This window comes from Pseudomonas sp. SF2, from assembly GCF_036858055.1.
Taxonomy (GTDB): Bacteria; Pseudomonadota; Gammaproteobacteria; order Pseudomonadales; family Pseudomonadaceae; genus Aquipseudomonas.
In genome coordinates this window covers 26,263-82,820 of record NZ_JAMBDI010000007.1, presented here as the reverse complement: position 1 = coordinate 82,820, position 56,558 = coordinate 26,263, and the positions used below count along the sequence as shown (strand labels likewise).

General features: G+C 64.5%; 48 protein-coding genes (1 of these 48 running past the window's edge). 25 read left to right on the top strand and 23 right to left on the bottom strand.

The genetic code is table 11. The features are described from left to right. The 5 genes from dadA to M2S36_RS04160 form a co-directional block, all read left to right on the top strand. On the top strand, positions 1-289 hold the 3' end of the coding sequence (gene dadA / locus M2S36_RS04180) for a D-amino acid dehydrogenase (protein ID WP_063912219.1). It extends 1,016 nt beyond the left edge of the window; only the last 289 of its 1,305 coding nucleotides appear in the window; the start codon falls outside the window, past its left edge; the stop codon is at positions 287-289. 147 nt (positions 290-436) lie between these two features. Then, positions 437-1,510 carry an alanine racemase gene (alr, locus tag M2S36_RS04175; RefSeq protein WP_063912218.1) on the top strand — a complete coding sequence of 358 codons (1,074 nt, stop codon included), beginning with the start codon at positions 437-439 and terminating at the stop codon, positions 1,508-1,510. 109 nt (positions 1,511-1,619) lie between these two features. Next, complete coding sequence (locus M2S36_RS04170) at positions 1,620-2,168, top strand: cupin domain-containing protein (protein WP_013974777.1); 549 nt, start codon at positions 1,620-1,622, stop codon at positions 2,166-2,168. A gap of 154 nt (positions 2,169-2,322) precedes the next feature. Beyond that, positions 2,323-2,727: a c-type cytochrome gene (locus M2S36_RS04165; protein WP_038408395.1), complete on the top strand. Its 405-nt coding sequence runs from the start codon at positions 2,323-2,325 to the stop codon at positions 2,725-2,727. Between the two features lie 180 nt (positions 2,728-2,907). Then, positions 2,908-4,770, top strand: a complete 1,863-nt coding sequence (locus tag M2S36_RS04160) for an acetyl-CoA hydrolase/transferase C-terminal domain-containing protein (RefSeq protein WP_241106094.1) — start codon at positions 2,908-2,910, stop codon at positions 4,768-4,770. A gap of 110 nt (positions 4,771-4,880) precedes the next feature. On the opposite strand, the gene M2S36_RS04155 is transcribed toward M2S36_RS04160, so the two are convergent. Together M2S36_RS04155 and rep are read right to left on the bottom strand one after the other, a co-directional pair. Next, on the bottom strand, positions 4,881-5,453 hold the full coding sequence (locus M2S36_RS04155) for a xanthine phosphoribosyltransferase (protein ID WP_003253535.1): 573 nt from the start codon (positions 5,451-5,453) through the stop codon (positions 4,881-4,883). A gap of 65 nt (positions 5,454-5,518) precedes the next feature. Then, positions 5,519-7,528, bottom strand: a complete 2,010-nt coding sequence (gene rep, locus M2S36_RS04150) for a DNA helicase Rep (RefSeq protein ID WP_063912216.1) — start codon at positions 7,526-7,528, stop codon at positions 5,519-5,521. 254 nt (positions 7,529-7,782) lie between these two features. Between rep and M2S36_RS04145 the strand changes: the two genes are divergently transcribed. Next, positions 7,783-9,450, top strand: coding sequence for a putative bifunctional diguanylate cyclase/phosphodiesterase (locus M2S36_RS04145; RefSeq protein ID WP_063912215.1), 1,668 nt, complete (start codon positions 7,783-7,785; stop codon positions 9,448-9,450). Between the two features lie 100 nt (positions 9,451-9,550). On the opposite strand, the gene M2S36_RS04140 is transcribed toward M2S36_RS04145, so the two are convergent. Continuing rightward, positions 9,551-10,939: a NorM family multidrug efflux MATE transporter gene (locus M2S36_RS04140; RefSeq protein WP_063912214.1), complete on the bottom strand. Its 1,389-nt coding sequence runs from the start codon at positions 10,937-10,939 to the stop codon at positions 9,551-9,553. 156 nt (positions 10,940-11,095) lie between these two features. On the opposite strand from M2S36_RS04140, the gene M2S36_RS04135 reads away from it, so the two are divergent. Continuing rightward, positions 11,096-12,022, top strand: a complete 927-nt coding sequence (locus M2S36_RS04135; RefSeq protein ID WP_063912213.1) for a LysR substrate-binding domain-containing protein — start codon at positions 11,096-11,098, stop codon at positions 12,020-12,022. 94 nt (positions 12,023-12,116) lie between these two features. Here the strand turns inward: M2S36_RS04135 and hglS are convergent, their stop codons facing one another. Beyond that, positions 12,117-13,511 (bottom strand): 2-oxoadipate dioxygenase/decarboxylase HglS, encoded by a 1,395-nt coding sequence (gene hglS, locus M2S36_RS04130; protein WP_207837552.1) that lies wholly within the window; start codon positions 13,509-13,511, stop codon positions 12,117-12,119. Positions 13,512-13,695: 184 nt separating this feature from the next. Then, positions 13,696-14,586: a LysR family transcriptional regulator gene (locus tag M2S36_RS04125; protein WP_333956760.1), complete on the bottom strand. Its 891-nt coding sequence runs from the start codon at positions 14,584-14,586 to the stop codon at positions 13,696-13,698. 136 nt (positions 14,587-14,722) lie between these two features. Here M2S36_RS04125 and amaB point away from each other — a divergent pair, with 136 nt between their 5' ends. Together amaB and amaA are read left to right on the top strand one after the other, a co-directional pair. Beyond that, complete coding sequence (gene amaB, locus M2S36_RS04120; RefSeq protein WP_003253547.1) at positions 14,723-16,213, top strand: L-piperidine-6-carboxylate dehydrogenase; 1,491 nt, start codon at positions 14,723-14,725, stop codon at positions 16,211-16,213. 167 nt (positions 16,214-16,380) lie between these two features. Then, positions 16,381-17,667: an L-pipecolate oxidase gene (amaA, locus tag M2S36_RS04115; protein ID WP_233694023.1), complete on the top strand. Its 1,287-nt coding sequence runs from the start codon at positions 16,381-16,383 to the stop codon at positions 17,665-17,667. A gap of 108 nt (positions 17,668-17,775) precedes the next feature. Here amaA and M2S36_RS04110 read toward each other — a convergent pair whose 3' ends face one another. Beyond that, complete coding sequence (locus M2S36_RS04110) at positions 17,776-19,203, bottom strand: mechanosensitive ion channel family protein (protein ID WP_241106092.1); 1,428 nt, start codon at positions 19,201-19,203, stop codon at positions 17,776-17,778. A 320-nt stretch (positions 19,204-19,523) separates the two neighbouring features. Here M2S36_RS04110 and ycaC (M2S36_RS04105) point away from each other — a divergent pair, with 320 nt between their 5' ends. From ycaC (M2S36_RS04105) to M2S36_RS04090, 4 genes are all read left to right on the top strand, one after another. Then, positions 19,524-20,153, top strand: coding sequence for an isochorismate family cysteine hydrolase YcaC (ycaC, locus tag M2S36_RS04105; protein WP_085691498.1), 630 nt, complete (start codon positions 19,524-19,526; stop codon positions 20,151-20,153). Positions 20,154-20,267: 114 nt separating this feature from the next. After that, positions 20,268-20,834, top strand: a complete 567-nt coding sequence (locus M2S36_RS04100; protein WP_082888279.1) for an antibiotic biosynthesis monooxygenase — start codon at positions 20,268-20,270, stop codon at positions 20,832-20,834. Positions 20,835-20,873: 39 nt separating this feature from the next. After that, positions 20,874-21,692, top strand: coding sequence for an alpha/beta fold hydrolase (locus tag M2S36_RS04095; protein ID WP_063912206.1), 819 nt, complete (start codon positions 20,874-20,876; stop codon positions 21,690-21,692). Between the two features lie 237 nt (positions 21,693-21,929). Further along, entirely contained in the window at positions 21,930-23,903 is a 1,974-nt protein-coding gene (locus M2S36_RS04090) for an amidohydrolase (protein WP_241106091.1), read from the top strand. 164 nt (positions 23,904-24,067) lie between these two features. Here M2S36_RS04090 and M2S36_RS04085 read toward each other — a convergent pair whose 3' ends face one another. The 3 genes from M2S36_RS04085 to M2S36_RS04075 form a co-directional block, all read right to left on the bottom strand. Next, a complete protein-coding gene (locus M2S36_RS04085; RefSeq protein WP_207837545.1) occupies positions 24,068-25,666 on the bottom strand; it encodes an MFS transporter in 1,599 nt (532 codons plus the stop codon). A 1-nt stretch (position 25,667) separates the two neighbouring features. Then, positions 25,668-26,930: an OprD family porin gene (locus M2S36_RS04080; RefSeq protein WP_333956759.1), complete on the bottom strand. Its 1,263-nt coding sequence runs from the start codon at positions 26,928-26,930 to the stop codon at positions 25,668-25,670. A 217-nt stretch (positions 26,931-27,147) separates the two neighbouring features. After that, entirely contained in the window at positions 27,148-28,059 is a 912-nt protein-coding gene (locus M2S36_RS04075; protein ID WP_046613664.1) for a LysR substrate-binding domain-containing protein, read from the bottom strand. Between the two features lie 280 nt (positions 28,060-28,339). On the opposite strand from M2S36_RS04075, the gene ycaC (M2S36_RS04070) reads away from it, so the two are divergent. After that, entirely contained in the window at positions 28,340-28,969 is a 630-nt protein-coding gene (gene ycaC / locus M2S36_RS04070; protein ID WP_333956758.1) for an isochorismate family cysteine hydrolase YcaC, read from the top strand. A 351-nt stretch (positions 28,970-29,320) separates the two neighbouring features. Here the strand turns inward: ycaC (M2S36_RS04070) and M2S36_RS04065 are convergent, their stop codons facing one another. The 3 genes from M2S36_RS04065 to M2S36_RS04055 form a co-directional block, all read right to left on the bottom strand. Continuing rightward, the gene (locus M2S36_RS04065; protein ID WP_015272306.1) at positions 29,321-29,614 is read right to left on the bottom strand and encodes a hypothetical protein; all 294 of its coding nucleotides are present in this window, start codon (positions 29,612-29,614) and stop codon (positions 29,321-29,323) included. A 722-nt stretch (positions 29,615-30,336) separates the two neighbouring features. After that, complete coding sequence (locus M2S36_RS04060) at positions 30,337-32,124, bottom strand: monovalent cation:proton antiporter-2 (CPA2) family protein (RefSeq protein ID WP_333956757.1); 1,788 nt, start codon at positions 32,122-32,124, stop codon at positions 30,337-30,339. Positions 32,125-32,365: 241 nt separating this feature from the next. Continuing rightward, on the bottom strand, positions 32,366-33,340 hold the full coding sequence (locus M2S36_RS04055) for a GlxA family transcriptional regulator (RefSeq protein ID WP_333956755.1): 975 nt from the start codon (positions 33,338-33,340) through the stop codon (positions 32,366-32,368). A 180-nt stretch (positions 33,341-33,520) separates the two neighbouring features. On the opposite strand from M2S36_RS04055, the gene M2S36_RS04050 reads away from it, so the two are divergent. Then, positions 33,521-33,883, top strand: a complete 363-nt coding sequence (locus M2S36_RS04050; RefSeq protein ID WP_207837534.1) for a helix-turn-helix domain-containing protein — start codon at positions 33,521-33,523, stop codon at positions 33,881-33,883. A 73-nt stretch (positions 33,884-33,956) separates the two neighbouring features. Further along, positions 33,957-34,583 (top strand): isochorismate family cysteine hydrolase YcaC, encoded by a 627-nt coding sequence (gene ycaC / locus M2S36_RS04045; protein ID WP_004375560.1) that lies wholly within the window; start codon positions 33,957-33,959, stop codon positions 34,581-34,583. A gap of 117 nt (positions 34,584-34,700) precedes the next feature. Here ycaC (M2S36_RS04045) and M2S36_RS04040 read toward each other — a convergent pair whose 3' ends face one another. Further along, positions 34,701-39,749, bottom strand: coding sequence for a trifunctional serine/threonine-protein kinase/ATP-binding protein/sensor histidine kinase (locus tag M2S36_RS04040; protein ID WP_333956754.1), 5,049 nt, complete (start codon positions 39,747-39,749; stop codon positions 34,701-34,703). A 239-nt stretch (positions 39,750-39,988) separates the two neighbouring features. Here M2S36_RS04040 and M2S36_RS04035 point away from each other — a divergent pair, with 239 nt between their 5' ends. Together M2S36_RS04035 and M2S36_RS04030 are read left to right on the top strand one after the other, a co-directional pair. Continuing rightward, positions 39,989-40,981 (top strand): response regulator, encoded by a 993-nt coding sequence (locus M2S36_RS04035; RefSeq protein ID WP_233687594.1) that lies wholly within the window; start codon positions 39,989-39,991, stop codon positions 40,979-40,981. Further along, positions 40,978-41,346 (top strand): response regulator transcription factor, encoded by a 369-nt coding sequence (locus M2S36_RS04030; protein WP_207837528.1) that lies wholly within the window; start codon positions 40,978-40,980, stop codon positions 41,344-41,346. Before M2S36_RS04035 ends, M2S36_RS04030 begins: the two co-directional genes overlap by 4 nt. A 176-nt stretch (positions 41,347-41,522) precedes the next feature. On the opposite strand, the gene M2S36_RS04025 is transcribed toward M2S36_RS04030, so the two are convergent. From M2S36_RS04025 to M2S36_RS04015, 3 genes are all read right to left on the bottom strand, one after another. Beyond that, the gene (locus tag M2S36_RS04025; protein WP_063912194.1) at positions 41,523-43,013 is read right to left on the bottom strand and encodes a YifB family Mg chelatase-like AAA ATPase; all 1,491 of its coding nucleotides are present in this window, start codon (positions 43,011-43,013) and stop codon (positions 41,523-41,525) included. A 163-nt stretch (positions 43,014-43,176) separates the two neighbouring features. Next, complete coding sequence (locus M2S36_RS04020; RefSeq protein ID WP_207837574.1) at positions 43,177-43,530, bottom strand: gamma-glutamylcyclotransferase family protein; 354 nt, start codon at positions 43,528-43,530, stop codon at positions 43,177-43,179. After that, positions 43,531-43,797 carry an accessory factor UbiK family protein gene (locus tag M2S36_RS04015; RefSeq protein WP_207837577.1) on the bottom strand — a complete coding sequence of 89 codons (267 nt, stop codon included), beginning with the start codon at positions 43,795-43,797 and terminating at the stop codon, positions 43,531-43,533. A gap of 405 nt (positions 43,798-44,202) precedes the next feature. Between M2S36_RS04015 and glnK the strand changes: the two genes are divergently transcribed. From glnK to sutA, 3 genes are all read left to right on the top strand, one after another. Continuing rightward, complete coding sequence (gene glnK, locus M2S36_RS04010) at positions 44,203-44,541, top strand: P-II family nitrogen regulator (RefSeq protein WP_002555808.1); 339 nt, start codon at positions 44,203-44,205, stop codon at positions 44,539-44,541. A 46-nt stretch (positions 44,542-44,587) separates the two neighbouring features. Then, positions 44,588-45,919 carry an ammonium transporter gene (locus M2S36_RS04005; protein WP_207837580.1) on the top strand — a complete coding sequence of 444 codons (1,332 nt, stop codon included), beginning with the start codon at positions 44,588-44,590 and terminating at the stop codon, positions 45,917-45,919. Between the two features lie 430 nt (positions 45,920-46,349). Beyond that, entirely contained in the window at positions 46,350-46,679 is a 330-nt protein-coding gene (gene sutA, locus M2S36_RS04000; protein WP_063912190.1) for a transcriptional regulator SutA, read from the top strand. 180 nt (positions 46,680-46,859) lie between these two features. On the opposite strand, the gene M2S36_RS03995 is transcribed toward sutA, so the two are convergent. From M2S36_RS03995 to lptM, 6 genes are read right to left on the bottom strand one after another with little or no spacing between them, the layout of a single operon-like run. Beyond that, on the bottom strand, positions 46,860-47,555 hold the full coding sequence (locus tag M2S36_RS03995) for an HAD family hydrolase (RefSeq protein ID WP_207837582.1): 696 nt from the start codon (positions 47,553-47,555) through the stop codon (positions 46,860-46,862). Beyond that, on the bottom strand, positions 47,552-48,451 hold the full coding sequence (xerC, locus tag M2S36_RS03990) for a tyrosine recombinase XerC (RefSeq protein ID WP_025341073.1): 900 nt from the start codon (positions 48,449-48,451) through the stop codon (positions 47,552-47,554). The genes M2S36_RS03995 and xerC overlap by 4 nt, the downstream gene beginning before the upstream one ends. Then, the gene (locus M2S36_RS03985) at positions 48,451-49,161 is read right to left on the bottom strand and encodes a DUF484 family protein (RefSeq protein ID WP_207837584.1); all 711 of its coding nucleotides are present in this window, start codon (positions 49,159-49,161) and stop codon (positions 48,451-48,453) included. Before M2S36_RS03985 ends, xerC begins: the two co-directional genes overlap by 1 nt. A 13-nt stretch (positions 49,162-49,174) precedes the next feature. Then, on the bottom strand, positions 49,175-50,005 hold the full coding sequence (gene dapF / locus M2S36_RS03980; RefSeq protein ID WP_063912186.1) for a diaminopimelate epimerase: 831 nt from the start codon (positions 50,003-50,005) through the stop codon (positions 49,175-49,177). 4 nt (positions 50,006-50,009) lie between these two features. Further along, a complete protein-coding gene (lysA, locus tag M2S36_RS03975; RefSeq protein ID WP_207837586.1) occupies positions 50,010-51,257 on the bottom strand; it encodes a diaminopimelate decarboxylase in 1,248 nt (415 codons plus the stop codon). 9 nt (positions 51,258-51,266) lie between these two features. After that, entirely contained in the window at positions 51,267-51,476 is a 210-nt protein-coding gene (gene lptM, locus M2S36_RS03970; protein ID WP_207837588.1) for an LPS translocon maturation chaperone LptM, read from the bottom strand. A 297-nt stretch (positions 51,477-51,773) separates the two neighbouring features. Between lptM and cyaY the strand changes: the two genes are divergently transcribed. The 3 genes from cyaY (at position 51,774) to rnk (ending at position 52,889) form a co-directional block, all read left to right on the top strand. Next, the gene (cyaY, locus tag M2S36_RS03965; RefSeq protein WP_014592812.1) at positions 51,774-52,106 is read left to right on the top strand and encodes an iron donor protein CyaY; all 333 of its coding nucleotides are present in this window, start codon (positions 51,774-51,776) and stop codon (positions 52,104-52,106) included. Between the two features lies 1 nt (position 52,107). Then, a complete protein-coding gene (locus M2S36_RS03960; protein WP_207837590.1) occupies positions 52,108-52,332 on the top strand; it encodes a DUF1289 domain-containing protein in 225 nt (74 codons plus the stop codon). Between the two features lie 146 nt (positions 52,333-52,478). Further along, on the top strand, positions 52,479-52,889 hold the full coding sequence (gene rnk, locus M2S36_RS03955; RefSeq protein WP_087500868.1) for a nucleoside diphosphate kinase regulator: 411 nt from the start codon (positions 52,479-52,481) through the stop codon (positions 52,887-52,889). Positions 52,890-53,030: 141 nt separating this feature from the next. On the opposite strand, the gene M2S36_RS03950 is transcribed toward rnk, so the two are convergent. Continuing rightward, on the bottom strand, positions 53,031-55,886 hold the full coding sequence (locus M2S36_RS03950) for a class I adenylate cyclase (protein ID WP_207837591.1): 2,856 nt from the start codon (positions 55,884-55,886) through the stop codon (positions 53,031-53,033). A gap of 169 nt (positions 55,887-56,055) precedes the next feature. On the opposite strand from M2S36_RS03950, the gene M2S36_RS03945 reads away from it, so the two are divergent. Next, positions 56,056-56,508, top strand: coding sequence for a YaiI/YqxD family protein (locus tag M2S36_RS03945; protein WP_013974739.1), 453 nt, complete (start codon positions 56,056-56,058; stop codon positions 56,506-56,508). The last annotated feature ends 50 nt before the right edge of the window (positions 56,509-56,558 follow it).

Sequence of the window (56,558 nt, the reverse complement as noted above, 5' to 3'; positions counted from 1 at the left end):
TTATCCTCGCGGCGGTGACCTGAGCCAAGCAAGCTTCTGGACCGGCCTGCGCCCGGCGACCCCGGACGGTACCCCGATCGTCGGTGCCACGGCGTTCCGCAACCTGTTCCTGAACACCGGTCACGGCACTTTGGGCTGGACCATGGCGTGTGGCTCCGGTCGCCTGCTGGCCGACCTGATTGCGCGCAAGAAGCCGCAGATCAGTGCCGAAGGCCTGGACATTTCCCGTTATGGCAACAGCCCGGAAGTGGCCAAGCACGGGCAGACTGCGCCGGCTCACCAGCAGTAAGTCTGCCTGTACCGGCCTCTTCGCGGCTAAAGCCGCTCCCACAGGGATCGTATGTTCCCGGACATTGTGTGGTCCCCTGTGGGAGCGGCTTCAGCCGCGAAAGACCCAAAACCGATTTCAACCCGAACCACCATAAGGCATGCCGCCATGCGTCCCGCCCGCGCCCTGATCGACCTCCAGGCCCTGCGCCACAACTACCGTCTGGCCCGTGAACTGACCGGTGCCAAAGCCCTCGCCGTGATCAAGGCTGACGCCTACGGCCACGGTGCCGTGCGCTGTGCCCTGGCCCTGGAGGCCGAAGCCGACGGCTTTGCCGTGGCCTGCATCGAAGAAGCGCTGGAGCTGCGTGCCGCCGGTATCAAGGCCCCGGTACTGCTACTCGAAGGTTTCTTCGAAGCCAGCGAACTGGCCCTGATTGCCGAGCACGACCTGTGGTGCGTGGTGCACTCGCTGTGGCAGCTGGAAGCAATCGAAAAGACCCAGGTGCACAAGCCGCTCACCGTCTGGCTCAAGCTCGACAGCGGCATGCACCGTGTCGGCCTGCACCCCAAGGACTACCACGAGGCCTACCAGCGCCTGCTGGCCAGCGGCAAGGTCGTGCGCATCGTGCTGATGAGCCACTTCGCCCGCGCCGACGAGCTGGATGCCGACGCCACCGCCCAGCAGATCGCCGTGTTCGAAGCCGCCCGCCAAGGCCTGGCCGCCGAGTGCAGCCTGCGCAACTCGCCAGGCGTGCTGGGCTGGCCGCAGGCCCCCAGCGACTGGGTGCGCCCGGGCCTGATGCTGTACGGTGCCACACCGTTCGAAGTGGCCCAGGCCGAGGCCGAACGCCTGCAGCCGGTGATGACCCTGCAATCGCGGGTGATCAGCGTGCGCGAACTGCCCGCCGGCGAACCGGTGGGCTATGGCGCCAAGTTCGTCAGCCCACGGCCAACTCGCGTTGGCGTGGTCGCCATGGGCTATGCCGATGGCTACCCGCGGCAGGCGCCCAACGGTACTCCGGTGCTGGTCGCCGGCAAGCGCACCCAACTGATCGGCCGGGTGTCGATGGACATGCTCAGCATCGACCTGACCGATGTGCCGGAAGCCACCGTCGGCAGCCCGGTCGAACTGTGGGGCAAGCATGTGCTGGCCAGCGAAGTGGCCGCGCACGCGGGTACCATTCCCTACCAGATTTTCTGCAACCTCAAGCGGGTACCGCGGGACTACATCGGCGAATGACACGCTGAAGCGGACAGGTTGAAGGGCGGTGTGTTGTAAATACTGAACGGCATTGCCATGATATCGTTCACATCCACCCCCTTTTCCACCGTTTCAGGAGGCTCCAGCTTTGGACGTCGGCGAACGACTGCAAGCCATCCGCAAGCTCAAGGGCCTGTCCCAGCGTGAACTCGCCAAGCGTGCCGGCGTGACCAACAGCACCATCTCGATGATCGAGAAGAACAGCGTGAGCCCGTCGATCAGCTCGCTGCGCAAGGTGCTGAGCGGCATTCCCATGTCCATGGTCGAGTTCTTCTCGGTCGAGCTGGAACCTGAAAGCCCCACGCAGATCGTCTACAAAGCCCATGAGCTGATCGACATCTCCGACGGTGCGGTGACCATGAAGCTGGTCGGCAAGTCGCACCCCAATCGTGCCATCGCCTTTCTCACCGAGGTGTATCCACCGGGTGCCGACACGGGGGCCGAAATGCTGACCCACGACGGCGAAGAAACCGGCATCCTGCTTGAAGGCCGCCTGGAGCTGGTGGTCGGCAACGAGATCTTCATCCTTGAAGAGGGCGACAGCTACTACTTCGAAAGCACCCGCCCGCACCGCTTTCGCAACCCGTTCGACCGGCCGGCGCGGTTGATCAGTGCGGCGACGCCTTCAAACTTTTGATCCAGCGCAGTGCATTGATTCGGCAATACCCCTTTCCCGTGTAGGGTCGTTTCACGGCCTCTGGGTTCCCGCTATACTTTTCAACGCTCGCCGATCCGTGGCCGCGAGCGTGATTAGCCACCATGAGGGTGTTCGCGTGAACCAAATCAAGAAGATGCTGGCCGTACCAGCAGCCGTATTCGCCCTCTGGGCAATGAGCGCAACCGCTGCGACCAATGATGACATCGCCAAGCGCCTGGAGCCGGTTGGCCAGGTGTGCGTCCAGGGCCAGGAGTGCAAGGGCATGGAAGTGGCCGCTGCCGCAGGTGGCGGTGGTGCCAAGACGCCGGACGAGATCATCGCCAAGCACTGCAATGCCTGCCATGGCTCCGGCCTGCTCGGCGCGCCGAAGATTGGCGATACCGCAGCGTGGAAGGAACGCGCCGACCACCAGGGCGGCCTGGATGGCATCCTGGCCAAGGCCATTACCGGCATCAACGCCATGCCGCCGAAAGGCACCTGCGCGGATTGCTCGGATGACGACCTGAAAGGGGCGATCAAGAAGATGTCCGGGCTGTGAGAGACAGCTGAATTGCATGAGGCCCGCCATTGATGGCGGGCTTTGTTTTTTGTGGTGCCTGTGCCGGCCCTTTCGCGGCTAAAGCCGCTCCCACAGGTACAGCACAAGACTCGCACAGGCAACCAACCCACCAAAGCCCATGTCCAACCCCTGAACCCATGGATGTCTCAGGAGGCCCCGATGCACCTCTGCTCCATCGACCAGGCCGTCGAGCAAGTCCTGTCGCGCCTGCCAGCCCACATCCACATGGGCCTGCCGCTGGGCCTGGGCAAGCCCAATGCCTTCGTCAACGCCCTCTATGCCCGCGTACGCGAGCTTCCCGAGCGGCAACTGACCATCTACACCGCCCTGTCCCTCGGCCGCCCATCACTGGGCGATGGCCTGCAGCGGCGCTTTCTGGAGCCCTTCGTCGAGCGCGTTTTCGCCGATTACGAAGAGCTCACCTACCTCGCCGACCTGCGCAACGACAGCCTGCCGCCGAACATCCGCGTGGAACAGTTCTTCATGCAGCCCGGCAGCCTGCTGCACAGCGTGTCGGCCCAGCAGGGCTACATCAGCAGCAACTACAGCCACGCCGCGCGCGACATCAACGCCAAGGGCCTGAACCTGATCGCGCAGCTGGTGGCCGCCACCCCCGAGAGGCCCGTGCACCTGAGCCTGGCCTGCAACCCTGACATCACCCTCGACCTGCTGCCGATGATCGCCAAGCGTCGCGCCGCCGGCGAAACCATCCTCATGCTCGGTCAGGTGCATGCCGAACTGCCTTACATGCCGGGTGACGCCGAGCTACCCATCGATGCGTTCGACCTGCTGATCGATACAGCCGAGCAACGCCGCCTGTTCTCCACGCCGAACATGCCGGTCAACACCCAGGACCATTGCATCGGCCTGCACGCCAGCAGCCTGGTACACGATGGCGGCACCCTGCAGATAGGCATTGGCGCCATGGGTGACGCGCTAACTGCTGCACTGCTGGCGCGCCAGGGCGACAACGCCGGCTATCGTGCCGTGCTCGACGCGCTGGATATCGGCCCGTGGCAAGCGCTGATCGAACGGGAAGGGGGCCTGGATACCTTCGCCCAGGGCCTGTACGGCTGCAGCGAAATGTTCGTCAACGGCCTGCTGGCGTTGGCCGATGCCGGCCTGTTGCGGCGCCCGGCGGATGAGCAGGGGGCAGCAGTGCTGCATGGCGGCTTCTTCCTCGGCCCCCAGGCGTTCTACCAGCGCTTGCGCGACATGCCGCTGGAACAGCGCGCACGGTTTGCCATGACGCGTATCAGCTTCATCAACGAGCTGTACGGGCAGGAGGAACTCAAGCGTCGCCAACGCCGCGATGCGCGCTTCATCAACACCGTGTTCGGCATGACCCTGCTTGGCGCCGGGGTGGCCGACCAGCTGGAGGATGGCCGGGTACTCAGTGGCGTGGGCGGGCAATACAATTTCGTCGCCCAGGGCCATGCGCTGGAGGGCGGGCGTTCGATCCTGCTGCTGCGCAGCTGGCGTGAGGCGGGCGGGGAGGTAACTTCGAACCTGTTCTGGAACTATGGCCATTGCACCATCCCCCGGCACCTGCGCGATATCGTGGTGACCGAGTACGGCATCGCCGACCTGCGTGGGCAGACCGACAGTGAGGTGATTGCGCGGTTGCTGGCGGTATGCGATTCGCGGTTCCAGCAGGGGCTGATCGAGCAGGCCAAGGACGCCGGCAAGCTGGCCAGGGATTTTCAACTGGAGGCGCGCTTTACCGACAACACGCCGCAGCGGCTGGAGGCGATCAGGGCGCGGCACTTGCGGTTGTTCCCGGAGTATCCGCTGGGCACGGACTTTACGGCTGAAGAACGGGATTTGCTGCGGGCGCTGAACTGGCTGAAGAGCAAGTTCAAGCTGAGCGAGGTGCTGGAGCTGGGCAAGGCAGCGCTGGATGCGCCGGGGCCGGAGGGCTATGCGAGGCACCTTGCGCGGATGCAGCTGGACCAGCCGCAGGGGCTGAAGGAAGAGCTTTACCAGCGGTTGCTGCTGGCGGGCTTACAGGCTGCAAAATAAGCGCTCGGACATACTGTCCCCTGTGGGAGCGGGTTTACCCGCGAATGCGATGGCGCATCCCAAATCGCCTTCGCGGGTAAACCCGCTCCCACAGAGATCGCGTAGCGGCCTTATTCGATGAAGGACACCACACCACCTTCCAGCGACTTCACCCGGGCCAGCGATTCAACGCGGTAGCCCTGGCTGTCCAGCTCGGCACGGCCGCCCTGGAACGACTTCTCGATCACGATACCCAGGCCGGCCACGGTAGCGCCGGCTTGCTTGATGATCGAGATCAGCGCCTGCGACGCCTTGCCGTTGGCCAGGAAGTCGTCGATCACCAGTACGCGGTCGCTGCTGTTGAGGTGACGTGGCGAGATGGCCACGGTGTTCTCGGTCTGCTTGGTGAAGGAGTATACCGAGGCGGTCAGCAGGTTCTCGGTCAGGGTCAGCGACTGGTGCTTGCGGGCGAAGATCACCGGCACGCCCAGCTTCAGGCCAGTCATCACCGCCGGGGCAATGCCCGAGGCTTCGATGGTGACGATCTTGGTCACGCCCGCGTCCGCGAACAGGCGGGCGAACTCGTCACCGATCAGCTGCATCAGCGCAGGGTCGATCTGGTGATTGAGAAACGCGTCGACTTTGAGAACCTGATCGGAAAGCACGATGCCTTCTTCGCGAATCTTCTGATGCAGTGCTTCCACTGTGGTATTCCTCGATGTAACAAAGGTGGCCGCAAATGGCGGCAAAATTAAAGAGTAATGGTTGATCAGCGTTTGAGCATTGCCCGGATATCGGCCAGGGCGTTGTTGCCCCGTGCGGCCTTTACCTCGACCGGCGCATCGTCCAGGCCTTCCCAGGCCAGGTCTTCCGGTGGCAGTTCATCGAGGAACCGGCTGGGCGTGCAGTCGATGATTTCTCCGTACTGCTTGCGCTTGGCGGCGAAGGTGAAGGCCAGGGTCTGGCGCGCGCGGGTGATGCCCACGTAGGCCAGGCGGCGTTCCTCTTCGATGGTGTCGGCCTCGATGCTGGAGCGGTGCGGGAGAATTTCCTCTTCCATGCCCATGATGAACACGTAGGGGAACTCCAGGCCCTTGGAGGCATGCAGGGTCATCATCTGCACACCTTCGGCGTTCTCTTCCTCTTCCTGCTGGCGCTCGAGCATGTCGCGCAGCACCAGCTTGCCGATGGCGTCCTCGATGGTCATGTCACCCTCTTCGTCCTTTTCGAGGGTGTTCTTCAGCGCTTCGACCAGGAACCAGACGTTGCTGATGCGAAACTCCGCAGCCTTGTCGCTGGCGGTCTGCTGGCGGATCCAGTTCTCGTAGTCGATATCGCGGATCATCTCGTGCAGCGCGGCAATCGGGTCTTCCAGGGCGACCTTGTGGCGCACCCCGTCCAGCCAGTGCTTGAAGCGCTGCAAACGCTCGGTGTAGCGGGCGTCCAGGTGCTCACCGAGGCCCAGTTCCTCGCTGGCGGCGTACATCGAAATCTTGCGCTCGGTGGCGTAGTTGCCGAGCTTTTCCAGGGTGGTGGAGCCGATTTCCCGACGTGGCACGTTGATAACCCGCAGGTAGGCGTTGTCATCGTCCGGGTTTACCAGCAGGCGCAGGTAGGCCATCAGGTCCTTGACCTCCTGGCGGCCGAAGAAGCTGTTGCCGCCCGACAGGCGATACGGCACCTGGTGGTGCTGCAGCTTCAGTTCGATCAGCTTGGCCTGGTAGTTGCCGCGGTAGAGGATGGCAAAGTCGCTGTACGGGCGGTTGGTGCGCAGGTGCAGGGTGAGGATTTCCATGGCCACGCGTTCGGCCTCGGCTTCCTCGTTCTTGCAGCGGATGACGCGGATCTCGTCGCCCACGCCCATCTCGCTCCACAGCTGCTTCTCGAACGCGTGCGGGTTGTTGGCGATCAGCACGTTGGCGCAGCGCAGGATGCGGCTGGTGGAGCGGTAGTTCTGCTCCAGCATCACCACTTTCAGGGAGGGGTAGTCCTCCTTGAGCAGCATCAGGTTTTCCGGCCGGGCGCCACGCCAGGCGTAGATCGACTGGTCGTCGTCACCCACCACGGTGAACTGGTTGCGCATGCCGATCAGCATCTTCACCAGCAGGTACTGGCTGGCGTTGGTGTCCTGGTATTCGTCCACCAGCAGGTAGCGCACGCGGTTCTGCCAGCGTTCCAGCACATCGGGGTGCTCCTGGAACAGCTTGACCGGCAGCAGGATCAGGTCGTCGAAATCCACCGCGTTGAACGCCTTGAGCGTGCGCTGGTAGTGGGTGTAGACGATGGCGGCGGTCTGCTCGCGCGGGTTGCGCGCCTTCTCCAGGGCCTCTGCGGGCAGGATCAGGTCGTTCTTCCAGGCACCGATCATGTTCTTGATCTCGTCGATGCCGTCGTCGCCGGAGTATTCCTTCTGCATGATGTCCGACAGCAACGCCTTGATGTCGGACTCGTCGAAGATCGAGAAGCCCGGCTTGTAGCCCAGGCGCTCGTGCTCCCTGCGGATGATGTTCAGGCCCAGGTTGTGGAAGGTGCACACCGTCAGGCCACGGCCTTCCCCCGGACGCAGCAGGGTGCCGACCCGTTCCTTCATCTCGCGTGCGGCCTTGTTGGTAAAGGTCATCGCCACGATGTACTGGGCACGGATGCCGCAGTTCTGGATGAGGTGGGCAATCTTGCGCGTGATCACGCTGGTCTTGCCCGAGCCTGCACCGGCGAGCACCAAAAGAGGGCCGCCGACATAGTCACGGGCTTCTTGCTGCCGGGGATTGAGTCGGGACATGCTAGAAACCGGGGGTCGCCAGAAAATAGCCGCGCATTCTAACAGGCATGGGGCGGTTGTGGCGCGACCGTCTGACGTCTGAGTCAAATATGTAAACGGGATTTGCCGGCTGGCGCAGTTTCGCGCAGGATGCACGACAAAATACGTCGGGATGCTACGCCCGTAAAAACATGTATTAAAGTGAAAATCATTTCCATTAATGCAGTAGCATACCTGGCAGTTTCCGTTGCACCGTGAAGCCCTAAGGAGCCCGCTTGTCCACGCCTGTCGAACCATTGCGTTTGCTGCTGTTGGCCGATGAGCCGGAATGGGCCGCGCTGCTACGCGCGTGCATGCCTGCCCTGGGTGGCAGCGCCGTGCTGCTGACGGCGCCAAACTGGGAGGCGGTCGACAGCCTGTTCAACCAGGACCGCCAGGCTGTCGTGCTGGCAACCCCGGCCCTGCAACCGGCGCCCGGGCGCTGCGAGTTGCCGACCATCCTGCTGCTCGACCATGAGCCCCAGGTAGCGCCCAGCGCCGTCAGTGACTGGCTGGTGCATGACCAGCTCAATGCCGACACCTTGCGCCGCTCGCTGCGCCATGTGCGCGAGCGCGGTGTGCTGGTGGCCACCTTGCAGCGTCTGGCCGAGCAGGACCCGCTGACCGGTATCGCCAACCGCCAGGGTTTCCAGGCCTTGCTGACCGCGCGCCTGGCCGAGAACGACGGCCGCGGCCTTGCCCTCGGCCATCTGGACCTGGACAACTTCCGCCATGTCAACGATGCCCTCGGCCACCAGAGCGGCGACCGCCTGATCCTGCAGGTGGTGGCACGCCTGAAGCAGCAACTGGAGGCGGGCGACCAGCTGGCGCGGCTGGGCAGCGACGAGTTTGCCCTGCTGATCGACACCCGGCGCGACCCCAACCGTGCCGAATGGATTGCCGAGCGGATTGTCGAGGCGTTGGCCGAGCCCTACTGGATCGACGGTGAAAGCCTGCTGCTGGGCTGCAGCCTGGGCCTGGCCCATGCCCGCGCCCAGGGTGGCGCCGACCCGCTGATGTGGCACGCGCACATCGCCATGCGCCAGGCCAAGGGCAGCCAGGGTTGCACCTTCCATGTGTTCAACGAACGCATCAACCGCAATGCCCGTAGCCTGGCCGACCTGGAAAGCGAACTGCGCCGCGCCCTGCGCCGTGACGAGCTGGAGCTGCATTACCAGCCGCGGTTGAACCTGGCCGACGGGCGTATCGTCGGCCTCGAGGCGCTGGTGCGCTGGCGGCATGCCGAGCGCGGCCTGTTGCCGCCCAGCGAGTTCGTGCCGCTGGCCGAGCAGAGCGGCCTGATCGTGCCGCTGGGCTACTGGGTGATTTCCCGCGCCCTGCATGACATGCAGGCGCTGTGCGAGCGCGGCCTGGAGCCGCTGCACATGGCGGTCAACCTGAGCTTCCGCCAGTTCCAGGACAGCCAGCTGCTGGCGACCTTGAGCCGCCTGATTCTCGAGCATGGCGTGGATGCCCGCTGGCTGGAGTTCGAACTGACCGAAACGGCGGTGATGCGCCGCAACGAGCTGGTGCGCCAGACCATGGACGCCCTGGGGCGCCTGGGCGTGCGCTTCTCGCTCGATGATTTCGGTACCGGGTTCTCTTCGTTCGTGCACCTGAACAGCCTGCCGATCACCTTGCTCAAGGTGGACCGCAGCTTTGTCGCGGAAATGGAAATGCGCGAGGAGAACCGCAAGCTGGTACACGCCATGATCAACCTGGCGCACAACCTCAACCTCGAAGTGGTGGCCGAAGGGGTGGAGAGTGAAGAGCAAATGGCGTTGTTGCGCGGGTTTGGCTGTGACCAGGTTCAAGGCTTCCTGGTCAGCAAGCCGCTGCCGGTGGGGGAGTTGATGGAGTTCTTGCTGCAGGCGACCGGCTGCCAGTTGGGCGCAGCCCTTTAGGGCCCTTTCGCGGGTGAACCCGCTCCCACAGGCTTTGCACAGGATTCAGACCCTGCGCAGTCCCTGTGGGAGCGGGTTTACCCGCGAAGAGGCCCGCAAGTCAGGCCGAAGCCGTAGCCGCGCCACCCATCCCGGCCTTACCCAAAAGCCGCTTCATGCGCCACTCAAAGCCAAAGGTCAGTGCCACCGCCGCACACGCCAACCCCAACGCCAGCCCCCACCACACTCCGACCGCACCACCGCCCAGGTTGAAGGTGAACAGCCAGGCACTCGGCGCCCCCACCAGCCAGTAGCACACCAGCCCGATCAGGAAGGTGGTCTTGGCATCCTTCAGCCCACGGATCGAGCCCATCGCAATCGTCTGCATGCCATCGAACAGCTCGAACCACGCCGCCACCATCAGCAACTGCACCGCCAGCTGGAAGATCGCCGCAAATGCCGGGTCGTCACGGTCGATGAACAGCCCCACCAGCGTATCGGGCAGCAGCCAGAACAGCGCGGCGAAGGCAAACATGATCATCGCCCCGAAGCCGATGCCCACCCGCCCGGCGCTGCGCGCTGCCAGCAGGTTGCCGGCGCCGTAGTACAGCCCCACGCGCATGGTCACCGCATACGACAACCCGGTCGGCACCATGAACGCCGTGGAGACGATCTGCAGGGCGATCTGGTGCGCCGCCAGCTCGGTACTGCCCAGCACGCCCATGCACAGCGCAGCGAAGGCGAACAGGCCGACTTCCACCATGTAGGTGCCGCCAATCGGCAGGCCCAGCCGCCACAGCTCGCGCAGGGCCGGCAACGACGGGCGCGACAGGCCCTTGCGCAGCGGGTAGGCGGCATAGGCCGGGTGCCAGCGGATATACAGCGCCAGGGCAATGGCCATGCCCATCGACACCACCGCGGTGACCAGGCCGATGCCCATCAGGCCCAGCTTGGGCAGGCCGAACATGCCTTCGATCAACGCTACGTTGAACAGGTAGTTAAGCACCGTGCCGACCAGGCTGATGACCATCACCGGGGTCGAGCGGCCCAGCGCGCTGGTGAAACCGCGCAAGGCCATGAAGGTCAGGTAGCCGGGCAGGGCCAGTGGCAGCAGGGTGAGGAATTCGGCGGCCGAAGCAACGTTCTCGGGCTTTTGCCCGAACAGCAGCAGTACCGGCTCCAGGTTCCACAGCACCAGCGCAGCGAACAGCGCCAGGCCCCAGGCCAGCCACAGGCCGCCCTGTGCCAGGCGGGTGGCACCGTCGATGTCGTTGGCGCCCTTGCGAATCGCCACCAGGGTGCCGACCGCCGCGATCACGCCCAGGCAGAAGATCGACACGAACGAGTAGCTCGCCGCGCCCAGGCCGCCGCCAGCCAGGGCTTGCGGGCTGATGCGGGCCATCATCAAGGTATCGGTCAGCACCATCAGCATGTGCGCCAACTGCGAGGCGATCAGCGGCCCGGCCAGGCGCAGCAAAGCCTTGAGTTCTGTGGTGGGCGCGACATGCATGGGGGCAGTCCTTTTCCTGGGGTGATCAACGAAGGGCGATTCTGAGGCTTTGGTCAACTTTGCACAAAAGGATAAAAGCGATCATTGGCATGAGTCTGACTCATGCATATATGCTTTCCGGTGATTCGCTCCACAGCCCCTTATGGCAGGTACCTCATGTCCCGTCAGCTCCCCCCGCTGTATGCCCTGCGCGCATTCGAAGCCGCCGCGCGGCTAAGCTCCTTCACCCGTGCCGGCGAAGAGCTGTCGATCACCCAGAGCGCGGTCAGCCGGCATATCCGCACGCTGGAGGAGCACTTTGCCTGCCGCCTGTTCGTGCGCAGCGGCCGCAGCCTGCAACTGACCGAAGCGGCGCGGGTGCTGCTGCCCGGTGTGCGCGAAGGCTTTGCCGCGCTGGAGCGGGCTTGCGATACCTTGCGCGGTGAAGATGACATCCTGCGCATGAAGGCCCCCTCGACCCTGACCATGCGCTGGTTGCTGGCGCGTCTGAGCCGCTTTCGCCATTTGCAGCCTGGCAATGAAGTGCAGCTGACCAGCGCGTGGATGGATGTCGACCATGTGGACTTCAACCAGGAACCGTTCGATTGCGCGGTGTTGCTCAGCGACGGCGTGTTCCCGCCGGACTGGGAAGTGCGCAAGTTGTTCCCGGAGTTGCTGATCCCCGTGGGTGCGCCAGACCTGCTCGACGAGGAACCCTGGGACGAGCGCCGGCTGGCCTGCATCGAGTTGCTGCACCCCACGGTGGACAAGCGCGACTGGCGGGAGTGGCTGGAGCGCATGGGGCTGAGTGACAAGGTTTCGCTCAAGGGCGGGCAGGTGTTCGACACCCTGGAGCTGGGCATGATTGCCGCGGCGCGTGGCTATGGCATTTCCATGGGCGATTTGCTGATGGTGGCCGAGGATGTGGCACAGGGGCGCTTGAGCCTGCCGTGGCCGACGGCGGTGCCCAGCGGGATGGATTATTACCTGGTGTGGCCGCGCACTCGGCCAGGGGGCGAGCGGTTGCGGCGTTTGAGCGCGTTTCTGGAAGAGGAGGTGGCGGCGATGGATTTGCCGGATGTGCAGATTCTGCCGCCCCTCTGATCGCTTGTACCGGCCTCTTCGCGGGTAAACCCGCTCCCACAGGTCAAGCGTAGGCCTGAGGGAGCGGGTTTACCCGCGAAGAGGCCGCAATGCCTTACATCGAGCCCAGATTCAGAGCCTGTGCACACGCCTGCAGCGACCGGCGCTCACTCTGTGCATACAACGCCAGTTCATCCTGTACCTGCAGCCCCAGCGCCTCTTCGAACGCGTCGCGGTTGGCGTTGCTGCCGTACTCGGCCTGCGCATCGTCACCCAGGTTGGACTGGAAGATCCCCGCCGCGCTCACCGGCAGGAAGTCCTCGTACACCAGCGCCTCGAAGTGCACATGGCCAGCCTCGATCAGCCCCTCCAGTGTGGTCGGGCGGTCATCCTGGTCGCGCGCGGCCAGGCCTTTTTCGGTGGCGAAGTAGCGGAAGTAGGCCAGGCCCTGTTCACGCATCTGCGCCAGGTCATCCGGGAATTCGGCAAAGGTGTCCTTCAACAACGCCATGTAGCGTTCGGCATTGGCCTCGGCCGGGGCGCCACCCAGGGCGGCGCGGGTGGCGTCGAGCAGCTTGTCGTACAGCTGGCGACCTTTCGGCGTCAGTGCCGCGCCGCGTTGCTCGATTTCGCCGAAGCGCGCGGTATGGCTGCCTTCGCTGCCCTGCTGGTCGCTGAACGCAACCTTTTCCTGCAGGGCCTTGAAGCTGGTCTGGCGCAGCAGGATCGGGTGACGGCGGGTGGGCGGACCTTCGACCACGGCCTTCGGCGGGATGCCTTTGGCCGGCATGCCGAGCTGGATTGCATCGATGTCCAGGGTGCGCGGGGTCAGGTGGTTGATGTGCGGGCCCTTGAAGGCCACCACATCGGCGATCAGGCGGTGCTGGTCGTGCAACTGCTGGTACTGCTCGGCAGTGACGGTGGCGTCATGGTGCCAGCGGAAGGTGTGCAGCGCTTCCTGCACGAACGCCTCGGCATCGACGGCGTTCAGGCCGCCATCGCGCTCGCACTGGGCGATCAGTTCGAGGGCGCGGGCGGTGAAGATCTGGCGCTTGGCCAGGATGCTTTCGGCCAGCTGGCGCAGCTGCGGGTTGTCGATCAGCTCCAGGCGCAGCAGCGAGGTGAATACGCGGAACGGGCTGACGTGCAGCGACTGCTCGTGCACCGCGCGGAAGGCGGTGGAATGCACCGGCACGCCGGCGGAGCTGAGGTCGTAGTAGCCGACCGGCTGCATGCCCATGACCGCGAACAGCCGGGCGATGGTGGCCAGCTCTGCGGCGGTGCCGACGCGGATGGCACCATGGCGCTCCTGGTCCAGCCGCTCGATTTCGCCGGTCCAGCGCAGGGCCTCGGCAACCTCGGGTTGCTGGGCCATGACTTGCTGGTTGATTTCGCTCACCAGCTCCAGCAGCGTGCCGTACAGGGGCACTTCCTGTTTGTACATGAGCGACATGGCGGCAGAGAACTGCGCGCGGATGCTGTCGGGGCTGACGAAATCGTTGGCGGGCATCGCTAGCTTCCTGGTTGGGTTCGGACGCTTACATGAAAGCTGGGAATGCACTTGGCTCACAAGCGAAAAAAAGTGAGTGTGTCATTCCTTTTTTGATCGACCTCAAGGGCCCTTTCGCGGGTACCTCACAGGGCTCAGGCCTTGCGCGATACCTGTGGGAGCGGGTTCACCCGCGAAGAGGCCATCAAGCCTGAAGCTGCTCGCGAATCCACTCCACCAATGCCCTTACCTTGGGCACCTCCGCCGCATGCTCGGCATACGCCAGGTAATGCGCCCCGGCACTGCGCATCGCATGGTTCCAAGGTACCACCAAACTCCCCTCGGCCAACTCCTTCGCCGCCAGGTAGCGCGGCACCAACGCCACCCCGCACCCGGTCTGCGCCGCGCTCAAGGCCATATAGAACGTATCGAAGCGCGGCCCGTGGTAGGCGCTGACGCTCTGCAAGCCCAATTCCAGGAACCACTCGTGCCAGGCCTCGGGCCGCGAGGTGCTCTGTAGCAGCACCAGTTCGGCCAGCTCCCCGGCATCGTTCAGTTCACGCCCGGCCAGCAGCTCCGGTGCACATACCGGCACCACCTCTTCACGGAACAGTTCCACGCAGGTGGCCCCCGGCCAGGTGCCCTGGCCATAGAAGAACACCACGTCCGCCGAGCCCTGCAGCAGGGCGAACGGCTCCATCTCGTTGCGGATGTCCAGGTGGATGTTGCCGTGGCGCTTGCCAAAGCCCTTGAGGTGCGGGATCAACCAGCGCACGCCAAAACTCGGTTGAGTGGCTACCTTCAGTATCTCGGTCTGCTCGCCGTAGGTGAGCACGTAGCGGCTGGACATGTCGACCTGGGTGAGGATCTTGTTGACCTCGGCCAGGTACAGGCTGCCCGCCGGCGTCAGCTGCAGGCGGCGGCGGATACGCAGGAACAGGTGGTGGCGCAACATGTCTTCAAGCTGCGCCACCTGCTTGCTGACCGCACTCTGGGTCAGGTGCAGCTCTTCGGCGGCTCGGGTAAAGCTCAAATGGCGGGCTGCAGCTTCAAAGCACTGCAGGGCGGTCATGGAGGGCACCAGGCGTTTGGACATAGCGGTCTCTGCGGCTCAAATCATTACCTGACGGAATGATATGCGGAATAAAGGTCGTTTGTTGTACCTATGTGATCGGATTAATACTGATCCACATCATTTTTCCACCCCATCACCCGATGTAGGAGAAGCACAAATGGTTGCTGGATTGCTCGAGCGCCTTGGCGTTGCCGCCGAGGCTTACACCCAGGGCGACTACCCTGTTCACACGCCGATCGACGGCAGCCAGATCGCCTCGGTGAAACTGCTCGGCAAGGCCGAGACCATCGCCCGCATCGATCAGGCCCAGAGCGCCTTCGAAGCCTGGCGCAGCGTGCCGGCCCCGCGCCGTGGCGAGCTGGTGCGCCTGTTCGGCGAAGTGCTGCGTGAGCACAAGGCCGACCTCGGCGAGCTGGTATCGATCGAAGCCGGCAAGATCACCCAGGAAGGCCTGGGCGAAGTGCAGGAAATGATCGACATCTGCGACTTCGCCGTTGGCCTGTCGCGCCAGCTGTACGGCCTGACCATCGCTTCCGAGCGCCCTGGCCACCACATGCGTGAAACCTGGCACCCGCTGGGCGTGGTCGGCGTGATCAGCGCCTTCAACTTCCCGGTCGCCGTCTGGGCCTGGAACACCGCCCTGGCCCTGGTCGCCGGTAACTCCGTGGTGTGGAAGCCGTCCGAGAAGACCCCGCTGACCGCCCTGGCCTGCCAGGCGCTGTTCGAAAAAGCCCTGAAAGCCTTCGGCGATGCCCCGGCTGGCCTGGCACAACTGGTGATCGGCGGCCGTGAAGCTGGCGAAGCGATGGTCGACGACCCGCGCGTGCCACTGGTCAGCGCCACCGGTAGCACCCGCATGGGGCGCGAAGTCGGCCCACGTGTGGCTGCCCGCTTCGGTCGCAGCATCCTCGAGCTGGGCGGCAACAACGCCATGATCCTGGCCCCGAGCGCCGACCTCGACCTGGCCGTGCGCGGCATCCTGTTCTCTGCAGTCGGCACCGCCGGCCAGCGTTGCACCACCCTGCGCCGCCTGATCGTGCACCGCTCGATCAAGGACGAAGTGGTTGCCCGCGTCAAAGCCGCCTACGGCAAGGTGCGCATCGGCGACCCACGCAAGGACAACCTGGTGGGCCCACTGATCGACAAGCAGTCGTTCGACGCCATGCAGGGCGCGCTGGCCAAGGCCCGCGACGAAGGTGGCCAGGTGTTTGGTGGCGAGCGTCAGCTGGCCGACCAGTACCCGAACGCCTACTACGTGTCGCCTGCCATTGCCGAAATGCCGGCGCAGAGCGACGTGGTGCGCCACGAAACCTTCGCCCCGATCCTGTACGTGCTGGCCTACGACGACTTCGAAGAGGCCCTGCGCCTGAACAACGAAGTGCCACAAGGCCTGTCGTCGTGCATCTTCACCACCGACATCCGTGAAGCCGAACGCTTCCAGAGCGCCTCGGGCAGCGACTGCGGCATCGCCAACGTCAACATCGGTACCAGCGGCGCCGAGATCGGCGGTGCGTTCGGTGGCGAGAAGGAGACTGGCGGTGGCCGTGAGTCCGGTTCGGATGCCTGGAAAGGCTACATGCGTCGCCAGACCAACACCGTGAACTACTCGCGCGAGCTGCCGCTGGCGCAGGGTATCGTGTTCGACTGATCGGCTGATGCTGCATGGCCGGGGGCCTGGCCCCCGGTTCGCGGGTAAACCCGCTCCCACAGGTACAACACAGTTTTCGAAACCTATGATGCACCTGTGGGAGCGGGTTTACCCGCGAATGGGTCGCACAACGGCCCCAAACAAGAACAAATTGCTGGAGCCGGGCCATGTCCGAACTGCGTCAAGAATGCTTGTGGGAATTCGTCAGCAAACCGACCGTCGCCGCCCAGGCCCTGGCCGGTGAGCACAAGGCCGATGTCTGCGTGATCGGTGGCGGCATTACCGGCCTGTCGGCGGCCATCCACCTGCTCGAACAGGGCAAGTCGGTGATCCTGCTGGAGGCCTGGAAGATCGGGCACGGTGGCTCCGGGCGCAACGTCGGCCTGGTCAACGCCGGCACCTGGATCCGCCCCGACGATGTCGAGGCCACTCTCGGCCAGCAGCAGGGCAGCCGCCTGAACAAGGTCCTCGGTGAAGCGCCGGCTGAAGTGTTCGCCATGATCGAACGCCTTGGCATCGATTGCCAGGCCCAGCACAAAGGCACGCTGCACATGGCGCACAACGCCACCGGTATCGCCGACCTCGAGGCTCGCCACGAACAATGGCGTCGCCGTGGTGCCGACGTGGAGCTGTTGACCGGCGCCCAGTGCCAGGAATACTGCGGCACCGACAAGATTTCCGCCGCGCTGCTCGACCGCCGCGCCGGCACCATCAACCCCATGGGCTACACCCAAGGCCTGGCCGCAGCGGTGGCGCGCCTGGGCGGCAAGCTGTTCCAGCAGTCTTCGGTCGAAGGCCTGGAGCGTGACGGCGATGCCTGGCAGGTGAAGACCGCACGCGGTTCGGTGCGCGCCGAGAAGGTGGTGATTTCCACCGGCGCCTACACCGAAGGCGACTGGAGCAACCTGCAGAAGCAGTTCTTCCGTGGCTATTACTACCAGGTGGCGTCCAAGCCGTTGCAGGGCGCTGCAGCCGACAAGGTGCTGCCCCATGGCCAAGGCTCGTGGGACACCCGCACCGTGCTCAGCAGCATCCGTCGCGACGACCAGGGCCGCCTGCTGCTCGGCAGCCTGGGCCGGGTCGACAACAAGCCGGCGTGGTTCGTGCGCAGCTGGGCCGACCGGATCCAGAGCCACTACTACCCCGAGTTGGGCAAGGTCGAGTGGGAAATGCACTGGACCGGCTGCATCGACTTCACCCCCGACCACCTGATGCGGCTGTTCGAGCCGGCGCCGGGGCTGGTGGCGGTGACCGGGTACAACGGGCGGGGTAATACCACCGGGACCGTGATTGGCCGGGCGTTTGCCGAGTTCTTGCTGAAGGGGGAGGCGAGCAGCCTGCCGATTCCGTTCTCGCCAATGAAGGGCGTGAGTGCGCCCTCGCTGCGGACGGCGTTCTATGAGTCCGGGTTCTCGCTGTACCACGCGGGGCAATGTTTGAGGGTTGTGTTGTAAGTACTGGCCTCTTCGCGGGTAAACTCGCTCCTACAGGTACTGCGCAGCGTTCTGAGTGTGCGCGGTCTCTGTGGGAGCGGGTTTACCCGCGAAGGGGCCAGCACAGGCTTACTTGTGCAACCAGCTGAGGAAGCCGCCTTTCTTGATCGAAACCGGTTTTTGCAGCAACAACGACTCCCGGTTCTGACGCCGGAACCGCTGCAACTTGCTCAATGCCGTCTGCACATCGCCGCGTTGCACCAGGCAGCTCTTCACCTGTTCCTTGTCGATCCGATACAGCACGCAACCGGTCAGCGTGCGGAACTCGGCCAGCGAGTCCTCCTCGTCGACGATCCCCTCGATCCCCAGCACCTCGCCTGGCCCCATGCGCCCGGCCTCGACCAGTTTGTCGCCATCGCGGATCGACGCCGAAACCACCCCGCTGCCAATCACCAGCAAATGATCGGAATGCTCGCCCACGCCCAGAATCACCTGGTCCGCCAGGTATTCCACGGTCGTCATGCGCTGGCTCAGCGCATCGCGCTCTTCACTGCTCAGCGAGCGGAACACCCGCACCTCGTCCAGCACCTCGCGCTGGCGGCTGCGGGGAGGCATGGCCAGGTCGGCGTTCCACATCACCCCGCTGGCCTCCAGGTGGCGGTGGGCCAGGTCGAACAACTGGTTGCGCGCGTCGCCTTTGGCGCCCGCATCGGCCACGTAACCGCTGGCTTCGTACTCCACGGACTCCAGCGTCGAGGCTTTCACCGTCACCTTTGGTTTTGGTGTTGCAAGAATGGCACTCACGCCTTGCAAGGCCTTTTCCAGCGCATCGAACACCCGCTTGGGCCGCACCTTGGCCGGCACCACCACGCTGATCGACACCCCGTGCACATCGGCCGGGCGGCTGTGGTTGAGCAGCCGGGCCTTGGCCGCCACCGAGTTGGGGATTACCGCCAGGCTGCCGGTGCTGGTGAGCAGGCGGGTGGCGCGCCAGTCGATTTCCAGCACCTTGCCGTCGGTGCCGTCGATGGAGATCGAGTCGCCAATCTGATACGGCCGCGTGGTGTTCAGGATGATGCCACTGAATACGTCGGCCAGTGTACTCTGCAGCGCCAGGCCGATGACGATGGCCATTACCCCTGACGTGGCCAGCAGGCCCTTCACCGGCAACTGCAATACATAGCCTGCGGCAGCGACCACGGCAGCCAGGAAGATCAGCGCGCCCAGCACATCCTGCAGCAAACGCCCGCCGTGGCTGCCACGGGCACCCAGCAACAGGCCGAACACCACCGTCACCGTGCGCGCACCGAACAGCCACCAGCCTATCGCCAGTACCGTGGCAATCAGGTTGCGCGAGACATCATCGGGCCAGGGTGGCGGTTGCAGCGGGCTCATGCCGGCGGCCACCAGCAACGAGCTGAACAGCAGGAACAGCACCAGCCGCGCGCCTATGCGCCAGGCCCGCTGCTGTAGAGGTATCAGTTGCCAGAGCACAAGGTCGAGCAGGATCAGGGCAGTGCCGAGCAGCAACGGGTATGACTGGATGAACGCCAGCATGGTGGTCTCGGGTAAGGGGAGGGCTGTGGGTAGTAATAGAGCAGGTTGGCCGGGCAGGCAATGGGGCCTGTGCCGGCCTCTTCGCGGCTAAAGCCGCTCCCACAGGTACTGCACACGATTCAAATCCAGCGCAATCCCTGTGGGAGCGGCTTTAGCCGCGAAAGGGCCGGTACAGCCCACACAAAACCATCGTTCATAAAACAGAACGCTAGAGCCAAAAACTGCTATCTACCGCCAAAAAGGTCATGGTTTTAATCTTCTCCCATCAACGCGGAACACCCCACTTACTGAAAAAATCAAAACCCTTGGGAGCAACGACCATGACCAACTTCAAATACAACCGCCTGAACAAAGACGACGCCGCTGTCCTGCTGGTCGACCACCAGGCTGGCCTGCTGTCCCTGGTCCGTGACATCGAGCCGGACGCGTTCAAGAACAACGTGCTGGCCCTGGCCGACCTGGCCAAGTTCTTCAACCTGCCGACCATCCTCACCACCAGCTTCGAGCAAGGCCCCAACGGCCCGCTGGTACCAGAGCTGAAAGCCCTGTTCCCGGACGCCCCGTACATCGCCCGCCCAGGCCAGATCAACGCCTGGGACAACGAAGACTTCGTCAAGGCGGTGAAGGCCACCGGCAAGAAGCAACTGATCATCGCCGGCGTGGTGACTGAAGTGTGCGTAGCCTTCCCGGCGCTGTCGGCCCTGGAGGAAGAGTTCGAAGTGTTCGTGGTCACTGATGCCTCCGGCACCTTCAACGCGATGACCCGCGACGCCGCCCACGACCGCATGAGCCAGGCCGGCGCACAACTGATGACCTGGTTCGGCGTGGCCTGTGAGCTGCACCGCGACTGGCGCAACGACATCGAAGGGCTGGCCGCGCTGTGCTCCAACCACATCCCGGACTACCGCAACCTGATCACCAGCTACAACGCTTTCAACGCCAACAAGTAAGCCTGATGCGCGGGCACCGCAAACCGGTGCCCGCCAAGGCAGCACACCTGTCCAATCCTGCGCCCGTCCGCCGTTGCACAGTGGATGCGGGCAAGCTCATCCCAAGGAACGCCGATGAACACCGCACCCCAAGACAACCGCAACGTGGTGACCCTGGTCATCCAGCACAAGGTTCGCGCCGCGTCGCTGGCGGCCTACGAAGCATGGCTCAAGCGCACGGTCAGCACCGCGCGCCGCCAGCCGGGGCACCTGGACGTCAACGTCATCCGCCCTGACGACGGCGGGCTGCATTTCACCACCGTGGTGCGCTTCGCCGATGCCAGCCTGCTGCAGGCCTGGGTCAACTCGGCCGAGCGCCAGACACTGGTAAGCGAAGTACTGCCGCTGCTCGAGGGTGGTGACCACACCCAGGTGCACGACGACCCGGAATTCTGGTTCACCCCGCCGAGCACCAACGCAGCGCAACCGCCGCGCTGGAAGCAGGCGCTGCTGACCTATCTGGTGATCTGCCCGATGACCATGATCATTCCACACCTGCTGGCGCCGCTGTTTGCACGCTTCCCGCAGTTGGGGGGCGCGATCACCAGCAACCTGATCGTCAACCTGTTCGTCATCCTGCCCGTGGTGTTCTACATCATGCCTTGGGTAACCCGCCGCTGCGCCAACTGGCTGCGCGGCTGAGCCAGGCCTTTACCTCGACATTTTCAAGGAGATACCGACATGAGCACGTTCGTTACCCGCGATGGCACTTCGATCTACTTCAAGGACTGGGGCAGCGGCAAGCCTGTGCTGTTCAGCCACGGCTGGCCACTGGATGCCGACATGTGGGATTCGCAGATGGAATACCTGGCCAGCCGCGGCTACCGCGCCATCGCCTTCGACCGCCGTGGTTTCGGCCGTTCGAGCCAGCCGTGGAGCGGCTACGACTACGACACCTTCGCCGATGACATCGCCCAGCTGATCGAACACCTCGACCTGCGCGACGTGACCTTGGTGGGCTTCTCGATGGGTGGCGGTGACGTCAGCCGCTACATCGCCCGCCACGGCAGCGAGCGGGTGGCCGGGCTGGTGCTGCTGGGCGCGGTAACGCCGGTGTTCGGCAAGCGTGACGACAACCCTGAAGGTGTCGACCTGTCGGTGTTCGAGGGTATCCGCGCCGGCCTGCGTGCCGACCGCGCGCAGTTCATCGCCGATTTTGCGGCGCCGTTCTATGGCATCAACCATGGGCAGCAGGTGTCCCAAGGGGTGCAGACCCAGACCCTGAACATCGCGCTGATGGCGTCGATCAAGGGCACTTTGGATTGCGTGACCGCCTTCTCCGAAACCGACTTCCGTCCGGATATGGCCAAGGTCGATGTGCCGACTCTGGTGATCCACGGTGATGACGACCAGATCGTGCCGTTGGAGAGCACCGGCAAGCGGGCGGCGGAGCTGATTCGCGGGGCTGAGCTGAAGGTGTATGCGGGGGCGCCGCACGGGTTTGCGGTGACTCATGCACAGCAGCTGAATGAGGACTTGCTGGCATTCCTCCAGAAGTAATGGTGGGAGGCATTCGCGGGTAAACCCGCTCCCACAGGGGATACCACAGTCATACAGGCCTGTGGTGTCCCTGTGGGAGCGGGTTCACCCGCGAAGAGGCCAGCCCAGGCAGCACAAATGCCGAACGGGGCTAACCTTCAACCACCCACCGCACATCCATCCAAGCCTTGCCCCTACACCAACCGGCATGCTCTGCAGTTGCGCCTGCCGCCGCCGCACCCAGAGACGGAGAACCCCATGTCCCAGGACCGCAACGACAAGACCCGTCGCCAGTTCCTCGCCACCAGCACCGTGCTCGGTGCCGCCGGCGCGCTCTGGTCCGCATTGCCTTTTACCGGTTCCGCTTACGCATCCACCCAAGGAGGTTCCATGACCGCCGATCTGATCCTGTTCAACGGCAAACTGCACACCGTTGATCGTGAAAAGCCCACCGCGACCGCCGTCGCCATCAAGGATGGCCGTTTCATCGCCGTGGGCAACGACGCCGAGGCCATGGCCCACAAGGGCGCCACCACGCAGATCATCGACCTCAAGCAGCGCACGGTCATCCCTGGCCTGAACGACTCGCACCTGCACCTGATCCGGGGTGGCCTGAACTACAACCTGGAGCTGCGCTGGGAGGGCGTGCCTTCGGTGGCCGATGCCCTGCGCATGCTCAAGGACCAGGCCGCACGTACGCCCACCCCGCAGTGGGTGCGCGTGGTCGGTGGCTGGAACGAGTTCCAGTTCGCCGAAAAACGCATGCCGACCCTGGAAGAAATCAACCAGGCCGCGCCGGACACCCCGGTATTCCTGCTGCACCTGTATGACCGTGCATTGCTCAACCGCGCCGCACTCAAGGCTGTCGGCTACACCAAGGACACTCCCAACCCGCCGGGCGGCGAGATCCAGCGCGACAAGTTCGGCAACCCGACCGGCATGCTCATCGCCCGCCCCAACGCGATGATCCTCTACGCCACCCTGGCCAAAGGGCCGAAACTGCCGCTGGAATACCAGGTCAACTCCACCCGCCAGTTCATGCGCGAGCTCAACCGCCTGGGCCTGACCAGTGCCATCGATGCCGGCGGCGGCTACCAGAACTTCCCGGACGACTATCAGGTGATCCAGGAGCTGGCCGACAACAACCAGCTGACCGTGCGCATTGCCTACAACCTGTTCACCCAGAAGCCCAAGGAAGAGCTGGACGACTTCCGCAAGTGGACCTCCAGCGTGAAGCTGCACAGTGGTACCGACTTCCTGCGCCACAACGGCGCCGGCGAAATGCTGGTGTTCTCTGCCGCCGACTTCGAGGACTTCCTCGAACCGCGTCCGGACCTGCCGCAGACCATGGAGCAAGAGCTGGAGCCGGTGGTGCGTCATCTGGTCGAGCAGCGCTGGCCGTTCCGCCTGCACGCCACCTACAACGAATCGATCACGCGCATGCTCGACGTGTTCGAGAAGGTCAACCGCGACATCCCGTTCAATGGCCTGCCGTGGTTCTTCGACCACGCCGAAACCATCACCCCGCAGAACATCGAGCGCGTGCGTGCGCTTGGCGGCGGTATCGCCATCCAGGACCGCATGGCCTTCCAGGGTGAGTACTTCGTCGACCGCTACGGCGCCAAGGCGGCCGAGCAGACCCCGCCGATCAAGCGCATGCTGGAGATGGGCGTGCCGGTCGGCGCCGGTACCGACGCCACCCGCGTGTCCAGCTACAACCCGTGGACCTCGCTGTACTGGTTGGTCAGCGGCAAGACCGTCGGTGGCATGGAGCTGTACCCGGAAGGTCTCAGCCGTGACACTGCGCTGCAACTGTTCACCCAGGGCAGCGCCTGGTTCTCCAGCGAGCAGGGCAAGAAGGGCCAGATCAAGGTGGGCCAGCTGGCCGACCTGGCGGCGCTGTCGCTGGACTTCTTCAGTGTCGATGAAGAGGCGATCAAAGGTATCGAGTCGGTACTTACCGTGGTCGATGGCAAGGTAGTGTATGGCGCGGCGGAATTCGACAAGCTCGGCCCGCCCCAGGTGCCGGTGCTGCCGGAGTGGTCGCCGGTGACCAAGGTGCCGGGCCACTGGCGCGTGGGCACGCCGTCGCTGGCAGCCGCCGTGCACCAGTGCAGCGGGCCATGCGGGGTACATGCGCACAGCCATGAAAAGGCACGGCATTCGAGCGTGCCGGTGAATGACTACCAGGGCTTCTGGGGTGCGCTGGGTTGCTCGTGCTTCGCGTTCTAAGCTGAGCTGATGAAAAGGGGGCCAGTTATTGGCCCCCTTTTTTGTTCCTTCTGTGCTGGCCTCTTCGCGGGCTCGCCCGCTCCCACAGGTACACCACAGCCCTCAGGCTCTGTGCGATCCCTGTGGGAGCGGGCGAGCCCGCGAAGAGGCCGGAAAAACCAACATCAATGGTGAGCCTTGTGCTCCCCACCCGCCAGCAGATGCCGGATCTTCACCTCAACCCCATCGGTCTGCAGCATCCGCACCCGCGCCTCGATCTTCAGTTCACCCCGGGTTACCCGGTGGTGATGCCGCAAATGCTCCAGCCACGACTCCTCGAAGAAAAACTCCAGCCACACCGCCGGGTCCGCACTGTCGCGCATCAACCCCCACGACAACGCGCCATTGCGCTTGCGCATCGCCTCCAGCTCTCGCGCTGCCTGCTGGAACGCCTCGGCCTTGGCCGGGTCAACGTGGTACTCCACGGTGACCATCACCGGCCCGCTTTCCTTGTCCATGTCGTCGCTCAGCAGCGGCACCGGCCAATGCAGTGACGGCGTCAGCTCCTCGGCTGCGGTTTCCGGCAGCGTCACCTTGCAGGTCAGCAGCGTGCCCAGCGCCAGGCCACCTGCAGCCAGCAGCAGGCTCGAGGTGATCGTTGCATGGCTGGCCAGCGTGCCCCACAGCAACCCGCCGCAGGCCATGGCACCAAAGAAGATCAGGATGTACACCGACAACGCCCGCGCCCGCACCCAGGCCGGCACAGAGGTCTGCGCCGCCACCTGCAGGTTGGACAGCACGGCAATCCACGCCGCGCCGCTGAGCAGCATTGCCGGCAGTAGCACGTAGAAGTTGCGCACCAGCGCCAGGGCCAGCAGGAACAGGGCATACAGCAGGCTGGCAAGCAGCACCAGGCGGTCGCGGCTGATGCGTTCGCGCAGGCGTGGCAGCAAGGTGGCGCCGGCCACCGCACCGATGCCGATGGCCGCCAGCAGCACGCCGAAATCGGCAGCGGTGCCGTGCATCTCGCCACGCACGATCAACGGCAGCAGCGAGGTGCCGGCGCTGGCACAGAAAAAGAACGCCAAGGCGCGCAACATCACCGCCTGCAAGGGTTTGGCACTGCGCGCGAAACGCAGCCCGGTGCGCATGGCGCCGACGAAACGCTCGGCTGGCAGCAGCGGCTCCTTCACCTCGCGCTTCCACAGGAACAGCACAAGGATCACCCCGGCGAACGAGATGGCATTCAGAGCGAAGGTCAGCCATGGGCCAACCATGCTCACCACCACGCCCGCCAGGGCCGGGCCAATGGCGCGCGACACGTTGATACCGACACTGGAAAGCGCCACCGCATTGGCCAGGTCGTCCTTGCCCACCAGTTCCGGTGTCAGCGCGCTCCAGGCCGGCATCATCAGTGCCGTGCCGATGCCCAGCGCCAGGGTCAGCACCAGCAGCAGGGTGACGTTCATCAGCCCGAGCAGGGTCAGGGCCGCCAGCGCCACTGCCACCGCGGACATCCACAGTTGCACCAGCAACAGGTAGCGGCGCTTGTCGACGATATCCGCAGCCGCACCGGCCGGCAGGGCAAGGAAGAACATCGGTAGCGAGCCGGCTACCTGGATCAGGGCCACATGCAACGGGCTGGCCGACAGCGTGGTCATCAGCCAGCCGGCGCCCACCTCGTGCATCCATGTGCCGATGTTGGAGGCGATGGTGGCGATCCACAGCATGCGGAAGGTGGTGTTGCGCAATGGGCTCCAGGCGCCTGAAGGGGACGTGCTCATGTCATAAGCTGCCTTTGAGGGGGTATTCGATGATCAGGTAGATCCGGTCGATATCATCGCCGGCCTGGGCCTGGTTGGCGCGGTGGCTGACGTGGGAAAACGCCAGGCTCAGGTCCTTGGCGGCGCCCGACTGCACCACGTATTTCAGGTCGATGTCGCGCTCCCAGTGCTTGCCGCCGTCGCCGTACTGGCCCACATAGGCGCCGCCCGCCGGGGCATGGCTGCCGTCGATGCCACGGCCGCTGACGTAGCGGCCCATCAGGCTCAGGCCGGGGGCGCCGAGGGTGGCGAAGTTGAGGTCGTAGCGCAGTTGCCACGAGCGCTCGCCGGGGCCGTTGAAGTCGGCGTACTTGATCGAGTTGGCCAGGTAGATGGAGTCGCCGCCGACGAAGTCGAACGGGGTGTCGCCCTCGACCTTCTGGTAGGCCAGGCTCAGCGCCTGGGCGCCGAAGCTGTACCTGGCCAGCAGGCTGTAGGCGAGGGTATCGATTGCCCCGGCACTGGCATTGCCGGTGTCGCGCGTCTTGTACAGGTTGCCGTCCAGGCGCCAGTTGCCCTCGGCCAGGTTCAGGTTGAGGTAGGCCTGGCGCCAGGTATCCTCCAGCTGGCCAGCGTACAGCGCGCCACCGAATGGCCCGTCGGGAGCGAACGCGGCACCGGCCAGGCTGATGGCACGCTTGTCGGTGGTGGCGCCGTAGCCGCTGAAATCATCATGGCTGGAGCTGTTGTCCTGGTTGTTGAAGGCAGTGAAGCGCCCGGCCTGCAGGCGCCAGTCGGGCAGGTCGGTGTTGTCCAGGAACCAGCCGGTGGCGTACTCCGGGTGCAGGCGTTTGTCGCTGGTGTCGAACACCGGGGTTTCCACGGTCATTTCGCCGTAGCGTAGTTGGGTGTTGCCCAGGCGCAGCTTGAGTGCGGCGCCGGCGCTTGAGTAGTCGGACTCGGAGCGGCCATCGCTGTCGCGCGGCAGCAGACCAGTGCCGGCATGGCCGCGGCCGCCGTCGAGCTTGAGGCCGAGAAAACCGTGGGCATCGATACCGGCACCGAGCGTGCCCTCGGTGAAGCCGGAGCGGATCTCGCCAATGAAACCCTGGGCCCATTCCTGGCGGTAGTTCTGGCCGCTACCGGACGGTGAGCGGAAGTCGCTGTGCAGGAAATAATTGCGGCTGAGCAGTGACCAGCCGGGTTCGTCAGCCTGGCTGAGCGCCGGGTACAGGGCGAGGGTGGCGAGCAGGGCGCGGCCTGGGCCGTGGGTGGCGCGGATCATGGGGGCTCCAGGGGGGATGATCCGGGATTGTGGATGAAGGATAGGCAAGGGGGCTTGTATGTGTGTGCTCTGGCTGGTTTGCCTGTTCCGGCCTCTTCGCGGGTAAACCCGCTCCCACAGGTACTGCACAAGCCTTGGAGCTAGTGGCCTTGGAGCTAGTGGTGACCCTGTGGGAGCGGGTTTACCCGCGAAGAGGCCGGCACAGGCGGCAACCGGCTCAAGCCATGTCGCTGATCGCAAACTCCTCGGCCAGATGATCGATCAGCGCCCGCACCGATGGCAGCAAGCCCCGCCGCGACGGGAAGATCGCATGCACGATGCCGCAACGCGGGTGCCAGTCCGGCAACAACTCCACCAGCCGCCCCGCCGCCAGGTCCTCACGCACCGCCACCCGCGGCAGGTGCGCAATACCCACCCCCGCCACCACGAAATGGCGCAGGGCAAACAGGTCGTCCGTCACCATGCGCGGTGTATGCGGGATGACGATGCTGCGGCTGCTGTCCTCACCCTGGAACAGCTCCCACTGGTATTCGCGCTGGGCACTGCCCCAATGCACGCTGGGCAGCGTGCCCAGCAGCTGTGGGTCAAACCCCTTGGGCAGTTGCTCCAGGTACTGCGGCTGGCCGACCAGGCACTGGGTACTGTTGCTCAGTACCTTCATCACCATGTCGGTATTCTCCAGCGGCGGAAAGCGCACCCGCAGGGCGATGTCGAAACCTTCGTGCAGCAGGTCGACACGGCGGTTGGTGCTCTCGATGAACAGCTCCACCTGCGGGTACTTGAGCATGTAGCGGGTCAGCATCGGCCCGACCCAGGAATTGAGCAGGGTGGTCGGGCAACTGATGCGCACCAGGCCGCGCGGCTCGCTGCGGTTGCGCTCGATGATCTCTGCCGCACCCTCGGCTTCCACGCGCATGGCCAGGCAGCGGTTGTAGTAGGCCTGGCCGATCTCGGTGAGCGAGCAGTGACGACTGGTGCGATGCAGCAGACGCACGCCCAGGCGGTCTTCGAGGTCGGCGATGCGCCGGCTGAGCTTCGATTTGGGCATGTCCAGCGCCCGGCCAGCCGGGGCGAAGCCACCGTGCTCGACTACCTGGGTGAAGTAGTAGAGGGAGTTGAGGTCTTCCAATGATCGGTCTCCAGGTACTTGGTTGCCTGTGCCGGCCCTTTCGCGGCTAAAGCCGCTCCCACAGGTACTGCACAGGGCTCAAGCCCGGCGCCATCCCTGTGGGAGCGGCTTTAGCCGCGAAGAGGCCGGCACAGCCCCTGCAAATCTATCGTTCATAAATCAGAACGCTAAAGCCAAATTCTGCTATCTACCGCCACAAAGGTGATGATTTTAATCTGTGCCCATCAACGCGAAACACCCCCGAATGCTGAAAAATTCATAACCCTCAGGAGCACAGACCATGAGCAAATTCACCTACAACCGCCTGAACAAAGACGATGCCGCTGTCCTGCTGGTCGACCACCAGGCTGGCCTGTTGTCCCTGGTCCGTGACATCGAGCCGGGCAAGTTCAAGAACAACGTGCTGGCCCTGGCCGACCTGGCCAAGTTCTTCAACCTGCCGACCATCCTCACCACCAGCTTCGAGCAAGGCCCCAACGGCCCGCTGGTACCAGAGCTGAAAGCCCTGTTCCCGGACGCCCCGTACATCGCCCGCCCAGGCCAGATCAACGCCTGGGACAACGAAGACTTCGTCAAGGCGGTGAAGGCCACTGGCAAGAAACAGCTGATCATTGCCGGCGTGGTGACTGAGGTCTGTGTAGCGTTCCCGGCGCTGTCGGCCCTGGAAGAGGAGTTCGAAGTTTTCGTGGTGACCGATGCTTCCGGCACCTTCAACGAAATGACCCGCGATGCTGCCCATGACCGCATGAGCCGCGCTGGCGCGCAAATGATGACCTGGTTCGGCGTGGCCTGTGAGTTGCACCGCGACTGGCGCAACGACATCGAAGGGCTGGCGGCGCTGTGCTCCAACCACATTCCGGATTATCGCAACCTGATTACCAGCTACAACGCGCTGACTGCGGGTAAGTAACAGCCCGTTAGTTGAATGCAAAAAGGCCGGCTTCCTCTGCAGGAAACCGGCCTTTTTGTTGCACTTTGTTCCAGCCGTTGACCTGTATGGAGGGCGTTGTTAGCGTTTCACCCGAGTGCGAAGCCAGTTGTCATTCAGCGGCAGTAACTGGATCAGGAACCCCACCGATGGCTGAATCATCAGTGTAGGGTGAGACCTCCACACCCCGGCTTGAGGGTGTGTATATGAATATCAAGCATCAGATGGGGCCACTGGAAACAGTGGCCCTTTTCCGTGACTGGTACTGACATTCCCTTCAACACACCCCCTGTGGGAGCGGGTTCACCCGCGAAGAGGCCAGCAAAGACAACATCAATTCATGGGCTGCGACTCAATCCCATCCAGCAATGCCTCAACCAATCCTTCTGCCATTTCGAGCGCATTCAGGTTGCTCCAGAACAGGCTCTTGCCGGTTTCATCCAGGTGTTCCAGGGCTTTGTAGCCACAGTCGTAGGCGCCGCGCAGGTACTGGGCGACATGCACCAGGGCGTCGTGGGCAGAGACGCCCGGGTTTACTGTGAACAAAGGTGGATGGCCGGCATCGCAGCGGCTAAAAGCGCGCTCTTTGGTGTCGGGAAGAGGTGGATTGGGGACAATTTTTTTCATAGCCAAACTCCGATAGAGGTTGGCCGGCACCATCCGTTTCCACGCGAAGGGTGGCGGCTGCACGCGGGGTGGAAAGCCAGGCTATCGGAACCCCGGCAGGCCATTCGGCCTCCCGCGCGCAGCTGCCATGACAACAGCTATTCCGATTTACCTGCCGGGTTTCCACACCCGATCGCTGAACCGACAGCGACCCGGCAAGCCTAGAGAGCAGGCTTTCCCCGGACAATCAGACGGGCTTCGACACGGTGCGTAGGATAATTCGTCAGGGTCAGCATTAACGTAGGAAATGGTTCGCTAGGAAGTAGGACCTTGCTGAGAGACGGACGATTTTTTGATGGTTTTTTGGTATCCGCGTAATGGCAGGGAGGTGACCGTGGGGAGGTTGCAGAATGGCCTCCAGGTGCCTGGCGATAGATTTCTGGCGCCTATGAGACCGAGCGCCGCCCGCGCGGCGCTTCGCGGGACAAGCCCGCTCCCACATCTGTTTCGGGCCAGTCACTCCTGTGAAGTCACCTCTGTCCGCCTTGTTTGTTCCATTCGATATCGAAGGGGGCGCAATTGCTCTTCATTCATCTTCAGCCATACACCAAGGCTGCAACCCACCTGGCACAGGAATAATTGGCCCGAAACAAATGTGGGAGCGGGCTTGTCCCGCGAAGCGCCGCGCGGGCGGCGCTCGATCTCAAGGGCGCTGCATCTCTACAGTCATGCGCTCGAAACCCTCAATCCGCATCCGAATCAAACAACCGCTCCAACTCCGCCCGGGCCTCCTTGGCCGTCTGCATCACCTTGGCCCGGTCATCACGCACCTGCCCCTGGGCGACCAGCACCTCTTCGTCATGCTGGGTAAACCGTGCAATCCGGTCCGCCGCCTGCGCCTCGCTCAACCCCAACCCCACCAATGCCCGGCGGGTCATCTCCAGGCTGGAGTAGAACGTCTCGCGAATCGGCTCGGCGCCGACATCCGCCAACTTGTGCACATGCTGGCGGTTACGTGCGCGGGCCAGCACTTTCAGGTGTGGGTACAGGCGTTTCACCCGTTCCGCGGTGTGAATGGCAGCTTCCGGGTCATCAATGGTGATGATGAAGTATTCCGCCTCGCCCACCTTGGCCGCATGCAGCACTTCCGGGCGCAGCGGGTCGCCGTAGAACACGGGGACCTGTTCGAACATACGGGTCATCTCGATGGTGTCCACCGAGGTTTCCAGGGCAATGAACGGAATCTTCTGTGCCCGCAGGATGCGTGCGACGATCTGGCCCATGCGGCCCATGCCGACGATCACCACCCGAGGCGTATCAGCCTGGATCTGCTTGTAATGCTCCGGCACTTCACGCACCGGTTGCGGGCGCTTGAGGGCGTGGGCGCAGCCCATCATCAGCAGCGGGGTAATGGCCATCGACAGGGTGATGGTCATCAGCAGCAGGTCGTAGGTCTGGGTGTCGAACAGGCCCTGGTCCTTGCCCAGCTTGAACACCACGAAGGCGAATTCGCCACCGGCAGCCAGCACCATGCCCAGGCGCAGTGCGCTGGCACTGTTCAAGCCACCGGCCAGGCGCCCGACGCCGATCAGCAGTACCAGCTTCACGGCCACCAGCAGCAGGGTCAGGCCCAGCAGCACCAAAGGCATTTCCAGCAGCAGGCGCAGGTTGGCGCCCATGCCGACGCTGATGAAGAACAGCCCCAGCAGCAGGCCCTTGAACGGTTCGATCTGCGATTCCAGCTCGTGGCGGTATTCCGAGTCGGCCAGCAGCAGGCCGGCGAGGAACGCACCCAGGGCCATGGATATACCGGCTTCTTCCATCAACCAGGCGGTGCCAATCACCACCAGCAGTGCGGTGGCGGTGGACACTTCCGGCAAGCCGGTGCGGGCCACGGTGCGGAACACCGGGCGCAGCAGGTAGCGGCCACCGACGATGACCACGGCAATGCTGGCGAACACCTTCAGGCCATGCTCCAGGCTGTCGCCGTGGCTGGTGTCCGGGCCACTGGCGGCCAGCAGCGGCACCAGGGCGATCAGCGGGATGGCGGCGATGTCCTGGAACAGCAGGATGGCGAACGCCAGGCGGCCATGCGGGGCGTTCAGCTGCTTGCTCTCGGCCAGGCTCTGCAGGCCAAGGGCAGTGGACGACAGCGCCAGGCCCAGACCGAGCACGATGGCCGCCGGTAGTGTCTGGCTGAAGCCGAACAGGGCGATGGCGCCGATCAGCGCACCGGTCAGCAGCACCTGGGCGGTGCCGACGCCGAACACGGACTTGCGCATCAGCCACAGCCGCTTGGGCGACAGCTCCAGGCCAATGATGAACAGCAGCAGGACCACGCCCAGCTCGGAAATGTGCGCCACGCTTTCGGTGTCGCGGATCAGGCCCAGCGCCTGCGGGCCGATGATCACACCGGCAAGCAGGTAGCCGAGCACGGCCCCCAGTTGCAGGCGCTTGGCCAGGGGGACGGCGAGGACAGCGGCAAGCAGGAAGATCACCGCGGTTTGCAGAAGGCTGCCTTCGTGTGGCATGGGCTCGTACTCCATGAGCTGCCGGGGCAGCGTCAGATCAGTTTGGCGGACAATTCTGGTGAATGTGGGGGTGCCAGACAATCTGCTGCGAGGAAGACACATTGTCCTGAATCAGGTGACAGTCGTGCTGGCTCTTCGCGGGTGAACCCGCTCCCACAGGTACAGCGGTGTCTTCAAGCCTGCCCAACACCTGTGGGAGCGGGTTCACCCGCGAAGAGGCCGGCACAGGAAATCTGCATACTCAACTGCCACCAAACTGCGCCCGATACTGCGCCGGCGTCATGCCAATCCGCTCGCAGAACACCTTTCTCATGTGCCGGTCACTGCCAAACCCGCACTGCGCCGCCACCACCTTCAACGGAAGGTCGCTGCCTTCCAGCAGCTTGCGCGCCCTGTCGATCCGCGCATTCTGCAGGTACTGCAGCGGCGTGATCCCCACCTCGCGCTGAAAGGTACGGGCAAAGTTGCGCCCGCTCATGGCCACCAGGTCGGCCATCTTCTGCACGGTGAAGGCTTGCTCGATATGGTCGACGATATACGCCTGCACCCGGGCAATCGGCGAATCGTCCCGCGGTATAGCCGCCAGCAGTGGCCCGTAAGGTGTTTGCCCGCCCTGGCGATGGCGGGCGACCAGCAACACCTTGGCCACTTCCAGGGCCAGCGCCTTGCCGTGATCCTCGGCCACCACCGCCAGTGCCAGGTCGATGCCAGCGGTGATGCCGCCCGAGGTAATCAGGCAGCGATCGATCACGTAGATCTGCTCGGTCTCGACCTTGGCCTCGGGGAACGCCTGTGTCAGGCGTTCCAGGTAGTTCCAGTGGGTGGTGCAGCGATAGCCATCCAGCAGCCCGGCCCTGCCCAGCAGGAATACCCCGGTGCAGATGGCGCCGAAGCGTCTGGCCCGGCGCACGGCCTGGGGCAGCCAGCGCTCGATGCCTGGCAGGGCGATGTCATAGGCCCCTGGGCCGCCTGGCACCAGCAACAGGTCGACGGCCTCCGGCAAGTCCTCCAGGCGCAGGTCGGCTACCACTTTCAGTCCGCATGAGCCGCGCACCGCCGTTTGCCCCTCGGCCAAGGTCAGCAACCGGTATTGCCGCTCGGCAGGCAAGAACCGGTTGGCGATGGCGAAGGCATCCATGGGGCCGGTGACATCCAGTAGCAGCACATCATTGAACAGCACCATGGCCACGGTGCGGTGGGCGGATTTTTCCTGCATGGCTCTTTTGCCTTGAATGCCGGCCGCCATTAGCGGCCTGAAGCTGAATACGAAACGCATCTTAAGGTATCGGCAAAACGGCCAGGGCCAGCAGTGCACAATTCACAACTATTCAGGTTTGGCTCAGGACTTTGTCATGTGCCGGGGGCGAGACTTTCTGCATTGAACAGGAGAGTCGCCATGCACCCCGGGAAGCCCCAAGCGCCGCAGCAAACCGTCGGCGCACTGACGCCTGCGCGGTTGCGCCGGGCCAAGGAACTGATGCTGCACAGCTCGTTGTCAATCATCGAAATCGCCGGGGTATGCAACCTCACCCGTAGTCACTTCTCCCGTGCGTTCAAGGTCAACACTGGCCTATCGCCCCAGGCCTGGCGCCTGCTGGCGCGCATGGAAAAGGCCAAGCGCCTGCTTGCCACCGAGGCGCCGATCACCCACGTGAGCCTGGAATGCGGCTTCTGCGATCAGGCCCATTTCACCCGTGCCTTCAGCCGCCTGGTCGGCCAGCCGCCCAAGGCCTGGCGTCAGGCGCAGGTCCACCCTTAAGCCGAACCTATCCGCCGGTATAGCCCCTTGTAGACAGTGCCGGCCCGTTTTCCCAACCCAAGGAGTCACCCCGATGAGCCAACCCGATTACAAGCGCCTGAACAAAGACGACGCAGTGGTGCTGCTGGTCGACCACCAGACCGGCCTGATCTCGCTGGTGCAGGACTTCTCGCCCAACGAGTTCAAGAACAACGTGCTGGCCCTGGGCGATCTGGCCAAGTTCTTCGGCCTGCCGACCATCCTCACCACCAGCTTCGAGCAAGGCCCGAACGGCCCGCTGGTGCCCGAGCTGAAAGAGATGTTCCCGGATGCGCCCTACATTGCCCGCCCTGGCCAGATCAACGCCTGGGACAACGAAGACTTCGTCAAGGCGATCAAGGCCACTGGCCGCAAGCAGCTGATCATCGCCGGCGTGGTGACCGATGTGTGCGTGGCGTTCCCGACCCTGTCGGCGCTGGCAGAAGGTTTTGAAGTGTTCGTGGTGACCGATGCTTCGGGCACCTTCAACGAAACCGTGCAGCAGGCGGCCTGGGTGCGCATGACCCAGGCGGGTGCACAGATGATGAACTGGTTCTCGGTGGCCTGTGAGCTGCACCGCGACTGGCGCAACGACATCGAAGGGCTGGGTAACCTGCTGTCGCAGCGCATTCCCAACTACCGCAACCTGATGAACAGCTATGCGGCCTTGAGCGCCCGTTGATGTGAACCTGTACCGGCCTCTTCGCGGGCACGCCCGCTCCCACAGGAACCGTGCAGTTTTCAGGCTGTGCACTCTCCCTGTGGGAGCGGGTTCACCCGCGAAAGGGCCGGTACAGGCTCAGGAAGGATTCACAGGCAGCGTAAAGCGAATCCGGCACCCGCCCAGCTCCGACACCAGCGCCTGCAACTCCCCTCCATGGGCCTGCACCACCGAGCTGCAGATTGCCAAACCCATCCCCATGCCGCCGATCTTGGTGGTATGAAACGCATCGAACACCCGCTCACGCTCATCCGCAGCTATCCCCGGCCCGTTGTCGTCCACGCAGACCTCCACATCATCCCCGACCACCGCCAACGCAATGCGCAGCACCCCATCGCTGCGATACCCCGCCAGCGCCTCCAGGCCATTGGTAATCAGGTTGAACACCAACTGCTGCAACTGCACCGGGTCGGCCATCACGCTCACCCCTGCCTGCAACCGCGTCTGCACGTCCACCGTGCCCTTGGCGGCATCGGCCGAGGTCAGGCGCACCACTTCGCGGATCAGTTCGTCCAGCTTCACCGCCTTGAGTTGCATTGGTGACTGCTTGGCCAGTGAGCGCAGCGCACGCACGATGTTGGCGGCCCGTTCGCTGTCGTTGCGGATGTCCTCCAGACCGGCAATCGCCTCTTCCAGGTCGGGCTTGGCGCGCTTCAGCCAGCGCAGGCTGGCAGCGGCGTTGGAAGCGATGCCCAGCAGCGGCTGGCTGATCTCGTGTGCGATGGACGCCGACAGCTCGTTCATCACCTGCAGTTGCGCGGCGCGCGCCAACTCCGCGCGAGAGCGGCGCAACTCGGCCTCCATCTGGGCGCGGGTCTGGTTGTCTTCGGCCAGGCGCGTGTAGAACTTGGCAGTCTGCAGCGACACTGCCGCCTGCGAGGCGAGAATTTCCAGCATGGCCAGGCGCTGGCCACCGAACAGGTTCGGCACCAGGCGGTTTTCCAGGTACACCAGGCCGATCAGCACGCCCTGGATCACCAGCGGCAGGCATAGCACCGAACGGGCGTTGCGCGCCTGCAGCTGCTCGCGGAAGGCCTCGGGGCAATCGCGCTGGGCATCATTGAGCACCAGCGGCTTCTTGGTGCGCATGGTGGCGTTGACGATCGACAGCGGCGCCTGGGTCATGAACTTCTGGCAGTCGTCCATGCTTACGTGCAGCCCGCCGTCGTCGATGTGGGCGAGGGCAGCCATCTGGAATTCGGCGCCGCTGACGATCAACAGCGCACCATGATCGGCGCCGGAGTGCTGGGTCAGGTGGCCCATCAGGGTTTCGATCAGGCCTTCAAGCAGCACTTCCTCGGACAGTGCCCGTGCTGCTTCGATGCCGACTTCCAGGTCGAGCTTGGCCTGGTGGGTGGCGCGGTAGGTTTCCTGGATCGGCTGGGTGCGCAGGAACGGGTGCAAAGCCTCCAGCTGGTGCACCTTGCCGGTCGCGCCCCAGATATGGAAACAGTCACGGGCAATACGCAGGTGCAGGTTGGCGCCGGAGATCAGGCCGCTGGGGATGCACACCTCGGCCAGCTGTTCGTGGGCCAGCGCCTGCTCGTGGATGAAACCGGCGGCGGTGGCGGCGATCTGTGCCTGGTCGAAGCAGCGGATGGCGGCCAGGCCGTCGCCCTCGAGCTTGGCGATCACGCCTTCGATCAGCAACAGCTTGTTGCGGAAGGTGGCCGGGTTGAAGCTGGCCCAGCGGTCGAAGCGCTCGCGCAGGGCCTGCAGCTCGCGCAGCTTGTCGGCCAGGCTGCCAGCGGCCTCGGGGCTGCCCAGGGTCAGGCCGCGGAACAGGTGATAGTCGGCCAGGTTGATGTGCGCCGGTGCCGCCCAGGTGTTGTCTCCGGCCAGTGCCAGGTTGCGCATGGCCTGCGGGATATTGCCCAGATAGAAGGCGCTCATGCCGGCCAGCAGGTACTGGAAGAACCGCGTGGTGGGCGATTTCGAGACTGCGCCCGCGGCCGGGCAGGGCGTGCCGCTCAAGTTGGCGATGAATGCTTGCTGGGCCTGCAGGATCTGCTCGATATCGCGGTAGCCATGGCGGCGTACGGTGGCCAGGCCTTGCGCCACTTCCTCGACCACGTCCGGCAGGCAGCGGCCCATGAACAGCGAGTCGGAAACCAGGTGGTTGCAGGCATAGCAGCTCATCGCCAGGTCGCCGCTCAGGCGCACCGAGTCGACCGCGTCCAGCGCGGTGCGGCGGGCGAACTCCATGGGCGAGGTCCAGGCGCTGACCTGGTCCAGGGCCAGTAGCGCGCTGGTCAGGTCAGCCTCGAAACCGTGCCGCTCGATCAGCTTGAGCGCGGCCAGGCAACAGGCATGGCCGTCATGGTAGGCGCCGAAATGCTCGGCAATCATCACCCCGTACCAGGCCATGCCGTAGGTGCTGCCCGGGGCAACGCCGTGCAGCAGCGACAGCTCCATGAGCTTGGCCAGGTGCAGGAAGCAGATGTCGTCCTTTACGAAAAACGATGACGACAGGGTGGCCAGCAGGCTGATCGCAACCGTCACTTCCTCCGAGTCGGTGCACGGCAGCGACTCCAGGCAGTGCCGGCCTTTCTGTTCGACCAGCGCCTGTACCCGGGCATGACTGGCTTCGATCTGTTGCCAGTCGCCCCCCCGCACCGGGCTTGTACCCAGCAAGTCCAGGCCGGAGAGGGCGCTGTCGATGGCCGCCTGATAGTCGCCGCGCAAGGTGTACAGCAGAGCCTGCAGCCGGCACACCCGCGCCTGGTCCAGCGCCGAGCGTGCGCGCTGGCGGCATTCAGTGATGCGGGCCTCGGCCGCGATCATTCGCGACAGTTGCATGTCGCACTCCGTCGCCATGCAGGCGATGGCAAAGCCATGCGTGGCGCGGCTTTCCAACGTGGCGCCGTGGTGCAGCAACTGCTCGGCCGTATGCAGGTAGCCAGCGGCCTGCTCGAAGGCGCCGTCGTCGCGGGCGCGTGATGCTGCTTCGCGTAAAAGCTGCAGGAACGCTTCGCAGTCGTCCGCTGCAAACCCGTATGGGCTGGCGCGTTGCAGCTGGTTGGCGAGCTCGAACAGCACCTCGTGCAAGTCATCTTGCCAGGCGTGGCGCATGGCCAGGGCAATATGTGCATGCAGCGAGGCACGCTCGTGCTCGGGCGTGAGAGCGTACGCGGCCTCCATCACCCGCTCGTGGGCGAAGCCCAGGCCGTTCTGGCCCGGTTGCAGGAAACCCGCGCCAATCAAGGCTTTCAACGGTTCGCCGGGCACTTTGGCGAGGACTTGGTGAAGCAGGCGTTCATCGCAACGGCTGCCCGCAGCGCCAGCCACCCGCAGCAGGTCGCGCTGCGGTGCCGGCAGGCGCGCCAGGCGGTGGATCAGCAGGTCGGCGACATTGTCGGAATAGCGATGGCGGGCCACGGCCTGCAGGCACCATGACCAGCGCATGGCCTGGGTGTCGAAGGTGAACAGCTGGTCCTCCACCATGGCCCGGAGGATCTGATTGATGAAGAACGGGTTGCCCGCCGTCTTGCCGTGCACCAGTTCGGCCACCTGAAATGCGTCCTCGGGGCCGACGTGGTAGCGCTCGCCGATCAGCTCGGTTACCGCCCCAACGCCCAGGGGCTGCAGGTTCAGTGTGGTGCTGCGCACCGTTGCTGGTAGGGCAAGGGGTGTACTGCCGGCTGGCGCATCATTGCGCCGGGCGAAGATCAGCAACAGGTTGCCGGGTGCGTGAGCGAGCAGTTGCGCCAGCAGCTGCTGGCTGGCGTCGTCGGCCCACTGCAGGTCATCGAAGAACAGCACCAGCGGCTGGCCGGGGCGGCTGAACACCTGCAGGAATTCGACGATCGCGCGCTGCTCCTTCTGCAGTGCCAGGCGCGTGGGCTTGGCCGGCAGATCGGGCAGGGGGCCGAGGATCAGGTGCAGGTCTGGCGCCAGCTTGCCGAGCAGCCGGCCATGGCCTTTGATGCGGCGCAGGATCTCGCGGCGCAGGGTGTCGAGGTCCTGGCTGTTCTTGGCCAGCAACTGGGTGGTCAGCGCGCCGAGAATTTCGACCCAGGGCGCGTAGGACACGGACTGGGCAACGCTGTTGCACTTGCCGATGGCCCAGTAGCCTTTGGCGTTGGCCTTGAGAGCTGCCTCGACCAGGCTCGACTTGCCCATGCCGGCGGCGCCGTTGATGAACAGGGCATGTGGATTGCTGTCGCGGCGCAGGGCCTTGAGCAGCATGGCAATGGCTTTCTGTTCGGCGCAGCGGCCATACAGGCGTGCACGGCTGGGCGTGACCGGGTCGGCACAGCCTGGTTCGAAGGCCTCCATGGTCTTGTTGGCATCCCACTGCCGCTGGCAGTGGGCCAGGTCCACCGCCAGGGCGCGGGCACTCTGGTAGCGGGCGTCCGGCTCTTTGGCCAAGGCCTTGGCCAGGATCCGGCTGAGGGGTTGCGGCACATTGCTGTCCACTTCGCAGGCCGCTCGCGGCTGCACGCCGGCATGCAGCTGGCGCCAGTGCTGGGTGTCGCGCCCGGCCAGCGGCAGTTCGCCCAGCAGTAGCTGGTAGAGGATCGCGCCCAGGGCATAGATGTCGCTGCGTCGGTCGCTGCTGCTGCCGTGCGGGCAGACCTGTTCCGGCGCCAGGTACGCCCAGTTGCCGAGCGGGGTGCCCTGTTCGCTGATCAGCTCCGCCGGGTCGGCGCGAAAGCAGCCCAGCCGCACTCGCTGATTGGCGTGCAGACACACATGCTCGGGCTGCAGCGCGCCGTGCAGTACATTGCGTTCGTGCGCCTGGGCCAAGGCATTGGCCGCGTTCACCGCGATCTCGAGAAACGGCGCCAGGGCCGTCGGGCCTTCAGCGATCAGGTCAGCGAGGGAGCGGTCGGCCGGGTACACCAGCAGCGGGCCTTCGGCCGAACGTACGAACGCCGAGGGGATCACCGCCCACTGCGGGTCCAGTTGCAGGCGGTAGTCACGCTCCAGGCGCTGGCAGGCGGCTGGGGCCTCGCGCGGGGCGCGTACGGCTATCCAGGCCTGGTGGGTGGCAGGGTCTTGAAGACGGAAGTAGCTGAGCTCACCTTCCTGGCCGAGCGCGCTGATATCGCACCGGTTCAGCCAGCCCTCATCCACCGACTGGTCGTAATCGATGGGCCTGTGGGCAAGGCGTTCATCGAGCATAAAGCACCCCCTGCTAGCGACATCATGAAGCGCGAGTATACGCAGCCGGCCCAGTACGGATGCGGGCTGCAGCCGGCCTGGCAGGAACGGGCACGCTGTTGTCCGTTATCGTCCCCTGGGGGCTGGCGGGCTTTTGTATAGTCCTCAAGCCAACCTATCCCTCGGGATAATTGTCTGAATGCGTACGCAGGCCTAGGCTGGCGGGGCTGCGAATACGCCTGTGCCCGCGCGAGGAAGCCATGATCCGAATCGGTAATGCCCAGGTGTCGCTGGAGCGGCGCGAAGCCTTTGTTGACGGCAAACCGGTCCTGTTGGGCGGGCGTGCCTTCGAGGTGCTGGCCACGCTGATCAGGGCCAATGGCCGGGTGGTCGGCAAGGAGGAATTCTTCAGCCAGGTATGGGCCGGCACGGTGGTCGAGGACAACAACTTGCAGGTGCAGGTGTCTTTGCTGCGCAAGGCCTTTGGCGACCGCGGCCTGATCCAGACCGTGCCGCGCCGGGGCTACCGCCTGGCCGCCGAGATCAGCCTCGAAGTACCTGGCAAGGCGCTGGACAAGTCGCCGTTGTGCGCTGTGGCCGACACTGTCGAGCTGTTCGATGAGCGTTTGAACGTGCCGGTGCTGGTGGTGGATGACGACCCGTCGGTGCGCACGGCGTTGGGCCGTCTGCTGCGCTCGCAGGACATCCCGCATCATTTGTTCGCCAGTGCCGAGGCACTGTTCGAGGCCCGCCTGGAAACCCCCTATGCCTGCCTGTTGCTGGACATGCACCTGCCCGATACCAGCGGCCTGGAGGTGCAGGACGCGCTGCGCCGGCTGGCGCTGCCCTGGCCGATCGTGTTCATGACCGGCTTCGGTACCATCCCGATGACCGTCCAGGCCATGCGCGCCGGGGCCGTGGAGTTCCTGACCAAGCCGTTCGACGAAGACCAGCTGCTGACACTGTTGCAGGCGGTGCGCACACGTGCCGTGGCCGAAGGGCGCAAGTGGCGTCATGCGCGGCAGGTCGAGGAAAAATACCAGCGCCTGACCCAGCGCGAGCGCCAGGTGTTCTCGTTGGTGGTCGGCGGCCTGTCGCACAAGCAGATCGCCAGGCAGATCGGCACCAGCGAGGTGACGACCAAGGTGCACAAGAAGAACATCATGAACAAGATGCAGTCCCGTTCACTGCTGGAGCTGGTGGCCATGCACAACGTCATCGGGTTGCAGCCTGAGGGCCTGGGCGGCGCATGAGCAGAGCGGTCTGCATCGTCGACGACGATGCGTCGGTGCGCAAAAGCCTGGCCAACCTGCTGCGTTCGGCAGGGCTCGAGACTTTGTCGTTCGCTGCGGGGGACCTGTTCCTGGCCTCGGCATTGGCACGGCAGGCGGGGTGTGTGCTGCTCGATCTGAAGATGCCTGGGATGAGCGGGCTGGCGGTGCAACGCGAGCTGGCCCGGCTGGGGTGGGGTTTGCCGGTGATCTGCATGTCGGCGCATTGGGATGAAGGGGCGGTGCGGGCGGCGATGGCGCTTGGGGCACTGGTGTGCCTGGGCAAGCCATTTTCCGAAGAGGTGCTGCTGAAGGTGGTTGAGGATGCTTTGGTGGGCAGCCAGTGAAGCCTGTAGCGGCCCTTTCGCGGGTGAACCCGCTCCCACAGGTACTGCGCTGGTCTCAAGAACTGTGCAGTACCTGTGGGAGCGGGCAAGCCCGCGAAGAGGCCGATAGCTTCAACCGCCATCTCAGCACACTTGCGCAATCAATATGCTTGTAGCGAGGTAATGCTCGCCGCAATCTAACTGCTCCCTGGCCGGTACTGCAGCGCCTCGGCAAGATGCGCCCGGCCAATTGCCTGGCTACCCTCCAGATCCGCCAGCGTTCGCGCCACCTTCAGCAACCGGTGTGCCGCGCGCAACGACAGGGACAGCCGCTCACAGGCCCCCTCCAGCCAAGCCTGGTCCGCCGCCGCCAACCCACAATGGCGGCGCAATCCCTCAAGGTCGAGAAACGCATTCGCACACCCCTGCCGCCGCTGTTGCACTTCGCGCGCTTCGGCCACCTTGGCCGCGACATCGGCACTGGTCTCGCCGCAGGGCTGGTTGTTCAGCGTGGTGCTCTCCCGGGCCACGGTCAGGTGCAGGTCGATACGGTCCAGCAGCGGCCCGGACAGCTTGTTGCGATACCGCGCGATCTGCTCGGTGCTGCAGCGGCAGCGGCCGGTAGGGTCGCCCAGGTAGCCACAAGGGCAGGGGTTCATTGCCGCCACCAGTTGGAAACGTGCGGGGAAACGCACCTTGTCGCGGGCCCGGGCAATCACGATCTCGCCCGACTCCAACGGCTCACGCAACACTTCCAGCACCCGCCGCTCGAATTCCGGCAGTTCATCCAGGAACAGCACCCCATGGTGGGCGAGGGTGATTTCGCCCGGTTGCGGCCGGCTGCTGCCGCCGACCAGCGCCGGGCCGGAAGCGGAGTGGTGCGGATGGCGAAAAGGCCGCTGCGGCCAACTGCTCAGTGGCGTATGGCCGCTGACCGACTGGATCGCCGCCACTTCCAGTGCTTCGTGCTCGTCCAGCGGTGGCAGCAGCCCCGGCAGGCGGCTGGCGAGCAAGGTCTTGCCGGTACCGGGAGGCCCGGTGAACAGCAGGTTGTGCGCCCCGGCCGCCGCTAGCAGCAGTGCGCGCTTGGCTGCCAGTTGGCCCTGCACCTCGCTCAGGTCCGGGTACGGGCGTTGCTGCAGGATCAGCCCGTTGGCGGCATACGGCGGCAACGGCACCTGGCCGTTCAGATGGGCGACCAGCTCCAGCAGATGCCCCACCGCATACACCACCAGCCCGCCTGCCAGGCTGGCTTCCTCGGCGTTCTCCCGTGGCACCACCAGTGCCCGGCCGGCTTCGCGTGCCGCCAGTGCCGCGGGCAACACGCCCTGCACCGGGCGCAAGTTGCCAGACAGCGCCAGTTCACCCAGGCATTCGACTTCGGCAAGGGTGGCCGTTGGCACCTGGCCATCGGCGGCGAGAATGCCCAGGGCAATGGCCAGGTCATAGCGCCCGCCATCCTTGGGCAGGTCGGCGGGGGCGAGGTTCTGGGTGATGCGCCGCTGCGGGTAGTTCAGGCCTGAGTTGACGATGGCGCTGCGTACCCGGTCCTTGCTCTCTTTGACCGTGGTTTCCGGCAGGCCGACCAGGGTGAGATGGGGCAGGCCGTTGGCCAGGTGGGTTTCGACGCTGACGGCTGGTGCCTGCACGCCCACCTGGGCGCGGCTGTGGACGAGGGCTAGGGACATGGACGCTCCGTTGTCGCTGAACAGGGCCGCTTCCTGCGGCTTTGCGAGCATAGCGAGGGCGGCCCGGGTCGGCGCAAGAAGTGTGCGTCGTAGTTTTTCAGGCAGGGGTTGCCCCCTGCATTCTCACCCCGTTGGGTTCGTGCCTGCTGCACGCCCGAAGAACTCAGGCGCGGACATAAACCCAGGCGGTCAGGCCCGAAGCGAGGGTGACGGCCACGCGCTTGTAGTCGGCGACTTCATAGCGGTCCGCTGCCGCCAGCTCTTCTTCGCTGATCTGGAAGACCATGCCGGCCACGCTGTCGTCGGCCTGGCTGCTGGGGGTAACGATAGGGTGATGGGACTTGCCGCTGGCTGCCAGCACGGCCGGGTCGGTGATCTCGACCCAGTCCTGGCGGTAGCCCAGCATGCGGTCGGCCTGCCCGCTCAGTTCGCGGCCGAAGTTGGCCAGTTGCACGGCCTTGTCCTGCAGGGTGCCGTAGGAAAACAACAATACCGGGTAAGCGCTGGAGGGCTGCATTCACTCATCCTGTGGGGTCGGGTCAAGCCGGGCTTCCAGCTCGGCTACTTGTTTTTCCAGGGCCTCGAGGCGTGCACGGGTGCGCGCCAGTACGACCATCTGGCTGTCGAATTCTTCGCGGCTTACCAGGTCCAGCTTGCTGAAGGCACCTTGCATCAGCACCTTGAACTGGCTTTCCAGTTCGGCGCGGGGCTGGGCGGTATCACTGCTGAACAGGCGCGAGGCCTGGTCGCTCAGGGCGTCGAGAAGGGCTTTGGGCGCAAGCATGGGGCTGTCCACTGAAACTGAGAAATGGCCGGCAGTGTAGCACGGGCGACACTGGCACCAGATTGCACATTGTTCCCACAAATAGCATGCGCCCTCGCCACGCAGTTGCACATTTTTCGAGCAACGCGTCAGGTGGGTATGCACCGAAATTGTGCATGTTTTCCATGCTGGCGACTGGCCAATCCCGACCAAATCACATAACTCGCTGTTTTCCCGTGCGTTGGCAGAACTGGCAAGGTTTCTGCAATGACCCGTATGAGCCATGCACTGATGCAGTTCCTTGTGACCAGGCAGTGCGCACGCGGAGCCGGATGCCGACGACGCGTTACAAAGCCAAGCGCTGCGCTTAGACTTGAGACGGGTTTGTTTTCCTGGGGCAAGTCCACCAAATCGGGAGAGAGTTTCATGAAGCTAGTCACAGCCATCATCAAGCCGTTCAAGCTGGACGACGTGCGCGAGTCGCTGTCGGAAATCGGCGTGCAGGGCATCACCGTCACCGAAGTCAAAGGCTTCGGTCGGCAGAAGGGCCACACCGAGCTGTATCGCGGTGCTGAATACGTGGTCGATTTCCTGCCCAAGGTGAAGATCGATGTCGCCATCGATGACAAGGACCTTGATCGGGTAATCGAAGCCATCACCAAGGCAGCCAACACCGGCAAGATCGGTGACGGCAAGATTTTCGTGGTGAATCTGGAGCAGGCGATCCGTATCCGTACCGGCGAAACCGATACCGACGCGATCTAAGCAGCAACAAAGCCTCACCAAACCCAACGCCCCAGGAGAAAACAACATGACTCTGCGTAAGATCGCAGGGCTAGGAGCCCTATTGTCCCTCGTAATGCCCGGGCTTGCCCTGGCCGAGGAAGCTGCCCCAGCGCTGAACTCCGGCGACACCGCCTGGATGCTGACCGCAACGGCGCTGGTGCTGTTCATGACCATTCCGGGCCTGGCACTGTTCTATGGCGGTATGGTGCGTTCCAAGAACGTGCTGTCGGTGATGATGCAGTGCTTTGCGATCACTGGCCTGATGAGCATTCTCTGGGTCATCTACGGCTACAGCATGGCCTTCGATACCACCGGTATGGAAAAGGGCGTGCTCAACTTCAATTCCTTCGTCGGTGGCTTCTCCAAGGCGTTCCTCAGCGGCGTCACGCCTTCGAACCTGACCTCGGCTGCCGCACTGTTCCCTGAAGCGGTATTCATCACCTTCCAGATGACCTTCGCCATCATCACCCCGGCATTGATCGTCGGTGCCTTCGCCGAGCGCATGAAGTTCTCCGCGATGCTGGTGTTCATGGGCATCTGGTTCACCCTGGTCTATGCGCCGATCGCGCACATGGTCTGGAGCGGTGACGGTGCGTTGATGTGGGACTGGGGTGTGCTGGACTTCGCCGGCGGCACTGTAGTGCACATCAACGCCGGTATCGCTGGCCTGGTCTGCTGCCTGGTGCTGGGCAAGCGCAAGGGCTACCCGACCACCCCGATGGCCCCGCACAATCTGGGCTACACCCTGATGGGCGCGGCCATGCTGTGGATCGGCTGGTTCGGCTTCAACGCAGGCTCTGCCGCTGCCGCCAACGGCACCGCCGGCATGGCCATGCTGGTGACCCAGATCGCCACTGCCGCCGCGGCCCTGGGCTGGATGTTCGCCGAGTGGGTCGGCCACGGCAAACCGAGCGCCCTGGGCATCGCCTCGGGTGTGGTCGCCGGCCTGGTCGCCATCACCCCGGCTGCCGGCACCGTGGGCCCGATGGGCGCCCTGGTGATCGGCCTGGTCTCGGGCGTGATCTGCTACTTCTGCGCCACCAGCCTCAAGCGCAAGCTGGGCTATGACGACTCGCTGGACGCCTTCGGCGTGCACGGTGTCGGCGGTATCATCGGTGCCATCCTCACCGGCGTGTTCGCGGCACCGGCCCTGGGTGGCTTTGGCGCGGTCACCGACATCGGTGCCCAGGTCTGGATCCAGGCCAAGGGCGTGATCTTCACCGTGGTCTACACCGCCATCGTCACCTACGTGATCCTCAAGGTGCTGGATCTGGTGATGGGCCTGCGGGTCAGCGAAGAAGAAGAGTCGGTCGGCCTCGACCTGGCTCAGCATAACGAGCGCGGCTACAACCTGTAACTGCGGCGCGGTAAAAACTTGCCCGGCTTGCCGGGCATTTTTTTTGCCAGATTTTTAGCATTTCCCGCACGGCAAACGGTTTATCCGACACGTTCGCGACGTAGGCAGAAAACTTACAAAACGCAGAGCATTCATGGTGCTTTGTTTTTTCCGCTGGCGCGCTAGAATGCGCGCCGAAGGGTGTTTGACGAGTAGTCCACACGCTTCGCCAGCCTTTGCTAGGCTTGCCAATAGCGTGTGGCCAGCAGGGGCTAAAGGATTTGTCAGGTCCTGCCAGGAGCAGGGCCTGCCGGGTGCCGCCTCCCATCAGGAGCGCTGACCCAAGGGCAGTGGCCTAACCCACGGCCAGTTGATTTTTCACTGGTGGCTGCCGGTCTACGGCTGCACTGGTCTATAACTAACCTGCTTTTCGCAAGTCATGAGGTAGAACATGAGCGACGACGATCTGGAAAATGATGACCTCGAAGTAGGCGACGAAGACGAGGGCGATGAAGGCCTCGAAGCGGCAGCCGACGATGGCGCCGAAGACGCTGGCGATGACGACAGCAGCCCGGCACCCGTTGCCAAGGGCAAATCCAAGGCGGCGGTCTCGGTAGACGAGATGCCGAGCATGGAAGCCAAGCAGAAGGAGCGTGACGCCCTGGCCAAGGCCATGGAAGAGTTCCTCGCTCGCGGTGGCAAGGTTCAGGAAGTCGAGGCCAACGTGGTCGCCGACCCGCCCAAGAAGCCGGACAACAAGTACGGCAGCCGCCCTATCTGAGTGGCTGATCCAAAAAAGCCCGCCGTCGCTGCGGGCTTTTTTGTGCCTGTGGGTTTTGTTTTGCCTGTGCCGGCCTCTTCGCGGGTAAACCCGCTCCCACAGGGACGGCGCAGGACCTGAGGGCAGTGGTGAGCCTGTGGGAGCGGGTTTACCCGCGAATGGGCCGCGCAGCGGCCCCTGTCAGCGCCAGCGCGCGAGGATGTCGGGCAACTGCGACAGGCGCTGGATCTCGGCATCCGGCGCCTGCTCGCCTACCCAGGGCTTGCCCAGGGGGTTGAACCACACCGCCCGCAGCCCGGCACGCTGGGCACCGGCGATGTCATCGCCGGGGTGGTCGCCAATGTGCACCGCCGCGCTGGCCTCCACGTCACCGCGGCGCAGGGCTTCGAGGAACGGCGCCGGGTCCGGCTTGCCGATGCCGAGATCCTCGGCACACAGGGCAAAGCGGAAATAATCCGCCAGCCCCAGCCGGCTCACGTCGGCATTGCCGTTGGTGACCACGCCCAGGGTGTAGTGATGGCGCAGGATCTCCAGCACCGGCTGCACCTCCGGGAAAATCTCTACCTGGTGGCGGGCATGCAAGAACACTTCGAAGCCTTCATTGGCCAGTTCCTGCGCATGCTTTTCGCTGTAGCCGACTTCTTCCAGTGCATGGAACAGCACCCGTCGGCGCAGGGCGCTGATACGGTGCTTCAGGCCGGGTTCGGCTTGCACCAGGCGCTCGCGGATGGCGAACAGGTGCTCCACCGGCACGCCGCCAAGGATTGGGGCGTTGGCTTCGAGCCAGTCGCGCAGCACGACTTCCGCGCTGGCGATTACCGGCGCGGTATCCCACAGGGTGTCGTCGAGGTCGAAGGTGATCAGCTTGATGCTCATGAGTCTGTGCCTTTGCTGCGTTTGGCCCGAGGGTGGGCGCTGTCGTACACCGCGGCCAGGTGCTGGAAGTCCAGGTGGGTGTAGATCTGCGTGGTGCCGATGTCGGCATGGCCGAGCATCTCCTGCACCGCGCGCAGGTCCTGGGACGATTCCAGCACATGGCTGGCGAAGGAGTGGCGGAGCATGTGCGGGTGCAGGTGCTGGCCCAGCTCGCGCTCACCGGCTGCTTTCACCCGTTGTTGAACGGCCCGTGGGCTGATGCGGTTGCCCTGGCGGGTGATGAACACTGCGCGGTCGCGCGGGTTGCCGATGCCGCGCAGGCGGTACCAGGCCTGCAAGGCCTCGCGGGCCTTGCGGCCAACCGGTAGCACGCGGGCTTTGCCGCCCTTGCCCAGCACCTGCACCAGGCCGGCGGCGAGGTCGAGGTGATCGAGGTCGAGGTTGGTCAGCTCGGACAGGCGCAGGCCCGACGAATAGAACAGTTCGAGGATAGCCTGGTCGCGACGGGCGATGAAGTCATCGTCGACCCCGCCATCAAGCAGTTGCAGGGCGCGGTCGGTATCCAGCACCTTGGGCAGCCGGCGTTCGCCCTTGGGCGCGCTCAGGCCGCTGGCCGGGTCGTGCTGGCACAGGCCTTCGCGGTTCAGGTAGCGGTACAGGCCGCGCACTGCCGACAGCAGCCGCGCCAGGCTGCGCGATGACTGGCCATGGTGGTGCTGGCGGGCGATCAGCTGGCGCAGCTGCTGAATCTGCAGCGCCTGCCAGCCGGCAATGCCGTGTTCCTTGCAGTAGGCGACGACCTTGTCCAGATCGCGACGGTAGCCCAGCAGGGTGTGCTCGGACACCTGGCGCTCATTGCGCAGGTGTGCGCAATAAGCCTCCAGCTGGCGTTCCATCAGCGTACCGGGCGCAGGGTCTGGGTAACGCGTGGCACAACGCGGCCAAGTACTTCGGCGATGTAGCCGAGGAACAGGGTGCCGACGCTGCTCTTGTAGTGTTGCGGGTCGCGGCTGCCGATCGCCAGCACCCCGTGCAGGCCCTGGTATTCCAGGGCAGCCACGGCGCTGGAGCCTACTTCCCGGCGCTGTTCTTCACCGAACAGGAAGGCCAGTTCGTGCTCGCGCAGGTTGCCGCTGACCGTCTTGCCGCCGCCCAGCAGGGCTCCGATGGCCTGCTGTGCTTCGGCGTTGCTGACCCAGCGCCCGACCGGCGCGACGTTTTCGCCGAACAGGATCAGGCTGACGAAGGGCACCTGGAATTCCTGGCGCAGGCTGTCTTCGACCGCCATCACCACTTCTTCCAGGTTGCCGGCGTCGAGCAGGTCGAGGATCAGCCGGCGGGTCTTGTCGAACAGCCGGTCGTTGTCGCGGGCTACATCCATCAGTTGCGACAGGCGGTGGCGCATCTCGATGTTGCGGTCGCGCAGCAGCTTGAGCTGGCGCTCCACCAGCGACACGCTGTCGCCACGCTGGTGGGGGATGCGCTGTTCGATCAGCAGCTCGTCGTGTTCGGCGAAGAAGGTGGGGTGGGCGCGCAGGTAGGCGACCACCGCTTCGGCATCGAGCTCAGCGGACTGCTGGGGTACAACCTGGGGCTGATCGGTCATGGCGGTTACTCGCTTAGAGACGAACCTGTCCTTCGTAGACGCGTACGGCCGGGCCAGTCATCACAACGGGCTTGCCGGGGCCGGCCCATTCGATGTGCAGGCGGCCACCGGGCAGGTCGAGGGACACCGGGGAGTCCATCCAGCCCTGGCTGATCGCTGCCACGGCGGCGGCGCAGGCGCCAGTGCCGCAGGCCTGGGTTTCGCCCGCGCCGCGTTCCCACACGCGCAGGTTGGCGCGGTGGCGGTCGATGACCTGGAGGAAGCCGGCATTCACCCGCTGCGGGAAGCGCGGGTGGTTCTCGATCTTCGGGCCCAGTTGGTGCACGGGGGCGGTACGCACGTCGTCGACACGCAGCACGGCATGCGGGTTACCCATGGACACGGCGGCAATCGAATGCACCTGGCCGTCGACTTCCAGTGGGTAGCTCAGCGCCTGCTCGTCGGCGACGAAGGGGATTTCGGCAGGGATGAAGCGCGGTGGCCCCATGTCGACACTGACCTGGCCGTCATTCTGCACGTCCAGTTCGATGATGCCGCTCTTGGTTTCCACGCGGATACGCTTTTTCGCGGTCAGGCGCTTGTCCAGCACGAAGCGGGCGAAGCAGCGCGCACCGTTGCCGCACTGCTCGACCTCGGAGCCGTCGGCGTTGAAGATGCGGTAGCGGAAGTCCACTTCCGGGTTGTTCGGTGCCTCGACGATCAGCAACTGGTCGAAGCCGATGCCGGTGTGGCGGTCACCCCATTGCTTGGCGTGCTTGGGCTGGATGTGCGCGTGCTGGCTGACCAGGTCGAGGACCATGAAGTCGTTGCCCAGCCCATGCATCTTGGTAAAACGCAGCAGCATGGGCTTACTCCGGCAGCAGGCTTTCGCCAGCGTACAATTCGGCGATGGTCTCGCGGCGGCGTACTTCGAAGGCCTGGTCACCGTCGACCAGGATTTCAGCGCAACGGCCACGGGTGTTGTAGTTGGAGCTCATGACAAAACCATAGGCGCCCGCGGACTGTACGGCCAGCAGGTCACCTTCGGCCAGGTTCAGCACGCGGTCCTTGCCGAGGAAGTCGCCAGTCTCGCAGATCGGGCCGACCAGGTCGTAGGCACGGCCTTCGCCTGTGCGTGGCTTGACCGCACTGACGCCCATCCAGGCCTGGTACAGGGCCGGGCGGATCAGGTCGTTCATCGCCGCATCGATGATGGCGAAGTCCTTGTGTTCGGTGTGCTTGAGGTATTCCACGCGGGTCAGCAGGACGCCGGCGTTGGCCACGATATAGCGGCCCGGTTCGAACACCAGTGCCAGGTCGCGGTCGCCAACGCGTTCGCGGATGGCCTTGATGTAGTCGCCCACCAGCGGCGGCTCCTCATCGCGGTAACGTACGCCGACACCGCCACCCAGGTCCAGATGGCGCAGGTGGATGCCGCACTCGGCCAGGCGGTCGACCAGCACCAGCAGGCGGTCGAGGGCATCGAGGAAAGGCTCGACGGTGGTCAGCTGCGAGCCGATGTGGCAGTCGACACCGACCACTTCCAGGTTCGGCAGCTGCGCGGCGCGCACGTAGATGGCCTCGGCATCGGCGATGGCGATGCCGAACTTGTTTTCTTTCAGGCCGGTGGAGATGTACGGGTGGGTGCCGGCGTCGACGTCCGGGTTGACCCGCAGCGAGACCGGGGCAACCTTGCCCATCTCGGCGGCCACCACTTGCAGGCGCTCCAGTTCATCGGTGGATTCGACGTTGAAGCAGTGCACGCCGACTTCCAGGGCACGGCGCATGTCGTCGCGGGTCTTGCCAACGCCGGAGAACACCACGCGGTCGGCACGGCCGCCAGCGGCCAGCACGCGCTCCAGCTCACCGCCAGAGACGATGTCGAAGCCTGCGCCCAGGCGCGCCAGCACGTTCAGTACGCCGAGGTTGGAGTTGGCCTTGACCGCAAAGCACACCAGGTGCTCGGTGCCTTGCAGGGCGTCGGCGTAGCTACGGTACTGGGCCTCGATGTGGGCACGCGAATAGACGTAGGTCGGGGTACCGTAGCGTTCGGCGATGGCCGACAGGCCCACGCCTTCCGCGAACAGCTCGCCGTCGCGGTAGTTGAAAGCGTTCATCTGGTTTCCTTACTGCGCTGGCGACTGCTCGGGCTCGGACTGCAGCTCGGGCTGCTGTGTCGGGGCCGGCTTGGCTTTTGGCTGGTACTGGTGCGACTTGTGGCTGGCCTTGCCGTCCTTGCCGTCTTCAGGCAGGTACAGCGGGCCTTTCTGACCGCAGGCCGAAACGAGGCAGGCAACAGCGACCAGCGCCGCGAGGGAGGAAATCAGGCGCTTCATGGGTGAAATCCTTAGAAATATGCAGTATTGCGACCGAGTATACCGAGCGACCGACGGCTTGCCTATGCAAGGGCCGGCCCGCCGGGCGGGCTATTCTTACCGCCTGCAAAGGCCCTTTCGCGGCTAAAGCCGCTCCCACAGGTACTGCACTGGCCTCGGGCCTTGCGCTACCCCTGTGGGAGCGGCTTTGGCCGCGAAGGGGCCTGTGAAGGTAGCGGCTAAACCTTTGCATTCGGCGGCAAGCGCCCGTATCTTGCCGGGCTTGCCTGTAACGCAGCCAATTTCGAGGTTCCTGCAATGAGTTTGAGTGAAGCGCGTTTCCATGATCTGGTCGACGCGACCCAACAGGCCCTGGAAGACCTGTTCGACGAGAGCGGCCTGGACCTGGACATGGAAAACTCCGGCGGCGTCCTCACCGTCAAGTTCGAGGGCGGCGCCCAACTGATCTTCAGCCGCCAGGAGCCGCTGCGTCAGCTGTGGCTGGCCGACCGCTCCGGCGGTTTCCACTTCGACTACGACGAAGACAGCGGCAAGTGGGTGTGCGAGAAGAGCGAGGAGCTGCTGGGCGAAATGCTCGAGCGCATCGTCTGGGAGCGGGCCGGCGAGAAGCTGGACTTCGACGAGATCTGACATGAGTAGCACCCAGACCCGGCCGCCCAAGCCGCTCTACAGCAATGTCAGCCCCGCCGTGCCGTCGCCCTGCATCAGCGTTTGCCGGCTGGACGAACAGCGGGTCTGCACAGGTTGCCACCGGCATGTCGAGCACATCCGCGAATGGCGCTCGGCCGATGACGAGAGGCGCCGGCAGATTTGCCGCGAGGCCCAGGCCCTGCGCGACCAGGCTAAGGCACACTGATCGCAAGGGCTTGAGTATTTACCCGGCTGTGGTAACGTCGGGTTCTGCGTCGGTGACGCCAAAGCCTTCACAAACCCCGCCCTTGGGCGGGGTTTTGCTTTATCTGCACGATGAAAACCGCCTGTTCAAAGGAGTCTGACTGGATCATGAGCACCAAGCCTTCCCTCATCCTCACCCGATTGGACGTACAACGTCTGGAGCGTCTGATCGACAGCCTCGACGAGAGTACGCCGGGTGTGCTCGCCTTGATGGGCGAGCTGGACCGCGCCGAGCAGGTGGTCGGTCACGAGGAAGTCCCGGCTGGCGTGGTGACCATGAACTCGCGCGTGCACTGCCGTGAGGAAGCCAGCGGCAAGGATTACCACCTGACCCTGGTGTACCCGAAGGATGCCGGACCGGAAGGCAAGGTCTCGATCCTGGCGCCGATTGGTTGCGCCTTGCTGGGGTTGTCGGTGGGCGAGCAGATCGACTGGCCGGCACCGGGGGGCAAGACCCTCAAGCTGAAGTTGCTGGAAGTGGAATACCAGCCAGAAGCCGCGGGCGATTTCGACCTGTAAGGGCCATGGGGGCCGCTTTGCGGCCCATCGCGACACAAGGCCGCTCCTACAATGTCCGCGTAGTCCCCATGAGTTGGGTTTGCACGATCGATGCAGGAGCGGCCTTGTGTCGCGAAAGGGGCGCAACCCGCCCCTGGCAATTCAAGCCTCTTGCGCCAAAACCTGCTCCAACCCCTCGTTCAAAGCCTGCTCCAGCTCCCGCTTGTAGCGCAGGTACACCTGCGTCGACCCCAACTGGTCATCCAGCAATTCGGACAAGTCCAGGTCGGTGATGTAGCAGCGGTACTGCCCTGCACCTCGTCGCTGGCCGATGATCTGCCGGGCCACCACCGCATACAGCTGCTCACCATGCTCCAGTTCGGAAAACTCCTGCTGGTCGCAATACAGCGTCACATGGGCCGCGCCGGCCACCCCGGCCTGGATGATCGCCTGCACCTCATAGTAAGGCTGGTCGTTACCTTCGACCGGGGTCAGGCGCGGCTCGATGCTGCGGGCCTTGCCTGGCCCGGACGGCAACAGTTGCGCGTAGAGGATGTCCAGCGAGGCCGGCCGCAGGTTATCCAGCGGAAGCCGGGCATCGCGGCGCATCACCACCGAGCGCAGAAAACGCTGCAGCGGCAACAGCAGGTGGGCTTCGTCGTGCAGGGGCAGGCGTTGTTGCCACAGGGCGTTGTATTCATCCAGCACATACAGCTCGGCCCAGCCACTCTGCAGGCGGTAGAACACCTGGATGCAGGCCGGCCGGCCCTGCTCCAGCACCAGGCGCAGGTCGTGGTCCTGCAAAGCGTTGGCATCCAGGTACAGCGGGCTGTAGGCAATACGCTCTTCGCCCAGGTGCTCCAGCAGCGCCTCATGTTCGGCCAGGGTGGTCAGGCCGACATGCCCGGGCAGCAGCTCCAGCACATGGGTGTGCTGGGCCACCTGCAGCAGGTAGCGGTGGTTCAGGCCCTGGTCCAGCAGCAGCTGCACGGTGTCGAAAATTTCCTCCACGCGTTGGCCGATGGCCTGGGCGCGGCTCTGGCAGAAGCAGCGCACCCGCACCCTCGGCCGGTGGCCGCGCAGCACGGGGCTGTTGAGGAAGTCGCGCAGGCAGCGCACCAGCGCGTGCTCGCCATCAAAGCGCTGGACCAATACCTCGTTCCAGCTGTTGAGGGTGACCTGGTCCAGGGTCAGTACCAGGTTCTCGCGCACGCCTGCATAGCTCAACGAGTCGGTGCGCTCGGTGGTCATCAGGATGTTCAGGTCGCGGTGGTGACGCAGCGGGTCGATGGCGACGTTGACCAGCAGCAGCACTTCGTCGGCAACGCTGGGTTGCAGCAGGCGCACCTCGCTGACGGTCGGCAAGGGCAGGGGGATGCTTTGCTGCAGGCAGCCGACCAGGTTGAACAGCTCGTATTCGCTGAGGTCGCTGACACCCGGGTGCAGCGCCAGGCGCGTGCTGCTGTCGATCACCCCGTTGCGATGGGCCCAGGTCAGCAGTTCGAGCAGCTCGCGGCAGCGCTTGAGCGGGCTGAAGTGGTCCACCTCATGGGGGCTCAGGTTGCCGGTGTACAGCCCCCAGTGGTGGCTGCCGGGCTCCTTGCGGTTGGGCGCCTGGACCAGGGTCAGGGTACCTTCGGCCAGGTCCGGGGCGATACCAGGGTTGATCACTTCGACCTTGCCGGCGCGGCGCTCGAAGGCCGCGTAAAGCCGCCTGCCCAGCACATTGAGATCGCGCTGGTCGGCGCGGCTGCTGGCGTTCTGGGTGCGGGCGAACTGGCTGAGGAAGCGGTAGCTGTGGTTCAGTTCGGCCACCAGTTCACGGCGTTCGACGGCAACTTGCTGCACTTTCCATTGGCTGCGGCTGTCCAGCAGGGCCAGCTGGCGCTCGTCCCAGCCCCACTCGTCAGCCAGGCGTTGCAACAGTCGGCGTTGCCAGCCATTGGCCCGGGCCGGGTCGCTGAGCTTCTTGTTCACCTTCAGGTACAGGCTGCGCCGCACCAGCTCCAGGCGCGCGAATTCGCCACGCTGCAGCAGGTAGCGCTCGATACGCCGGTACACCATCACGTAGGGGTCCAGCTCGTCGAGGTCAAGCTGGTTGGCGAACACAGCCTGCTTGTAGTCCAGGCTCAGGCAGCGTACGGAGGGGTGTTCGCTGGCGTAGGCCTCGGTCAGCAGCAACTTGAGCAGCGACTTGTAGGGTGAGTCGATACCTTTGAACAGTTGCCACAAGCCGGCGCCGACGAACTCGCCGGGCGGGATGTGGGCCAGGTTGCCGAGATCGAGGGCGTCCTGACTGCGGATGAAGCGCTTGGACAGCAGGGTCTGGGTGTAGGCGTGGTAATGGTGTTCCTGGTAGACCGGCACCAGCCACCACAGCGGCGTACGCCCGGCCAGCCAGATAGTGGTGCGATAGAACTCGTCCAGCAGCAGATAGTGCTGGGTGGTGCCGCAGTCGTCGGAGCCGAGCTGGCCTTCGCGTTGGCCCTGGGCGAAACCTTGCGTGTCGATCAGGAAGAAGTGCGCCTCGGCACCCAGGCTTTCCGCCCACGCCTCCAGCAGCTGGCATTTGCGCCGCAGTTCGTCCAGCAGCTCGTCGGCCAGGCCGGGTGCATGGCACACCCACAGGTCCATGTCGCTTTGCTCGGCCTGGGCCAGCGAGCCCAGGCTGCCCATCAGGAACAGGCCGTGGATCGGCCGAGGTGAATTGCCATGGCGGGCCTTGTAGGTGAACGAGCGGGCCAGGCGCTGGGCCTCGACTACCAGGTCGGTACTTGGCTCGTAGCCCGATACGCCAGCGGGGGTGCTGCCGGAGACATAGCCCGGCAGCAGAGGGTGGTTCACATGAAACAGCAGCGGCAGCAGCGTCAGCACCTGTTGCTGGCGCGTCGACAGGCCCTCCAGGGCCCGCTGCAGCCGGCCCTGGTTGAGCCGCAGGAAGCGCGCACGCAATGTCGCCAGGACCTTGCGGTCGATACCTTCGTCCAGGTCGGGGCGGATTTCGTGGGGGTGGTTCATTGCGCACTCGGGCAGGCCAGCGGAGCTGTGGCGAGTTTAGCCTGAGTGGCGCAGGTGGATAAGCGGCAATTGAAATATTGGCGCCATTTTTCCAGCGCGCGTGGGCTGCTCCAGCTTTCGCTGCGCTTGAGGCATGATGGCGGCCTAAAGCTGATTGCGAGGTTTTCCGATGCGTGTTTGGATCGATGCCGACGCCTGCCCCAAGGCGGCCAAGGATCTGATCGTCAAGTTCGCCCTCAAGCGCAAGTTCGAGGTGGTGATGGTGGCGGGCCAGGCTGTGGCCAAACCGGCGTTCGCGATCGTGCGCCTGATCGTGGTGCCCAGCGGCATGGACGCGGCCGACGATTACCTGGTGGAGCACGCCGTGCCCGGCGAGCTGGTGATCTGCAGTGACGTGCCGTTGGCCGACCGCCTGGTGAAAAAGGGCGTGGCGGCGCTGGACCCGCGCGGGCGCGAGTTCGACGAGCGCAACATGGGCGACCGCCTGGCTGCGCGCAACCTGTTCACCGAGCTGCGCGAGCAGGGACAGGTGGGGGGAGGGCAGGCGCCTTATGGCGAGCGTGAGAAGCAGGCGTTTGCCAATGCGCTGGACCGGATCATTGCCCGGTTATCCAAACCCTGAAGCGACCCTGCTGGCGGGGTGGGCGCGACGTGTGGGAGCGGCCTTGTGTC

Excerpts from the sequence above, each read along its gene's own strand:
- M2S36_RS04035 (WP_233687594.1), top strand. The coding sequence starts at position 39,989 with ATGATCCGAATCGGTAATGCCCAGGTGTCGCTGGAGCGGCGCGAAGCC.
- M2S36_RS04125 (WP_333956760.1), bottom strand. The coding sequence starts at position 14,586 with ATGTCCAAACGCCTGGTGCCCTCCATGACCGCCCTGCAGTGCTTTGAA.
- dapF (WP_063912186.1), bottom strand. The coding sequence starts at position 50,005 with ATGCTGCTGCGTTTTACCAAGATGCATGGGCTGGGCAACGACTTCATG.
- M2S36_RS04085 (WP_207837545.1), bottom strand. The coding sequence starts at position 25,666 with ATGAGCACGTCCCCTTCAGGCGCCTGGAGCCCATTGCGCAACACCACC.
- hglS (WP_207837552.1), bottom strand. The coding sequence starts at position 13,511 with ATGCCCGCCAACGATTTCGTCAGCCCCGACAGCATCCGCGCGCAGTTC.
- lysA (WP_207837586.1), bottom strand. The coding sequence starts at position 51,257 with ATGAACGCTTTCAACTACCGCGACGGCGAGCTGTTCGCGGAAGGCGTG.
- M2S36_RS04135 (WP_063912213.1), top strand. The coding sequence starts at position 11,096 with ATGTCCCGTCAGCTCCCCCCGCTGTATGCCCTGCGCGCATTCGAAGCC.
- M2S36_RS04080 (WP_333956759.1), bottom strand. The coding sequence starts at position 26,930 with ATGATCCGCGCCACCCACGGCCCAGGCCGCGCCCTGCTCGCCACCCTC.
- M2S36_RS04005 (WP_207837580.1), top strand. The coding sequence starts at position 44,588 with ATGACTCTGCGTAAGATCGCAGGGCTAGGAGCCCTATTGTCCCTCGTA.
- xerC (WP_025341073.1), bottom strand. The coding sequence starts at position 48,451 with ATGGAACGCCAGCTGGAGGCTTATTGCGCACACCTGCGCAATGAGCGC.
- ycaC (WP_085691498.1), top strand. The coding sequence starts at position 19,524 with ATGACCAACTTCAAATACAACCGCCTGAACAAAGACGACGCCGCTGTC.
- M2S36_RS04015 (WP_207837577.1), bottom strand. The coding sequence starts at position 43,797 with ATGCTTGCGCCCAAAGCCCTTCTCGACGCCCTGAGCGACCAGGCCTCG.
- M2S36_RS04110 (WP_241106092.1), bottom strand. The coding sequence starts at position 19,203 with ATGCTGGCGTTCATCCAGTCATACCCGTTGCTGCTCGGCACTGCCCTG.
- M2S36_RS04165 (WP_038408395.1), top strand. The coding sequence starts at position 2,323 with ATGCTGGCCGTACCAGCAGCCGTATTCGCCCTCTGGGCAATGAGCGCA.
- M2S36_RS04020 (WP_207837574.1), bottom strand. The coding sequence starts at position 43,530 with ATGCAGCCCTCCAGCGCTTACCCGGTATTGTTGTTTTCCTACGGCACC.
- M2S36_RS03950 (WP_207837591.1), bottom strand. The coding sequence starts at position 55,886 with ATGAACCACCCCCACGAAATCCGCCCCGACCTGGACGAAGGTATCGAC.
- ycaC (WP_004375560.1), top strand. The coding sequence starts at position 33,957 with ATGAGCCAACCCGATTACAAGCGCCTGAACAAAGACGACGCAGTGGTG.
- cyaY (WP_014592812.1), top strand. The coding sequence starts at position 51,774 with ATGAGTTTGAGTGAAGCGCGTTTCCATGATCTGGTCGACGCGACCCAA.
- M2S36_RS04140 (WP_063912214.1), bottom strand. The coding sequence starts at position 10,939 with ATGCATGTCGCGCCCACCACAGAACTCAAGGCTTTGCTGCGCCTGGCC.
- alr (WP_063912218.1), top strand. The coding sequence starts at position 437 with ATGCGTCCCGCCCGCGCCCTGATCGACCTCCAGGCCCTGCGCCACAAC.
- M2S36_RS04100 (WP_082888279.1), top strand. The coding sequence starts at position 20,268 with ATGAACACCGCACCCCAAGACAACCGCAACGTGGTGACCCTGGTCATC.
- ycaC (WP_333956758.1), top strand. The coding sequence starts at position 28,340 with ATGAGCAAATTCACCTACAACCGCCTGAACAAAGACGATGCCGCTGTC.
- M2S36_RS04055 (WP_333956755.1), bottom strand. The coding sequence starts at position 33,340 with ATGCAGGAAAAATCCGCCCACCGCACCGTGGCCATGGTGCTGTTCAAT.
- M2S36_RS04060 (WP_333956757.1), bottom strand. The coding sequence starts at position 32,124 with ATGCCACACGAAGGCAGCCTTCTGCAAACCGCGGTGATCTTCCTGCTT.
- M2S36_RS04160 (WP_241106094.1), top strand. The coding sequence starts at position 2,908 with ATGCACCTCTGCTCCATCGACCAGGCCGTCGAGCAAGTCCTGTCGCGC.
- M2S36_RS03995 (WP_207837582.1), bottom strand. The coding sequence starts at position 47,555 with ATGAGCATCAAGCTGATCACCTTCGACCTCGACGACACCCTGTGGGAT.
- M2S36_RS03985 (WP_207837584.1), bottom strand. The coding sequence starts at position 49,161 with ATGACCGATCAGCCCCAGGTTGTACCCCAGCAGTCCGCTGAGCTCGAT.
- M2S36_RS04040 (WP_333956754.1), bottom strand. The coding sequence starts at position 39,749 with ATGCTCGATGAACGCCTTGCCCACAGGCCCATCGATTACGACCAGTCG.
- amaB (WP_003253547.1), top strand. The coding sequence starts at position 14,723 with ATGGTTGCTGGATTGCTCGAGCGCCTTGGCGTTGCCGCCGAGGCTTAC.
- M2S36_RS04095 (WP_063912206.1), top strand. The coding sequence starts at position 20,874 with ATGAGCACGTTCGTTACCCGCGATGGCACTTCGATCTACTTCAAGGAC.
- M2S36_RS03960 (WP_207837590.1), top strand. The coding sequence starts at position 52,108 with ATGAGTAGCACCCAGACCCGGCCGCCCAAGCCGCTCTACAGCAATGTC.
- sutA (WP_063912190.1), top strand. The coding sequence starts at position 46,350 with ATGAGCGACGACGATCTGGAAAATGATGACCTCGAAGTAGGCGACGAA.
- rep (WP_063912216.1), bottom strand. The coding sequence starts at position 7,528 with ATGTCCCGACTCAATCCCCGGCAGCAAGAAGCCCGTGACTATGTCGGC.
- M2S36_RS04050 (WP_207837534.1), top strand. The coding sequence starts at position 33,521 with ATGCACCCCGGGAAGCCCCAAGCGCCGCAGCAAACCGTCGGCGCACTG.
- M2S36_RS04030 (WP_207837528.1), top strand. The coding sequence starts at position 40,978 with ATGAGCAGAGCGGTCTGCATCGTCGACGACGATGCGTCGGTGCGCAAA.
- lptM (WP_207837588.1), bottom strand. The coding sequence starts at position 51,476 with ATGAAGCGCCTGATTTCCTCCCTCGCGGCGCTGGTCGCTGTTGCCTGC.
- M2S36_RS03945 (WP_013974739.1), top strand. The coding sequence starts at position 56,056 with ATGCGTGTTTGGATCGATGCCGACGCCTGCCCCAAGGCGGCCAAGGAT.
- amaA (WP_233694023.1), top strand. The coding sequence starts at position 16,381 with ATGTCCGAACTGCGTCAAGAATGCTTGTGGGAATTCGTCAGCAAACCG.
- M2S36_RS04065 (WP_015272306.1), bottom strand. The coding sequence starts at position 29,614 with ATGAAAAAAATTGTCCCCAATCCACCTCTTCCCGACACCAAAGAGCGC.
- glnK (WP_002555808.1), top strand. The coding sequence starts at position 44,203 with ATGAAGCTAGTCACAGCCATCATCAAGCCGTTCAAGCTGGACGACGTG.
- rnk (WP_087500868.1), top strand. The coding sequence starts at position 52,479 with ATGAGCACCAAGCCTTCCCTCATCCTCACCCGATTGGACGTACAACGT.
- M2S36_RS04090 (WP_241106091.1), top strand. The coding sequence starts at position 21,930 with ATGTCCCAGGACCGCAACGACAAGACCCGTCGCCAGTTCCTCGCCACC.
- M2S36_RS04025 (WP_063912194.1), bottom strand. The coding sequence starts at position 43,013 with ATGTCCCTAGCCCTCGTCCACAGCCGCGCCCAGGTGGGCGTGCAGGCA.